Source organism: Pseudidiomarina sp. WS423 (genome assembly GCF_050750165.1).
GTDB classification, from domain to species: domain Bacteria; phylum Pseudomonadota; class Gammaproteobacteria; order Enterobacterales; family Alteromonadaceae; genus Pseudidiomarina; species Pseudidiomarina fusca.
In genome coordinates this window covers 1-52249 of the sequence record NZ_JBOJLN010000015.1, presented here as the reverse complement: position 1 = coordinate 52249, position 52249 = coordinate 1, and the positions used below count along the sequence as shown (strand labels likewise).

Annotated in this window: 64 protein-coding genes and 1 tRNA gene; 51 read left to right on the top strand and 14 right to left on the bottom strand. The window is 46.8% G+C overall.

What is annotated here, in order from left to right; all coding sequences use genetic code 11:
• Positions 1-363 precede the first annotated feature (363 nt).
• The gene (locus tag ACQ661_RS10885) at positions 364-3783 is read right to left on the bottom strand and encodes a translocation/assembly module TamB domain-containing protein (RefSeq protein ID WP_431668323.1); all 3420 of its coding nucleotides are present in this window, start codon (positions 3781-3783) and stop codon (positions 364-366) included.
• Positions 3780-5573 (bottom strand): autotransporter assembly complex protein TamA, encoded by a 1794-nt coding sequence (locus ACQ661_RS10880; protein WP_431668322.1) that lies wholly within the window; start codon positions 5571-5573, stop codon positions 3780-3782. The genes ACQ661_RS10885 and ACQ661_RS10880 overlap by 4 nt, the downstream gene beginning before the upstream one ends.
• Before the next feature lie 143 nt (positions 5574-5716).
• Between ACQ661_RS10880 and ACQ661_RS10875 the strand changes: the two genes are divergently transcribed.
• The 3 genes from ACQ661_RS10875 to rimI all read left to right on the top strand — a co-directional run bounded on the left by ACQ661_RS10875 (position 5717) and on the right by rimI (position 6684).
• Positions 5717-5793, top strand: a tRNA-Trp gene (locus ACQ661_RS10875).
• Between the two features lie 36 nt (positions 5794-5829).
• The gene (locus ACQ661_RS10870; RefSeq protein WP_153826325.1) at positions 5830-6225 is read left to right on the top strand and encodes a hypothetical protein; all 396 of its coding nucleotides are present in this window, start codon (positions 5830-5832) and stop codon (positions 6223-6225) included.
• Between the two features lie 24 nt (positions 6226-6249).
• The gene (gene rimI / locus ACQ661_RS10865) at positions 6250-6684 is read left to right on the top strand and encodes a ribosomal protein S18-alanine N-acetyltransferase (protein WP_228759487.1); all 435 of its coding nucleotides are present in this window, start codon (positions 6250-6252) and stop codon (positions 6682-6684) included.
• On the opposite strand, the gene ACQ661_RS10860 is transcribed toward rimI, so the two are convergent.
• Both ACQ661_RS10860 and ACQ661_RS10855 read right to left on the bottom strand, forming a co-directional pair.
• Entirely contained in the window at positions 6681-6995 is a 315-nt protein-coding gene (locus tag ACQ661_RS10860; RefSeq protein WP_153826327.1) for an ArsR/SmtB family transcription factor, read from the bottom strand. The two genes, rimI and ACQ661_RS10860, sit on opposite strands and share 4 nt — an antisense overlap.
• 11 nt (positions 6996-7006) lie before the next feature.
• A complete protein-coding gene (locus tag ACQ661_RS10855) occupies positions 7007-7222 on the bottom strand; it encodes a YgaP family membrane protein (RefSeq protein WP_431668321.1) in 216 nt (71 codons plus the stop codon).
• A 183-nt stretch (positions 7223-7405) separates the two neighbouring features.
• On the opposite strand from ACQ661_RS10855, the gene ACQ661_RS10850 reads away from it, so the two are divergent.
• The 11 genes from ACQ661_RS10850 to ACQ661_RS10800 all read left to right on the top strand — a co-directional run bounded on the left by ACQ661_RS10850 (position 7406) and on the right by ACQ661_RS10800 (position 17776).
• Complete coding sequence (locus ACQ661_RS10850; protein ID WP_153826328.1) at positions 7406-7819, top strand: cytidine deaminase; 414 nt, start codon at positions 7406-7408, stop codon at positions 7817-7819.
• Between the two features lie 3 nt (positions 7820-7822).
• Complete coding sequence (deoC, locus tag ACQ661_RS10845; protein WP_431668320.1) at positions 7823-8593, top strand: deoxyribose-phosphate aldolase; 771 nt, start codon at positions 7823-7825, stop codon at positions 8591-8593.
• Entirely contained in the window at positions 8594-9913 is a 1320-nt protein-coding gene (gene deoA, locus ACQ661_RS10840; protein WP_153826330.1) for a thymidine phosphorylase, read from the top strand.
• Between the two features lie 65 nt (positions 9914-9978).
• Complete coding sequence (locus ACQ661_RS10835; RefSeq protein WP_431668319.1) at positions 9979-11181, top strand: phosphopentomutase; 1203 nt, start codon at positions 9979-9981, stop codon at positions 11179-11181.
• Between the two features lie 7 nt (positions 11182-11188).
• Entirely contained in the window at positions 11189-11896 is a 708-nt protein-coding gene (gene deoD / locus ACQ661_RS10830; protein WP_431668318.1) for a purine-nucleoside phosphorylase, read from the top strand.
• 176 nt (positions 11897-12072) lie between these two features.
• Entirely contained in the window at positions 12073-12468 is a 396-nt protein-coding gene (locus tag ACQ661_RS10825) for a c-type cytochrome (RefSeq protein WP_153826332.1), read from the top strand.
• Between the two features lie 33 nt (positions 12469-12501).
• Entirely contained in the window at positions 12502-13653 is a 1152-nt protein-coding gene (locus tag ACQ661_RS10820) for a multicopper oxidase domain-containing protein (RefSeq protein ID WP_431668317.1), read from the top strand.
• Between the two features lie 28 nt (positions 13654-13681).
• A complete protein-coding gene (locus ACQ661_RS10815; protein WP_431668316.1) occupies positions 13682-14422 on the top strand; it encodes a formylglycine-generating enzyme family protein in 741 nt (246 codons plus the stop codon).
• Between the two features lie 5 nt (positions 14423-14427).
• A complete protein-coding gene (locus tag ACQ661_RS10810; RefSeq protein WP_313933353.1) occupies positions 14428-15072 on the top strand; it encodes an SCO family protein in 645 nt (214 codons plus the stop codon).
• A gap of 296 nt (positions 15073-15368) precedes the next feature.
• Positions 15369-16958 carry a peptide chain release factor 3 gene (prfC, locus tag ACQ661_RS10805; protein WP_431668315.1) on the top strand — a complete coding sequence of 530 codons (1590 nt, stop codon included), beginning with the start codon at positions 15369-15371 and terminating at the stop codon, positions 16956-16958.
• A gap of 35 nt (positions 16959-16993) precedes the next feature.
• Positions 16994-17776, top strand: a complete 783-nt coding sequence (locus ACQ661_RS10800; protein ID WP_431668314.1) for a TatD family hydrolase — start codon at positions 16994-16996, stop codon at positions 17774-17776.
• 6 nt (positions 17777-17782) lie between these two features.
• Here the strand turns inward: ACQ661_RS10800 and ACQ661_RS10795 are convergent, their stop codons facing one another.
• Positions 17783-18358: an AhpA/YtjB family protein gene (locus ACQ661_RS10795; protein WP_153826342.1), complete on the bottom strand. Its 576-nt coding sequence runs from the start codon at positions 18356-18358 to the stop codon at positions 17783-17785.
• A gap of 92 nt (positions 18359-18450) precedes the next feature.
• Between ACQ661_RS10795 and serB the strand changes: the two genes are divergently transcribed.
• The 5 genes from serB to ACQ661_RS10770 are packed head-to-tail and all read left to right on the top strand — an operon-like array spanning position 18451 to position 22981.
• The gene (gene serB / locus ACQ661_RS10790) at positions 18451-19110 is read left to right on the top strand and encodes a phosphoserine phosphatase SerB (RefSeq protein WP_431668313.1); all 660 of its coding nucleotides are present in this window, start codon (positions 18451-18453) and stop codon (positions 19108-19110) included.
• Positions 19111-19142: 32 nt separating this feature from the next.
• Positions 19143-20504, top strand: coding sequence for a DNA repair protein RadA (radA, locus tag ACQ661_RS10785; protein WP_153826344.1), 1362 nt, complete (start codon positions 19143-19145; stop codon positions 20502-20504).
• Complete coding sequence (locus tag ACQ661_RS10780) at positions 20501-21244, top strand: hypothetical protein (RefSeq protein WP_313933303.1); 744 nt, start codon at positions 20501-20503, stop codon at positions 21242-21244. The genes radA and ACQ661_RS10780 overlap by 4 nt, the downstream gene beginning before the upstream one ends.
• Entirely contained in the window at positions 21241-22203 is a 963-nt protein-coding gene (locus ACQ661_RS10775) for a FecCD family ABC transporter permease (RefSeq protein ID WP_431668312.1), read from the top strand. The genes ACQ661_RS10780 and ACQ661_RS10775 overlap by 4 nt, the downstream gene beginning before the upstream one ends.
• Before the next feature lie 31 nt (positions 22204-22234).
• The gene (locus ACQ661_RS10770; RefSeq protein ID WP_369742570.1) at positions 22235-22981 is read left to right on the top strand and encodes an ABC transporter ATP-binding protein; all 747 of its coding nucleotides are present in this window, start codon (positions 22235-22237) and stop codon (positions 22979-22981) included.
• On the opposite strand, the gene ACQ661_RS10765 is transcribed toward ACQ661_RS10770, so the two are convergent.
• A complete protein-coding gene (locus ACQ661_RS10765) occupies positions 22978-24282 on the bottom strand; it encodes a S41 family peptidase (protein WP_431668311.1) in 1305 nt (434 codons plus the stop codon). The genes ACQ661_RS10770 and ACQ661_RS10765 overlap by 4 nt on opposite strands.
• 138 nt (positions 24283-24420) lie before the next feature.
• On the opposite strand from ACQ661_RS10765, the gene nagZ reads away from it, so the two are divergent.
• Entirely contained in the window at positions 24421-25443 is a 1023-nt protein-coding gene (nagZ, locus tag ACQ661_RS10760; RefSeq protein ID WP_431668310.1) for a beta-N-acetylhexosaminidase, read from the top strand.
• A gap of 91 nt (positions 25444-25534) precedes the next feature.
• Here the strand turns inward: nagZ and queC are convergent, their stop codons facing one another.
• Positions 25535-26191, bottom strand: coding sequence for a 7-cyano-7-deazaguanine synthase QueC (queC, locus tag ACQ661_RS10755; protein ID WP_153826350.1), 657 nt, complete (start codon positions 26189-26191; stop codon positions 25535-25537).
• Positions 26192-26317: 126 nt separating this feature from the next.
• Here queC and queE point away from each other — a divergent pair, with 126 nt between their 5' ends.
• From queE to ACQ661_RS10685, 14 genes are all read left to right on the top strand, one after another.
• On the top strand, positions 26318-27007 hold the full coding sequence (gene queE, locus ACQ661_RS10750; protein ID WP_431668309.1) for a 7-carboxy-7-deazaguanine synthase QueE: 690 nt from the start codon (positions 26318-26320) through the stop codon (positions 27005-27007).
• Between the two features lie 110 nt (positions 27008-27117).
• On the top strand, positions 27118-27423 hold the full coding sequence (locus tag ACQ661_RS10745) for a Flp family type IVb pilin (protein WP_313933309.1): 306 nt from the start codon (positions 27118-27120) through the stop codon (positions 27421-27423).
• Positions 27423-28646: a hypothetical protein gene (locus tag ACQ661_RS10740; protein WP_431668308.1), complete on the top strand. Its 1224-nt coding sequence runs from the start codon at positions 27423-27425 to the stop codon at positions 28644-28646. Before ACQ661_RS10745 ends, ACQ661_RS10740 begins: the two co-directional genes overlap by 1 nt.
• Entirely contained in the window at positions 28615-29265 is a 651-nt protein-coding gene (locus tag ACQ661_RS10735) for a hypothetical protein (protein WP_431668307.1), read from the top strand. Before ACQ661_RS10740 ends, ACQ661_RS10735 begins: the two co-directional genes overlap by 32 nt.
• Positions 29259-29813 (top strand): hypothetical protein, encoded by a 555-nt coding sequence (locus ACQ661_RS10730; RefSeq protein WP_153826354.1) that lies wholly within the window; start codon positions 29259-29261, stop codon positions 29811-29813. The genes ACQ661_RS10735 and ACQ661_RS10730 overlap by 7 nt, the downstream gene beginning before the upstream one ends.
• Positions 29806-30000 carry a hypothetical protein gene (locus tag ACQ661_RS10725; RefSeq protein ID WP_153826355.1) on the top strand — a complete coding sequence of 65 codons (195 nt, stop codon included), beginning with the start codon at positions 29806-29808 and terminating at the stop codon, positions 29998-30000. The genes ACQ661_RS10730 and ACQ661_RS10725 overlap by 8 nt, the downstream gene beginning before the upstream one ends.
• A gap of 2 nt (positions 30001-30002) precedes the next feature.
• A complete protein-coding gene (gene cpaB / locus ACQ661_RS10720; RefSeq protein WP_110076581.1) occupies positions 30003-30773 on the top strand; it encodes a Flp pilus assembly protein CpaB in 771 nt (256 codons plus the stop codon).
• Positions 30757-31956, top strand: a complete 1200-nt coding sequence (locus ACQ661_RS10715; protein ID WP_153826356.1) for a type II and III secretion system protein family protein — start codon at positions 30757-30759, stop codon at positions 31954-31956. The genes cpaB and ACQ661_RS10715 overlap by 17 nt, the downstream gene beginning before the upstream one ends.
• A complete protein-coding gene (locus ACQ661_RS10710; protein ID WP_153826357.1) occupies positions 31940-33136 on the top strand; it encodes a CpaF family protein in 1197 nt (398 codons plus the stop codon). Before ACQ661_RS10715 ends, ACQ661_RS10710 begins: the two co-directional genes overlap by 17 nt.
• On the top strand, positions 33121-33981 hold the full coding sequence (locus ACQ661_RS10705; RefSeq protein ID WP_153826358.1) for a type II secretion system F family protein: 861 nt from the start codon (positions 33121-33123) through the stop codon (positions 33979-33981). Before ACQ661_RS10710 ends, ACQ661_RS10705 begins: the two co-directional genes overlap by 16 nt.
• On the top strand, positions 33965-34756 hold the full coding sequence (locus ACQ661_RS10700) for a type II secretion system F family protein (protein WP_110076585.1): 792 nt from the start codon (positions 33965-33967) through the stop codon (positions 34754-34756). The genes ACQ661_RS10705 and ACQ661_RS10700 overlap by 17 nt, the downstream gene beginning before the upstream one ends.
• 6 nt (positions 34757-34762) lie before the next feature.
• Entirely contained in the window at positions 34763-35125 is a 363-nt protein-coding gene (locus ACQ661_RS10695) for a DUF192 domain-containing protein (RefSeq protein ID WP_153826359.1), read from the top strand.
• Positions 35118-35618, top strand: a complete 501-nt coding sequence (locus ACQ661_RS10690; protein ID WP_110076587.1) for a hypothetical protein — start codon at positions 35118-35120, stop codon at positions 35616-35618. Before ACQ661_RS10695 ends, ACQ661_RS10690 begins: the two co-directional genes overlap by 8 nt.
• A 7-nt stretch (positions 35619-35625) precedes the next feature.
• Positions 35626-36315 (top strand): hypothetical protein, encoded by a 690-nt coding sequence (locus tag ACQ661_RS10685; RefSeq protein ID WP_153826360.1) that lies wholly within the window; start codon positions 35626-35628, stop codon positions 36313-36315.
• On the opposite strand, the gene ACQ661_RS10680 is transcribed toward ACQ661_RS10685, so the two are convergent.
• The 6 genes from ACQ661_RS10680 to ACQ661_RS10655 are packed head-to-tail and all read right to left on the bottom strand — an operon-like array spanning position 36312 to position 42087.
• The gene (locus ACQ661_RS10680; protein ID WP_110076589.1) at positions 36312-36674 is read right to left on the bottom strand and encodes a Na+/H+ antiporter subunit G; all 363 of its coding nucleotides are present in this window, start codon (positions 36672-36674) and stop codon (positions 36312-36314) included. The genes ACQ661_RS10685 and ACQ661_RS10680 overlap by 4 nt on opposite strands.
• Positions 36675-36685: 11 nt before the next feature.
• Positions 36686-36955 (bottom strand): K+/H+ antiporter subunit F, encoded by a 270-nt coding sequence (locus tag ACQ661_RS10675; RefSeq protein ID WP_110076590.1) that lies wholly within the window; start codon positions 36953-36955, stop codon positions 36686-36688.
• Positions 36949-37440 carry a Na+/H+ antiporter subunit E gene (locus tag ACQ661_RS10670; protein WP_153826361.1) on the bottom strand — a complete coding sequence of 164 codons (492 nt, stop codon included), beginning with the start codon at positions 37438-37440 and terminating at the stop codon, positions 36949-36951. Before ACQ661_RS10670 ends, ACQ661_RS10675 begins: the two co-directional genes overlap by 7 nt.
• Positions 37430-38953: a monovalent cation/H+ antiporter subunit D gene (locus ACQ661_RS10665; protein ID WP_110076592.1), complete on the bottom strand. Its 1524-nt coding sequence runs from the start codon at positions 38951-38953 to the stop codon at positions 37430-37432. Before ACQ661_RS10665 ends, ACQ661_RS10670 begins: the two co-directional genes overlap by 11 nt.
• Positions 38953-39297, bottom strand: a complete 345-nt coding sequence (locus tag ACQ661_RS10660; RefSeq protein WP_110076593.1) for a Na+/H+ antiporter subunit C — start codon at positions 39295-39297, stop codon at positions 38953-38955. Before ACQ661_RS10660 ends, ACQ661_RS10665 begins: the two co-directional genes overlap by 1 nt.
• Positions 39298-42087, bottom strand: a complete 2790-nt coding sequence (locus ACQ661_RS10655) for a monovalent cation/H+ antiporter subunit A (RefSeq protein WP_431668306.1) — start codon at positions 42085-42087, stop codon at positions 39298-39300. It abuts the gene before it with no gap.
• A gap of 467 nt (positions 42088-42554) precedes the next feature.
• Here ACQ661_RS10655 and rplN point away from each other — a divergent pair, with 467 nt between their 5' ends.
• The 17 genes from rplN (at position 42555) to rplQ (ending at position 51070) form a co-directional block, all read left to right on the top strand.
• Complete coding sequence (gene rplN / locus ACQ661_RS10650; RefSeq protein WP_092593899.1) at positions 42555-42923, top strand: 50S ribosomal protein L14; 369 nt, start codon at positions 42555-42557, stop codon at positions 42921-42923.
• A gap of 10 nt (positions 42924-42933) precedes the next feature.
• Positions 42934-43248, top strand: coding sequence for a 50S ribosomal protein L24 (rplX, locus tag ACQ661_RS10645; RefSeq protein ID WP_110076595.1), 315 nt, complete (start codon positions 42934-42936; stop codon positions 43246-43248).
• Positions 43249-43269: 21 nt separating this feature from the next.
• Entirely contained in the window at positions 43270-43809 is a 540-nt protein-coding gene (gene rplE / locus ACQ661_RS10640) for a 50S ribosomal protein L5 (protein WP_153826363.1), read from the top strand.
• Positions 43810-43820: 11 nt separating this feature from the next.
• Positions 43821-44126 carry a 30S ribosomal protein S14 gene (rpsN, locus tag ACQ661_RS10635; RefSeq protein ID WP_110076597.1) on the top strand — a complete coding sequence of 102 codons (306 nt, stop codon included), beginning with the start codon at positions 43821-43823 and terminating at the stop codon, positions 44124-44126.
• A 26-nt stretch (positions 44127-44152) separates the two neighbouring features.
• Entirely contained in the window at positions 44153-44545 is a 393-nt protein-coding gene (gene rpsH / locus ACQ661_RS10630; RefSeq protein WP_110076598.1) for a 30S ribosomal protein S8, read from the top strand.
• Positions 44546-44559: 14 nt separating this feature from the next.
• Positions 44560-45093: a 50S ribosomal protein L6 gene (gene rplF / locus ACQ661_RS10625; protein WP_110076599.1), complete on the top strand. Its 534-nt coding sequence runs from the start codon at positions 44560-44562 to the stop codon at positions 45091-45093.
• A gap of 9 nt (positions 45094-45102) precedes the next feature.
• Complete coding sequence (gene rplR / locus ACQ661_RS10620; protein ID WP_110076600.1) at positions 45103-45456, top strand: 50S ribosomal protein L18; 354 nt, start codon at positions 45103-45105, stop codon at positions 45454-45456.
• 9 nt (positions 45457-45465) lie between these two features.
• Complete coding sequence (gene rpsE / locus ACQ661_RS10615; protein ID WP_110076601.1) at positions 45466-45972, top strand: 30S ribosomal protein S5; 507 nt, start codon at positions 45466-45468, stop codon at positions 45970-45972.
• Between the two features lie 6 nt (positions 45973-45978).
• Positions 45979-46161 carry a 50S ribosomal protein L30 gene (rpmD, locus tag ACQ661_RS10610; RefSeq protein WP_110076602.1) on the top strand — a complete coding sequence of 61 codons (183 nt, stop codon included), beginning with the start codon at positions 45979-45981 and terminating at the stop codon, positions 46159-46161.
• 3 nt (positions 46162-46164) lie between these two features.
• On the top strand, positions 46165-46599 hold the full coding sequence (gene rplO, locus ACQ661_RS10605; RefSeq protein WP_110076603.1) for a 50S ribosomal protein L15: 435 nt from the start codon (positions 46165-46167) through the stop codon (positions 46597-46599).
• Between the two features lie 5 nt (positions 46600-46604).
• Positions 46605-47933 (top strand): preprotein translocase subunit SecY, encoded by a 1329-nt coding sequence (gene secY / locus ACQ661_RS10600; RefSeq protein WP_153826364.1) that lies wholly within the window; start codon positions 46605-46607, stop codon positions 47931-47933.
• Between the two features lie 25 nt (positions 47934-47958).
• The gene (gene rpmJ, locus ACQ661_RS10595) at positions 47959-48072 is read left to right on the top strand and encodes a 50S ribosomal protein L36 (RefSeq protein WP_055439830.1); all 114 of its coding nucleotides are present in this window, start codon (positions 47959-47961) and stop codon (positions 48070-48072) included.
• A 133-nt stretch (positions 48073-48205) separates the two neighbouring features.
• A complete protein-coding gene (rpsM, locus tag ACQ661_RS10590) occupies positions 48206-48562 on the top strand; it encodes a 30S ribosomal protein S13 (RefSeq protein WP_110076605.1) in 357 nt (118 codons plus the stop codon).
• 11 nt (positions 48563-48573) lie between these two features.
• The gene (gene rpsK, locus ACQ661_RS10585) at positions 48574-48963 is read left to right on the top strand and encodes a 30S ribosomal protein S11 (RefSeq protein WP_026861007.1); all 390 of its coding nucleotides are present in this window, start codon (positions 48574-48576) and stop codon (positions 48961-48963) included.
• A 30-nt stretch (positions 48964-48993) separates the two neighbouring features.
• Entirely contained in the window at positions 48994-49614 is a 621-nt protein-coding gene (rpsD, locus tag ACQ661_RS10580; protein ID WP_110076606.1) for a 30S ribosomal protein S4, read from the top strand.
• A gap of 25 nt (positions 49615-49639) precedes the next feature.
• A complete protein-coding gene (locus ACQ661_RS10575; RefSeq protein WP_110076607.1) occupies positions 49640-50629 on the top strand; it encodes a DNA-directed RNA polymerase subunit alpha in 990 nt (329 codons plus the stop codon).
• A gap of 39 nt (positions 50630-50668) precedes the next feature.
• Positions 50669-51070 (top strand): 50S ribosomal protein L17, encoded by a 402-nt coding sequence (gene rplQ / locus ACQ661_RS10570; protein ID WP_110076608.1) that lies wholly within the window; start codon positions 50669-50671, stop codon positions 51068-51070.
• 116 nt (positions 51071-51186) lie between these two features.
• Here the strand turns inward: rplQ and ACQ661_RS10565 are convergent, their stop codons facing one another.
• Positions 51187-51939, bottom strand: a complete 753-nt coding sequence (locus ACQ661_RS10565) for a hypothetical protein (protein ID WP_431668305.1) — start codon at positions 51937-51939, stop codon at positions 51187-51189.
• Positions 51940-52249: the final 310 nt, after the last annotated feature.

The following is a 52249-nucleotide window of genomic DNA, read 5'->3' as shown; positions in this document are numbered from 1 at the left end:
TAACCCCTAGCAGCTATGCTAGGGGTTTTTTCGTTGCGTGGTCGAAATCACAACTCATCAATAGTGCAACACCCGCCACCCGCCACCCGCCAACAGCTAACAGCTAACAGCTAACAGCCAACAGCTAACAGCTAACAGCTAACAGCCAACAGCCAACAGCCAACAGCCAACAGCTAATAGCCAATAGCCAATAGCCAATAGCCAAAATAACCAACAGCTAATAGCTAACAGCTAACAGCTAACAGCTAACAGCTAACAGCTAACAGCTAACAGCTAACAGCCAACAGCTAATAGCTAATAGCTAATAGCAGTAGCCAATGCTAATAGCCAATCTAATAACCAATACCGAACAACTAAATGCCGTCACTTCTCAATAGTATAAAAAATATCGCCGCCCTGAGCTTCGCCACTAGCAGTTGACTCAATTAAGATATTATCAGTTAAGAAATAACGAATCAGGAACGTATTGGTGTTTTCAAACAGTCCCACTCCGTACTTAACGTATAGCTTAGGTGATAGATATTTGCCTATGTAAAAGGAGGTGTCTTGAGGATTCATGGTCGAATCAATCCCAAATTCATCTAAGCCAAAGATCTCTTGTAATGGTTGACCAATAACCTCAGTACCTTTGGAGCCTAACATGATCAATGCCTGTAACTGCATATTATCACCGCTGCCACGGGTAGTTCCCGAGCCGCGGCCTAGTATCAAATAGGAAAGGACCTCGCTATCAGGCATTGCTGGTGTTGAGAACATTTGGAAGTCTGGTTCGGTTAGAGTTCCAGTAATTTGCGCTCCGACAGTCACATTTTCCGTAGACATGATGTTTTCTTTAGCCCTCACCACTCGCAAATCTAGGCCAGGATTATCAACAGAACCGCCATTGTAGATGAGAGAGCCTCGATCGATTTCTAAACGTTGCCCATAGAGCTCATAAAAACCCTCAGTGACACGCACACTACCACTGGCTGTTAGTGCTCGATTTGGTTGTTCAATGAGTCGCAAGCGACCTGCTAAATTACCCTCAAAACCGAACGCGCTTACGCTAATCTGTTCACTTAGATTGACCCGAATATCTGCATAAAGCGGATAAATGGAACTCTCATCGGTTACAACAGGCTTGCCATCCTTATATAATTTAATGTCTTCAGATGGGTTATCTATGCTTTCACCTAATTCCGGCTGCTCAATGTTTGCATAAGGAATGGTTACTTCGCCCTTCACGTCGATACGCTTATCGATAAGCGAAATGGTGATATTGGGAGAGACATCGACGGTAATTTCTGGTGTCTGAATGGTGCGAAATTTTTCGCCATCAATATCAATAGCTAAACGTTCGAGTTTGGGTTCAATTAAGCCACGGATGGTGATCCAGCCATCGCCTGAATAAGCTTGGCCATCTAGCAGAATATTATCAGGTTGTTGTTTGGCTGTTTGCGCATTAACCCGAACACCAGTTAACAAGAGTCCGCTTTCAGCAAAACCAATTTCATCGGCAGCAAGCTCGATTGAGCCGATTAATTCGGGTTTGGCTAGTGGTCCTGAAAACTCAATACTACCCAGTGCCGTGGCATTTTCATAACGTAAATCTGGTAAGAACCACTGCAACAAGGTTAAATCTTCTAGGCTTAATAAAACAGAGCCTGATAATTGTGGTGCATCCGCTAAGTTGGTTATTTCGGCATCGCCAATAAGAACACCCGCATCCTTGTTCAACTCTGCGGTGATCTCACTCGTGATTAAATCTAAATTACCTGCCCAACTTAATCCCCAAAATTTAAAACCTGTACTTACTTCTTCGTCTAGCGCAAAGAGAAAGGTTCGATCGCTACGGATATCACCTTCGGTGCGCACAATACTCCAACTGTTAGTATCAACAATCAGGCTCGCATCTGCGTCAACCAAACCCCATACGCGCTCGGCTACGTCAGCTTCACGAAAACGATTGAGCAAGGCTAGTGGTAGGCTACGTGCAGTTATAGTGGTCGTTTGTTGCTGATTGCTGTATGCGGTTTGTAAACAGATCTCGGCTGGTATGCGGGCATTAGATTGGAGACAGAGATCATCAGCTGTTAGAGCTACAGGCTGGGCCAAGGGAACTTCTAATTTGCCGTTCTTATTGGTTGCCCAATCACCAAAATCCGGATGTTTAATACTTAACTCAGCGATATCTAATACGACCGCTTGGTTAGTGTTTAATGCCGCTGAGGCCTTTAAGACTAAGTTTCCTTGTGCGTATGGACTATTTGATAATTCTGAGATATCAGGTACTTGAATATCGATAAGTAGCGGTTGGTCGCTGCGCATGGCACCATCTAGTTGCACTTTGTTTGAGCGCCATTGAAGATTGAATTGTTCAGCACGAACTCGGTTATTGCTAAAAGCTAAACCACCTTCTGCAGTAATTTGCTCCGTTAAACTCGCATCTATAAGTTGGCTATCTAAGGTAAACTGCTGGACATCAAGATGGCCTTCAACATTTTCCTTCCAATTCAGGCTGCCCGCAAGTAGTGCGTTAAAGTTTGGCGCAGTCAGGCTTAGGCTCTCAATGGCGAGATCATGAAGGCTACCAGTGCCATGGAGATGAGTAGAAACTGTTTCGGTTAAAGGGTGGGTAACATCGGCCGCTAGTTCATAGCTAAATTTACTGAGATTATCTTTAACCTTTAACGCCAGCTGCTTGATCAGGAAGTTTTGTTCAGTGTGCTCTATCGCTACGTTATCAATAGCTAAATCAACATTAAACTCAGTTTGATTTGGTTTTACCATGGCATCGAGATAATTAGATACAACACCTGTTGCATTGATGCTGCCACCAGCCATCTGCTTGGAAGCCGATTGGATGTCATTAATTTGGAGTTGATGTAGCTGCAACCGGGTTGGGTCGGCATCAAGGGTAGCGGATAGCTTGGCATCATTGAATGACGTTAACCAAGCAGCCGCTGCGCTATCTTCTAGTAACGGAAAGCCGAGGCTGAGAGGTAACTGGTTCAGAATTAACGAAGCCTGCCAAGAAAAATCAGTTAACAGCTGTTCTGCATGAATCGTCATTTGCTGCTCAGGTATTTGTTCGGCTTCAAAACGGGTCACCGCGTTTAGACTATTTAGGTTGCCGACTAATTCTGTACTTCCAGTAAGTTCGGTTAATGCTACTGCAGAGATAGGTAACTGTGATAATTGCCAAGTTGCGGTCACGGATGATTGATAGGGGGCAGTAGTATCAAGTTGGGCGTTCATGACAGCATCCATGTTGTCGTAGCTGATTTTTACCTCAGTTAGAGTTAAATCGTTTTGATGCCAGTTTAAAGCTAAGCTAACGTCAGGTAATGTTTCTAAACCTTCCGCTAATTGTATTTGAGTATTCTCAGTTCTGAATTGCTTAACTTGCAGCTCAAAGGGCAAGCTAATGTCAGGTAATTGCAGTGGTTGAGTTTCCTCTGTTGGCTCTGTTGTTGTGGCTTGATAACGTACGATCAGATCTGCTGTGATGATTTGGTTAATGACGAGCTGCTGGTCAATGAGTGCACTTGGCTGCCAGTTAAGTGCTACTTTCTTAGCACTGATTTGTAATGTTGGGCTTTGATAATCAACACCCGATAAGGTTAACTCTGAAAGTAAATCACCTTCAATTTTGGCTATGGTTAGGGGTTGCCCACTCCATTTAAGTGCCTGTGACAGCACTAAGTTCGAACCTTTGTTGGTTGCGACTAAACCATAGATAACGCTTGGCACTAGCACAAACAGAATAACTATGACCCAAGCAAGCAGTTTAACCCATCTCATAAATCAGGCCCCAGAGTAAAATGAATCCGCCATGGTGTGTCAGGTTCATCAATAGCATTAGCGATATCTAATCGCACTGGACCAATCGGAGAAACCCACCGAACTCCGATACCTACCGTTTGTTTTAGGCTCTCCTGCCAATCCCTCATACTGTTACCAAGATCAGTAAAGATAGCAACGCGCCAATTAGGTTGAAAAGCATAGTCTAGTTCAAGGCTATTAGCCGTCATGAAACGTCCACCAACGACCACTCCCTCTTCATTGAGAGGTCCTAGCTGTTGAAAGCCATAGCCGCGCACACTGTGGTCGCCACCTGAGAAGAAACGCAAGGTAGGCGGCAATAAGTCAAAATTGTCAGCTTCTAAGGCTCCCACTTCAGCGCGGGCAAGAACTCTCCATTTATCATTTAACCGATGCACCCATTTGCCACTTACTTTGAGACTAATAACATTCGTATCAGCAACGAGACTTTCATGGGCGCCACGCAGAAGAACTGAAATCCGGTAGCCATCGTCAATAATATTGCGACTGCCTTCAAGGGCGGTGCTCTCAATTAAACTCCATTCGATAGAGGGAATAAAGAAATTTGAGCGCTGCCGCGGCTCGTCACCAAAGGCGAAGTCTTCGCGCTGATAAGATAACTCGTAGGTTCGATGCCAGCGATCATAGTGACGAATATCACGTACCGAAGCTTTGGTGAGAGTTGAGCGCTGTTGCTCAAAGGAGCGATCTGAAACTTCTGCATTAAAGCTATAAGAGTCTCGGGCCGGATTACGACCGGGAATAATATAACTGATGTAGCCGGTGTTCTGTACTTCAGAGAGACGCACAACGCTACTTAGCTTATGCCCTCGATCATTTAACCACCGACGATCAAATCCAAGCGTTAAACGAGCCCCTGTGTCGGTACCGTAGCCCGGACCAATTTGATATCGGTCGCGCTTGTTTGGAGTCAGAGTGACCTCAATAGGTACTTGTTTATCACTCGCTTCTGACCATAACGGAGAAATTTCAACGGTATTAAAGTAATCACTAGCAGCTAGCCCTACTTGAAGGTCGAGCAGGTCTCGAGTATTGAAGCCACTGCCTTGTTGGTATTGGACAAATCTATCTAACAGCTCAGCGCCTATGGTGGTGCAGCAAAACAATGTATCGCCGAATAAATAGCGCGGGCCAGCGTTAAATTCTATGGTGAGGTCGGCGCCAAAGTTAGCGCTATCGACAGCTACCCCGCTGCGGCTAAAAAATGCGTCGTAATAACCGCGTTCGGCGGCGAGGTTACGTAATCTACTTTTAAACGCCTCATAGTCACGGTGGATAACAGGGTCACCGATGGTTGGGGCCAAATCACCGATTAATCGAGTAAAAGCAGCGTCTTGGTCCGCTTCACCAAGCAGTGTTACAGTTACGGTTTGATAGGTCGAAATCGGCCCCGCATTCACCTGGTAGCGCACCGTCCATTGCTGGTCTTCTTGGAGTAACTCGTAGCTGACTTGTGTTTGGTAATAGCCATAGGGCATCAGCGCTGTTTTCAGCTCTTGTTCTCCTTGGCGCATCAGGTAGCGCACTCTAAACACCGAGGGAACAGTTTGTTGATGGAGTGCATAAATAGCGAGATGGGCTTTTGCATTGGTCAACAGTTGATCGTCGAGGCCTTCAATAATGACCTGTAATTGAGGCCGTTCCTCGCTGGTTGCATCTTGTGGCGCAGCCAGCGACGCAGGTGCAATCAGCACTGAACTGAGAGCAAGCAAAGATAACCACAGACATACTACCGCACGAAAAATCATGAAAGCCCTTATGATCCCTATGTGGGGTTCAGTATATCACTGCTTTTTAAAAGGATTGATGAAAAAAGCTGCAACTAAACCTAAATCACGAATAAATCACTTGCCAGCGCAAGCGATGCCAGTATAATTCTGAGCCTAGCTGCAGGGGTGTAGTTCCAATTGGTAGAACAGCGGTCTCCAAAACCGACGGTTGGGGGTTCGAATCCCTCCACCCCTGCCACTTCCTTATTTTAATCGTTTAGGCTAATCTAAACGCATGACCAAGCACCAAGTTCCGCAATTTACTCAATCACAACAACAAGCGCTAGCTGCTCTTGGGTTACCTCTTTGGCGACAGCGAATCGAATCAGCTCCAGCAGTTCCCCAAGAGAAAGAGGCTGAGCCGGTTGCTCAGTACTTTTATAAAGTAGGCGCTTGGCTGATTGTTACTACTATGCCGATGCCAGTTACATTGCCCCAATGGCTCCGAGATTTATTTTCACTCTTTAGCAAAAATCCTGAAACAGAACTCACTGAATTATCAGCAGCCAGCGTGGTAAGTTGGCCTCACACCAAAAGGCTCAGTTTTACGGGCAGTGATCTAGTTCAGCCATCCCCAGCTACTAAGCAAACTACTTGGCAAACATTGCTTGCCAGTAAAGCTAGTAGCTAGCTCCTAAGTGGCATAATCGCTGTGATGTTGCAGATAGCCCCCCTTGATTGGCAGCCGGAGATTGTTGTGGTTGAACAACAAGCTCATGCGTTAGCTTGGTCGGAGCGTTTGTTGCAATCCTGTTTTGGCAGTGGTTATAAAAACTGGGGAGCGTGGGTAGATCAGCACTTGGCTGCTTTTCTGATTGTGCAAGAAGTGCTAGATGAATGGACTGTCATGAATATCGCAACTGCTGCTCGCTTTCAGCGCCAGGGCGTTGCAACGCAACTTATTCAGCACTTACAAAAGCAAGCCAGCCAGCAACAAGCAATTATTTGGTTAGAAGTTAGAGCATCTAACTTAGCTGCTATTCAACTCTATTTAAAGTGTGGTTTTGTCGAGCGCGGTAAACGCGCTCAATATTACCGCAATGCCGATGATACTCGAGAAGATGCGATTGTTATGAGTTGGCAGGCTTAACTTAAATCCGGACAGAATTTGGTTTTCAGTAACTGGATAAAGGCAAGCGTGTCAGGATCTTGAATAGAATAGTAAATCGTTTGGGCTTCTTTACGAAACTTCACCAATCCTTGCTCTCGTAATACCGCCAAGTGCTGTGAAAATGCCGAGGCACTTAGCGGGAAATGACGATTTAAATCACCTACACTGCGTTCACCGTTTGCTAAATGACATAAGATTTGCAAACGATGCTCGTTAGCTAACGATCTCAAAAAGCCAGCAGCCATATTCGCTTCATCTTGCTGTAGCTCAGTTATTTGCGTGTCGGTCATAAAAATATCTCTTAGTTACGGGTGGCAAGTTCTCGCTCTGTTTTCAGCTTAAACACTTTACGCATAAACATACCGGCAGGGCAAAAACCGGTAAAGGATTGTTGGAATAAGTTAGCACCAACAAACACAGTTAACCAGACCCAATTTGGATGAACCCAAACGGTTAGGGCTACAGATAATAACACCATAAAGCCAGCAAAGGCAGTCAAAGCTCGTTCAACGCTCATGATTCATTCCTCGTATGAAGTACATCTAAAAGTACTAATTTAGCTAACTACGAATTTAGTCTTGATTTAAGCAAAAGTCCAGTTTATTTCGTGAACGACTAAAATAAATCTGTTGGGCTTGGCTACTTGGATTCAAAGGCCGAAAAGAGTAAGCTTTAAGGCCATAAATAACGAAGAAATACCATGAAAAATACTAGCTCATCATTAGTAGCTATGGCGCAAAGCGCCGCCCAGCAAGCTTATGTGCCTTATAGTAAGTTTAAAGTAGGGGCTGTGTTGAGTTTTGCCAATGGTGCTACAGTAACTGGCTGTAACATTGAGAATGTCTCTTATGGCCTCACCAATTGTGCCGAGCGCACGGCTATTTTTAGTGCTATCGCACAAGGATTTGATCCTCGTCAAATTAGTTCGGTGGTGGTCTTTACACCAAGTGACCAAGTTTATTCGCCTTGTGGCGCCTGTCGTCAAGTGATGACAGAGTTTTTAGCTCCTGACACTAAAGTGATTTCAGCTTGCTATCAGGGCCAACGTGAATGGACTCTAGCTGAATTACTCCCAGACGCATTTCATTTTGATATTAACGAATATCGGGACTAACCCATGATGACAGCACAACAAGCAGCGCAACGTGGCATTGCGCTGATGGATTTAACGACGCTGAACAATAGCGATGATGTGGCAACCATTACTCGGTTGTGTGAGTCGGCTCGCACAGATTTTGGCCATCCTGCGGCTCTGTGTGTGTTTCCAGAATTGGTGGTGTGGACCAAACTAGAACTAGAACGGCTTGGTTTGACGGCAATCAAAGTAGCCACGGTAACCAACTTCCCTGAGGGGCACGCCAACGTTGAGCGTGCTGTTGCTGAAACCGAACGCGCAGTCGCAGTGGGTGCCGATGAGGTTGATGTGGTGTTTCCTTGGCGAGCGTTACAGGCAGGTGATAGTGATATAGGTTTTGCATTAGTGCAATCGGTAAAACGAGCGTGTGGCGAAGTGCCGCTAAAAGTTATTATAGAAAGCGGTGAGTTGAAAACTCCTGAACTAATCAAACAAGCTAGCGAGATTGCCATTGCAGCTGGAGCTGATTTTATTAAGACCTCGACTGGCAAGGTACCAGTGAACGCAACTCTAGAAGCAGCTGAAGTGATGTTAACAGCAATAAAAAACAGCGGTCAGCAGGTTGGTTTTAAGGCGGCCGGGGGCGTTCGTAGTGCCGCCGATGTTGCCGCCTATCTTACGCTAGCCGAACAGATCATGGGTGCCGACTGGGTTACCGCTGAGCATTTTCGTTTTGGTGCGAGCAGCTTGTTAGGCAATTTAGTTGGTACGTTAACGGGTGGTTCCAGCCCGGCGGAAATAAAGGGATATTAAATGTTTTTACCACAAGAGGTGATTCGCACCAAACGCGATGGACATGAACTAAGTAAAGAACAAATCGATTACTTTGTGCAAGGCTTAACTGCAGGTGATATTTCTGAAAGCCAAATCGCAGCATTAGCTATGGCTGTCTACTTTCAGGGCATGAGCGCAGATGAGAGCGTTGCCTTGACCCTAGCCATGCGGGATTCTGGAGATGTACTGCAATGGCACGATTTAGAACTAGGCGGCCCCATTTTAGATAAGCATTCTACGGGTGGGGTTGGTGATGTAGTCAGTTTGATGTTAGGGCCGATTATTGCTGCCTGTGGTGGCTATGTACCGATGATCTCAGGACGCGGTTTGGGCCACACAGGCGGTACCTTGGATAAAATGGATGCCATTCCAGGTTACCAAACCATGCCAGACCTGGCGTTATTTCGTCGGGTAGTTAAGGATACCGGTGTTGCTATCATTGGGCAGACTGGCGATTTAGCGCCGGCAGACAAACGTTTTTACGCTACCCGCGATATTACTGCAACAGTTGAATCTATTCCGTTAATCACAGCCTCTATTTTGTCGAAGAAGCTGGCTGCAGGATTAGATGGTTTGGTTTTGGATGTAAAAGTTGGTAACGGAGCCATGATGCCAACTGAAGCTGCCGCACAGGAGCTTGCTGAGAGTTTAGTTCGGGTAGCTAATGGCGCAGGTCTCAATACCTGCGCAATCTTAACGGATATGAATGAGATATTGGCTCACTCAGCCGGTAACTCGATTGAAGTCATTGAAGCTATTCGCTATTTAACCGGTGAATACCGAGCCCCTCGATTGCATGAAGTTACCGTAGCCTTATGTGCGAAAATGCTGCAGTTGGGTCAGCTTGCAACCTCGGCCGAAGAAGCGGTAGCAAAAGTTGAAGCTGTTTTGGCTTCCGGCGAAGCCGCTGAGCGTTTTGCGAAAATGGTACGGGCGTTAGGTGGACCCAATGACTTGCTAACTCAATATCAACAGCATTTGCCGTTAGCAGCTTTTGCTCGTCCGGTGTTAGCTGAGCGCACGGGTGTGGTGCAGGCAATTGATACGCGCGCAGTTGGTATGGCAGTCGTTGCCTTAGGTGGTGGCCGTCGTCGCAGTAGCGACCAGTTAGATTTTAGTGTTGGCTTGGATCAGATTATCGGACTTGGTGCAGCAGTAGACGCACAGCAACCGCTGGCGATGATTTATGCACGCAACGAGGATGACTGGCTGCAAGCGGCACAGCGAATCCGTGCTGCATACAAGATTGGCGATAAAGCTGCAGCAACCCATCCGGTCATTTATAAAACGATTGGTTAGGCTTGTTGTTGCGGGGATGGCAAGCAACTACGCCATAGCCCATTGATAATGCGAAGGAGAGACCCATGGCACGAGCCATTGTAATAGTTCTAGACTCATTTGGTATTGGTGCCGCCGCAGATGCCGATAAATTTGGTGATGTGGGTGCTGATACCTTTGGCCATATTGCAGAGCACGTGGCATTACAAGGTAAAGGGTTAGCTATTCCGAACCTAATGACATTAGGTTTGGGCGAAGCTTATTATGGAGCCACAGGTGAACAACCAGCTGGTATCTCTCCAGCCGCTGAAATCCTCGGTAAATTTGGGTGGGCGCAAGAGCTTTCATCGGGTAAAGATACCCCATCGGGACATTGGGAAATGGCAGGCGTACCTGTGCTGTTTGATTGGGGATATTTTCTGGACCAGCAAAACTCATTTCCAGCTGAACTACTAGAGCAACTGATTGAGCATGCTGAATTGCCCGGAATACTCGGCAATTGCCATGCTTCAGGTACCACTATCATTCAGAACTTGGGCGCTGAGCACATGCAATCGGGCAAGCCGATTGTCTATACTTCGGCTGATTCTGTGTTGCAAATAGCTGCACACGAGCAAAGCTTTGGCTTACAACGACTCTACCAAGTTTGTGAGCTTGCCCGAGAGTTACTAGAGCCTTATAACATCGGTCGAGTGATTGCTCGCCCCTTTACTGGCTCGGATGCGAGCAATTTCGTGCGTACCGGCAATCGGCGTGATTATGCCGTGCCACCGCCAGCCCCAACCGTACTAGATAAACTCTCGCAAGCAGGTGGCGAAGTGATCAGTATTGGCAAAATTGCCGATATTTTTGCCCATCAAGGGATTACGCAAAAATACAAAGCTACCGGAATTGAAGCCCTCATGGCAAAAACTCTGGAAGTAATGACAACAGCACCTGAACAAAGTCTTATTTTTACTAACTTGGTTGATTTTGATAGTGACTTTGGGCACCGCCGTAATCCGCAGGGTTATGCTCAAGCATTGGAATTGTTTGATCAATTATTGCCTCAGATCACTGCGCAAATGCAGCCAGACGATATACTCATCCTTACTGCGGACCACGGCTGCGATCCTACATGGCCGGGTTCAGACCATACTCGCGAATACGTCCCTGTGTTAGCATATGGCGCACAGCTCGCTCCCGGTTCAATCGGTCGTCGTGAAACCTTTGCCGATATTGGACAGTCGCTAGCTGAGCTGTTTGGATTAGAACCAATGGCTTATGGACGTTCGTTTTTAAAGGAATAGCTTAATCATGACAACCCCTCACATCAATGCAAAAGCAGGTGCTTTTGCGTCTACCTGTTTATTGCCTGGCGATCCTTTGCGAGCGCAATTTATTGCCGAGAACTTTTTCACTGATGCGAAACAAGTCTGTGATGTGCGCAACATGTTTGGTTACACAGGTACCTACAAAGGGCAAGCTGTATCCGTGATGGGTACAGGTATGGGGATCCCGTCTTGTAGTATTTATGCCACCGAGCTAATCCAGCATTATCAAGTTCAGCGCTTGGTACGGGTAGGAAGCTGCGGTGCTGTATTGCCTGAAGTGCAACTACGCGACATTATTTTGGCCCAAGGCGCAAGTACCGATTCAGCTGTTAATCGACAACGCTTTGGTGGCTACGATTACGCTGCGCTTGCTGATTTTGAATTACTGAGTAAGGTAGCCAGCTATGCTCAACAACATGGACAGAAGGTGCGAGTTGGCAATGTATTTTCTGCTGACTTATTTTACGGCGTGAATGATAACCTGACGGATTTACTAGCCCGCTACGGCATTCTTGGCGTGGAGATGGAGGCAGCTGGGCTCTATAGTGTTGCGGCAGCCCACGGTGCTCAAGCATTAACCGTACTGACCGTTTCAGACCATTTACAAACTCATCAGCAAATGTCATCGCAAGAACGGCAAACCGGCTTTGCGGATATGGTTGAGTTAACTCTTAATAGTCTTTTTAGCTAATGCAAAAACCATTTTTGCATTAGAAATATTAATTAATTATCCTTTTTTACCTCCCTCGATTAAGGTAGCTACCCTACAGTAGGTAGCTACCTGTTACTCCCTCATTTCACTCGAAAAACCGCGTCAATACGGTAACCTATAGTCATCTAATTTAGCACTCCCATTGAGGTGACAACATGAAAAACATGAATAAATTTAAATCAGGTGTACTTGCTAGCGGTTTAGCCGTAGTCGCACTTTTTAGTCAAGCCGCCGCCGCAGATGCTGGCGCTAGCGTTTATCAGAAAAATTGTGCTGCTTGCCATCAAGCCAACGGCACTGGTATGGCAGCAGTATTTCCCCCATTAGCAGGCAACTCAAATATCAAGGACAAAGGTCTCTACATTGCCGAGACTATTGTCAAAGGCAAATCAGGCAAATTGACTGTGAATGGCGCTGATTATAACGGCATGATGCCACCGATGGCTTATCTGAGTGATGCCGACATTGCTGCCGTGGTCAACTTCGTGAATAAGAAGTTTGCTGGTGGCTCAGAAGAAATTAGTGCAGATGCGGTTAAAGGCATTCGTTAAGAAATTTACCCTAGAAGGTTTGGAGAAGTCGTTATGAAAAAGCTCGTTTTATCTGCAATTGCTAGTGCCCTTGTTGTTGCTTGTGCTGGTGCACCTCAGTCTGGTTCTGCTGGATTAACTCTAAAACACGACAGCGAATATGTGATTGATGGCAAAATCTACGGTTTGCCTGAAGCAAAAGTTTATCGTGAAGATTACAACGGCCCTGCGGTGGTTGGTGATTACCTGACCATGGCGCCGAATTTGGCCAAGCTTGATTATGAAGGCAATAAAGAGCACGAAGTGCGAATGGATGTATTTTCGCAAAAAGTTGAAGTGGCTCCGGGTGTTAGTTACAACGCATGGACCTTTGGCGGCTCGGTTCCTGGTCCAGTTTTACACGTACGTGAAGGCGACCGTGTGGTTTTCAAAATGAAAAACCGTTCAGACGAAGAGGTGGTCATTACTGAGCCATTTAAAGGCCAATCACCTTACTTAAGCCAAATTCAAGCGTCAGAATTACAAAAGCATGAGGCCGTTATTGCGCCTATGCCACACTCTATGGATTTTCATAGCGGTACTGTCGCAGCAGAAGATAAGTGGCGTACCATTGCTCCGGGCGAAACTATCGAGTTTGAATGGATTGCAAACTATGCCGGTACTTATATGTATCACTGTGGTACTTCAAGCGTACTGATGCACACTGCAATGGGCCAGTACGGTGCGGTTGTGGTATCGCCAAAAGAAGGCTATCCAACTGATGCCGAAGTAGACCAAGAGTACGTGATTGTGCAGTCAGAAATGTATTTGTCGCAGATGGGTGATAGCTACATTTACGACCACGGTGCAGCGTTAGCTCGCGACCCAAGCCACGTTGTGTTTAACGGTCATGTGAGCTCGTTAAGCGAAAATCCATTGCGTGCTGATGAAGGTGACCGCGTCCGTATTCACTTCTTGAATGGCGGCCCATCTGGAACTTCAAGTTTTCACGTGATTGGCGCTATCTTTGACCAAGTTTGGGCCGAAGGTGATCCACGTAATACTTGGTATGGCATGCAAACTGTCTTGTTAGGTGCCAGCTCTAGCGCAACCATCGAGTTTATTGTGCCAGAAGAAGGGATCTACAAATTGGTAGATCACGAGTTTGCTGATGCTGAGCGCGGTGCTGCCGGTGCCTTAATCGCTGGCCCACGTAAAGCTAAGTAAAGCTAGCTAACCCAAATAAGGTTTGATTATGAAGTCTTTAGTAGGTGTTCTAGCCATTGCAGTAAGTGCTCAGGTTCTCGCTGAACCCGTGCTGGTAGAAGGTGGTCAATATGTTCCTGTAGTCGTCCTTGATAAGGAGCTTGAACAACTCACCATGCCTAACTTTATGCTCGATGCAGCACCTGTTACTCATGCTGAATATCAAACCTTTGTGTTGGCCCATCCGAAGTGGCGGCGGGATACCATTCCCGCCATCTTTCACGATGGTAACTACTTAAAAAGTTGGCAAACAGCAGATAGCCATGCTGTTGATGATGCTGACAAAGCAGTGACTCAAGTATCTTGGTTTGCTGCACGAGCTTATTGCAAAGCCCAGGGTGGCCGTTTACCAAGCCTAGAAGAATGGGAATATGCATCGGCACAATATCGGCAGCAACAAGGCTTAACGGATCATGAGTACGCTCGGATGTTGTTCTCATGGCATACCAACCCAACCACGTACGCTCAATTACCGTTAGACCCTGTGGCTGGTAAATTGAATCATATGCATGATCGCGTTAACGAATGGGTAGAAGATTTTCAGCTGTTACTCACTAACGGTGATGACAACGATGTATTGTCTGGCTCTTGTGGTGACAGTGCTAGATTTATGGCTGACTTTGGCGAAGCCAGTTATGCCACCTTTTTTAGATATCAGTCGCGCAGTAATTATCGAGCGCAAAGTACTACTAGCACCTTAGGTTTTCGCTGTGCTTACGATGTGGAGTAACTCTTATGAACGCCATGATTAAATTATTAGCAGGTATTGGAGTTGCAGGTTTGTTGGCTAGTGGAGCTTTGGCTCAAGACCATAACCATCATCATAATCACGCTAACCATACTACCCTAGGGGCAGCGGAAGTACGCCAAGATGACTCCATTTATCACCTTGATGCAAACTGGCAAGCCCATACTGGACAGGAGCTGACGCTGGCTCAATTGCAAGGGCAGCCGGTCGTTATTTCGATGATATATGGCAGCTGTACCACCGCATGTCCGGTGTTAGTAAATGATGCACGAAGGGTCTATGAGGCCTTACCCGCAGCGTATCAGCCTTATGTGAAGCTGGTGATGGTGAGCTTTGATGAAGATCGAGATACTCCGGCAGCGCTTGCTGAATATGCGGCCAAATACAATCTTGGGGACGACACTTGGTTGTTCTTACACGGCGAGGATAGTGATATCCGGGCGATGGCAACCATGTTAGGGGTGCGTTATCGTAAGCGTCCCGATGGTGACTTTGACCATAGTAACTTAGTTACTGTGTTAGATACCCAAGGACGCATCGTACAGCGCACTGAGGGACTCAATCGGCCGGTCGATGATGCCGTGAAAGCTCTCATGAAAGTGATAGATGATAACCACTTAATGCATCACTAATTCTTGTATTCTGTTGTTCTAGCGCATGTTGTAGCTGTTTGCGTCACCTTAGTGGTGGCGCTTTTTTTGTATTCCTTCTATCGCCCTAGCCTTCAAGTTTTACTCCAAAAGGCACATAGCGACAACACAGTACAAAAGCCCACTGAGACTAAATGGCAAGCATTGATTGTTTAAACAAGCAAGATCAGCGAAAATAGCAGCTATTGACGATCAACCCGATGGATTAACCAGTACCAGCACATTGCGTGCTTGCAAACTGGTGTGCAAATCTGCGTACAAACTAAAAGAATTTATACATGGCAAACCAAGCTTTCCTTAATGAAATCAAAAAGCGTCGCACTTTTGCGATCATCTCTCACCCTGATGCAGGTAAAACAACCATTACCGAAAAAGTCTTGTTGCACGGGCAGAAACTGCAAAAGGCCGGTACCGTAAAAGGTAAAAAGTCGGGCCAACATGCAAAATCTGACTGGATGGAGATGGAAAAAGAACGGGGTATCTCGGTAACGACCTCGGTGATGCAATTTCCTTATCGTGAAGCCTTGGTGAATTTGTTAGACACGCCAGGACACGAAGATTTCTCGGAAGATACCTACCGTACTTTAACCGCGGTAGATTCATGCTTAATGGTTATCGATGGCGCCAAAGGGGTAGAAGATCGCACCATAAAATTAATGGAAGTAACACGCTTGCGTGATACGCCGATCATTACTTTTATGAACAAGCTCGACCGTGACATTCGCGATCCGGTGGAGTTGTTAGACGAAGTAGAAAACGTCTTAAACATTATGTGTGCTCCTATCACTTGGCCGATAGGTTCGGGCAAGAATTTTAAGGGGGTGTATAACCTCCTAAAAGACGAAGTGATTCTGTATAAGTCGGGGCAAGGCCACAAGATTCAGGATAAAGATGTCATTCAAGGTCTAGATAACCCTGAACTTGACCAGCGGATCGGTAACTACGCTGATGACTTGCGGCTGGAAATTGAGCTGGTTAAAGGTGCGTCCAACGCATTTGATAAAGAACTCTTTTTAGCTGGTGAATTAACGCCCGTTTATTTTGGTACGGCGTTGGGTAACTTTGGCGTGGATCACATGCTCGACGGTTTGGTGGAGTGGGCACCTAGTCCACTAGCTCGTGATACCGATACTGGCGTTGAGGTGAGTGCAAGTCAGCCTGAGTTTTCGGGTTTTGTCTTTAAAATTCAAGCGAATATGGATCCGAAGCATCGCGATCGTGTGGCTTTTATGCGGATTGTGTCTGGTAAGTACGAAAAAGGCATGAAGATGCACCAAGTACGCCTCGGTAAAGATGTGCGTATCGCCGATGCATTGACCTTTTTGGCGGGCGATCGTGAACAAGTAGAAGAGGCCTATCCAGGCGATATTATTGGCTTGCATAACCATGGCACGATTCAAATTGGGGATACCTTTACCGGCGGCGAAAAATTTAAGTTCAGTGGCATTCCGAACTTTGCGCCAGAGCTATTCCGTCGTATTCGTTTAAAAGATCCGCTTAAGCAAAAGCAGCTTTTAAAAGGCTTGGTACAGCTTTCTGAAGAAGGTGCTGTGCAAGTATTTCGACCGCTGATTAACAATGACTTAATTGTTGGTGCGGTAGGGGTGCTGCAGTTTGATGTGGTGGTACACCGGCTAAAATCAGAATATAACGTTGATGCTGTGTACGAAAACATTAACGTCGCCACGGCGCGGTGGGTGCACTCAACTGATGCACGCAAGTTAGATGAATTTCGCCGCAAGGCTGAAGCAAACTTGGCTCTAGATGGCGGTGACAATCTTACTTATATAGCGCCTACTATGGTGAACTTGAGTTTGGCCACAGAGCGCTATCCTGATATCACCTTCAGCCATACCCGCGAGCATTAAATTGCTAGGGTGAGTAAGCACCGTAAGGAGTCGAGATGGCCAAGCTTAGATTTTGTGACAGCCATTGCCATCTCGATTTCGCTGAGTTTGCGGCCGATAGACAAGAGGTCGTAGCACGTGCCTCAGCCGCCGGAGTAGAGGCAATCATAGTGCCAGGGGTGGCACGCCAAGCAGCGGCTGATGTGTGGTTACAGCAATGCCAAGGTGTCACCATTTATCGGGGCGTTGGGCTACATCCTTATTTTATTGCTCAACATCAATTAGCCGATCTAGCTTGGGTTGAGCAACAACTGCAACAACATCCAGCATGGGTGATCGGTGAAGTTGGCTTAGATAAAACTTGCACTAATTATCCCGAGCAACAACAACTCTTTATTGGACAGCTAGAACTAGCTGCTCAGTATCAGCGCCCCCTGTTAATTCATCATCGTCAAAGCCAAGCGGACTTGCTTCAACTCATCAAACCGTTAGCCTCTCAATTACCGGCGTACCCAGGTATCTTGCATGCTTTTAGTGGTAGCCTTCAGCAAGCCGAACAGTGGCTGGCGCTAGGCTTTAAACTAGGGGTCGGTGGGGTGATAAGTTATCCCCGAGCACAGAAAACAAGAGCGACTGTGGCTGCCTTACCGTTAGATAGTTTGGTGTTAGAAACAGATGCGCCTAGCATGCCGTTACAAGGGTTTCAGGGCCAACGTAACGAGCCAGCGCAGATTGCACGGGTTTTAACCGAGCTACAGGGGTTGCGTACTGAGTCTGTGGCAGAGCTAGCTGCGGCTACGTGGGATAACAGCATGGCTATCGTTGCTAATTTAGGTTAAGCAACGCTATGGGGTTGCCGGTGTGGTAACGGTGCGGCGCCAACGATTGAAGGTGGTTGCTAACAAAACTCCAGCTAGAATGGCAAAGGCCAGTAAAAACTGACCATAAAAGCTTAAATATGAGTGGGTATTTAACGGTTGCTCTAATAATAACGCTTCATCGATAACCAGAGTTAGATAGCCATAAATAGTGTCACCATCTGAGATCTCTTCAACCAAGATGAAAGCTTGTTGCAAGGCATCACTATCAGCTTGAAAATGAGATTGAGTAAGCTCTTCGCCATATCTGTTTTGAACACTAGCAGCCGCGATAAAAGGTTGTTGCTGTAATTGGTTCACTAGTGCGTCAAGATGCTCAGGTTGGTCGTTAGCTAGCCACTGCTGCGCAGAAAAAGCCGCTTGGCGTGCTGTCGTTTGCATTAATTGGTGGCTGTGGCTTTGAAACTCTTGCAGGCTGGTGGTGTGCATGGTGCCCCAGAACTGCTCAATGAGAATGACTAATAGCACAGCTAGCCCCAATCGGCGCAAGCGGCGATAGACAAGTTGGAAACTGCTGATAACATGGCTAGGTAACTTTGACATGGTGCAAATATACGTTGTCTCACTGATTTGGTGCAAGCAAAGTTGATGCTTTTCTTGTACTCCAGCAGCTAACTGAAAAGGACAAGATGTTCATGATTGATTTGCATAAACCCGGATTAGTGTTGTTTGACATGGACTCAACGCTAATTACCATCGAATGCATCGACGAGATCGCTGAGCTAGCTGGCTACCGGCACCTGGTAGAACAGATCACTGCTGCGGCAATGCGTGGTGAGTTAGATTTTGCCGCCAGTTTAAGACAACGAATGCAGTTATTAAAAGGAGTTGCACAAGCTGATTTTCAGCAATTATTTGAGCCGATTCCTTGGAGCCAAGGAGCCGTTGAGTTACTAACTTGGTTTCGGCAACTCGGCTGGAAAACCGCAGTAGTATCTGGCGGTTTTACCTGGTTTGCTGAGCAATTACAGCAGCAGGCGCCGTTAGATATCGTGATTGCTAATCAATTAATTTGGGATGGTGATAGACTGACCGGTGACGTTGCAGAGCCCATTATAGATGCGCAAGCGAAAGCCGCCGCAGTCACCCAGTTGGCACAGCAGTTTGGTATCGCTATGGAACAAACCATCGCGGTTGGAGACGGCTCTAACGACAGTCTCATGTTGCAGCAAGCGGCCCTTGGCATAGCCTATTGTGCTAAGCCGGCATTGCAAGCCGTCGCTGATGTGGTCATTAACGAGCCCAATCTTAGCGCGATAAAAGCTCACTTAACGCAGCAGAGCACAAGCAACTAATAAGCTTATTAAAGATTAACCCAAGGATAGTTATGGCAAAGGCAAAAACGGCATATGTTTGTAATGATTGTGGTGCCGATTATGTACGTTGGCTAGGTCAATGTACTGAATGCAAAGCGTGGAATACCATCACCGAAGTACGTATAGGGACGGCTAAAACGGCCGCGGTTGAGCGTCGCGGTTACGCTGGTGCAACGCTCGCTAAAGTACAGACATTGAACGAAGTCGATCTTGAAGAGCTGCCGCGCTTTAGTAGCACCTTTAAAGAATTCGATCGGGTTCTTGGTGGTGGCATTGTGCCAGGCTCGGCCATTTTGATTGGGGGGTCGCCAGGTGCAGGTAAGAGTACATTGTTACTGCAAACCATGTGTCAATTGGCAGAGGTGATGCCAACCTTGTATGTAACTGGAGAAGAATCGTTACAACAGGTCGCGTTGCGCGCCCAGCGTTTAAATCTACCCACCGATAAACTGCGCATGTTAGCGGAAACATCCGTTGAAACCATTTGTGATTTAGCCGACAAAGAACAACCCCGAGTGATGGTCATTGACTCTATTCAGGTGATGCACTTGGCTGACATTCAGTCTGCTCCTGGGAGTGTATCCCAAGTACGTGAGTGTGCCGCCTATCTTACTCGCTATGCCAAGCTCAAAGGGGTAGCCATATTGATGGTCGGGCATGTGACTAAAGATGGTTCTTTAGCTGGCCCCAAAGTATTAGAACACTGTATTGATTGCTCTATTTTGCTAGAAGGTAGCGCAGATTCTCGCTTTCGTACCTTGCGTGGACATAAAAATCGCTTTGGCCCAGCCAATGAATTAGGGGTATTTGCCATGACCGGGCAAGGCCTGAAAGAAGTGACTAATCCGTCTGCGATATTTTTGCAGCGCGCTGAAGAGCATGGCAGTGGTTCAGCTGTGATGGTGATTTGGGAGGGTACTCGTCCGCTATTGGTGGAACTGCAAGCGCTAGTTGATGCAACTCAGTTGGCAAACCCACGCCGCGTCGCAGTGGGCATGGAAACCACTCGTTTAGCCATGTTGTTGGCCGTATTACACCGTCACGGTGGTTTACACATGTCCGATCAGGATGTGTTCGTCAACGTGGTTGGTGGTGTTCGAGTCACCGAGACAGGTGCTGATTTGGCGCTACTATTAGCGATTGTATCTAGTTTTCGTGAGCAGCCGCTGCCGCGTGATGTGATTATTTTTGGTGAGGTGGGTCTATCGGGCGAAATCAGACCCGTGCAAAATGGCTTGGCGCGTTTGAATGAAGCTGCCAAACATGGTTTTACCAAGGCTATTGTTCCTTATGGTAACCGTCCTAAAGAGGCGATTGCTGGGATGCAGGTCACCGCGGTGAAAACCTTGCAAGAGGCATTGGATACCTTGTGATTGCACGACTCACGTTAGTCAGTATCGTCATCGGTTGGCTTAGCTTAACCACGGTGCAGGCTAAGCCAGTAACTGTGGTTTCGCTTAACCCATGTTTTGATACTTGGTTACCGCAGTGGTTACCAAATGACTGGGAAATAATTCCAACCACGGCACATGGCAATCGATTGGAACAGGTTCTACTGGCACAGCCAGACTATGTGGTTTATGGCACTTTTACTCGTGCTCGCTTAGTTAACCAGTTAGCTAGGCATACGCAGATGGTGTTGGTGGAACAGCCGCAAACGTGGGCGCAGTGGCAGCGAACCGTAGCAGAAGCAGCAACAGTGATGGCTATTGCAGAGCGGGGTCAAGCCTGGTTAGAGCAGCAGCAAGACCAACTTAGCCAACTTCCCAACATGGAACAATCGGTACTCGTGTTGATGCCCAATCAGTACGCTTGGGGGGGCGCTAGTTGGTTGGCGCAACTTTTTGCTAAACAACAGATCCGATGGATAAGCCTGCATCAAGACCTGGTGCTATATCAGCTTAATCTCGAACAATTACTAAAATTAAATCCGGAGCTTATTGTACTCGAAGGCTTTGCTAAGCCTTACGCTCGGGCAAACGATTGGTTGTGGCATAGTGCTCTAACCCCTTGGTTGCAGCAACGGCAGGTTCGTAGCATTCCTACCGCGGTGTCTGGATGCCCTGCAACGCGGGCAGTTGATTATTTGCAAGCCGTCGTAGGTGAGCCATGAGGGTAAAACTATGGTTAGTGCTATGCCTTGCCAGCTTACTCATTGGCTTAGGCTATTTAGGCAGTGGTGTTGATGGTTGGCGGTTACTCCCAGAAAACGCACTAGAGTCAGCTATTTTATTTGAGATAAGACTCCCGCGCCTAGTGCTTGCTGGATTAAACGGCATGGCGTTAGGGATGGCTGGCGCAGTGCTGCAATTACAATTAAAAAACCCATTAGCAGAACCGGGTATAACAGGTATCGCTGGTGGAGCAGGTTTAGCTACTGTGGTGGCACTTTATTGGGGTGGATTAACACCGATAGCTTGGAGTTTGCCCTTAGTGGGAATGTTAGGTGGCGCTCTTAGCTTAATATTGTTGTGGCTGTTAAGTCGTGGCCAAATGTTTGGCTTGCACCTGATTTTGGCAGGCGTAGCTCTAGCTTCGTTAACGGGTGCACTTATGGCTGTGGTGCTTAATTTGGCGCCAAATCCGTTTGCGTTTCAAGAATGGGCTTTGTGGTTGATGGGGTCAGTAGCTAATCGCGGTTGGTCGCATGTGTGGTTGATGGCGCCGAGTTTAGTCCTTGCGTTGTTGTTATTGCTAAGTCAGCGGCGTTTTCTCAGCGCCCAAATTTTTGATGATGCCACCATCGCAACCTTGGGTTTTCAGTTAGGCTGGAACCGTTTTTTGATTTTCGCTGCGGTTACTTTACTGGTATCGGCATCGGTGGTTACCGCTGGTATTATTGGCTTTGTTGGTTTGTTAGCCCCCCATGCAGCTCGGTTGCTAGGGCAACATCAACCACTACCCATGATCTTGCTGAGTGCTTTGTTAGGGGCGTGGTTGTTGATGCTAATGGACTGGCTAGTGCGGCTTATACCTACGCCAGTTGAGTTACAGCTGGGCGTGGTAGTGTCGTTAATTGGAGCTCCATGGCTACTGATATTATTGTACCGACAACATGCAGCAAAGTACTAAAATACATCTTGATAAGGTTGGCTAAAGTAGCATGCTAGAAGTCTCAGGTTTAAGTTTAGAAAGCAGGCTCACGAACGTTAATCTGCGCTTATCGGCAGGGCAAATGGTAGGGGTGATTGGTGCTAATGGCGCCGGTAAATCAACCTTACTGAAATTACTGGCTGGTTTGCTCACACCAAGTTCTGGTGGGAGTGTATGGCAGCAAATAGATTTGCATCACATCAATCCTAGCCAACGGCGTCAGCAACTTGCCTACATTGCTCAGCAAACCCTTGTTAATGAAGCTGTGACAGTTGCCTATGCTCTGCAAGTGAGCCAAGTTAATCTGGCCCAAACCAAGTCTCAGTTACGTCATTACCGACAGCAAACGAGTGCAGAGTTTGGTTTAACCGAGCTGTTACAACGCCCAGTAACTGAGTTATCTGGCGGCGAACTGAAGCGAGTTCAATTGGCCTGTGGTCTGATTGGGCAGCAGCCTTTAATTCTAGCTGATGAACCCATTGCTAGCTTAGATCTAAGGTATCAACTAGAAACCCTCATGCTACTTAAGCAGCGCGCGGACAATGGTGCTTTGGTGTTAGTGGCACTTCATGATCTGGCGTTAGCGGCGCGCTTTTGTCAACAATTGGTGTTGCTGCATCAGGGCCAGCTGTTGGCGGTTGGTGAGCCAGCTGAGGTGTTGTCGAAGTCACTATTGCAACAGGCTTATCAGGTTGAAGTTGAGTGGGTTTGCCATCAACACGGGGTAGCCATGCTACCCCGACTGTTAACTGATTAATGTTCGGCCGCCCACTGGTCGATAATACGCCAAGGTTTGGTAGGGGATAAAGTGGTGCTGGTGGTACTCGAGCTGGTTGGGTTGGTGGCACAGGTACCGGTTTCAATATGTTGATTAACCGCCCGTAGCATTGGGTCGTTGGCATGCCCCCAATCGCCGGTGAGGCTATCCGGTGCGCTACAATCTGCGGCGATACCATTAAAGTAACGACCCTCGCCGAGCGCATTCACAATCTCAAAATTGACCACGAAGGTTCGCTTATCACAAATCCGTTGCGGTATTTGGCCAACGGGTTTGCCGCAGGTTCTGGCTCCTATCACCACCACCTCGACAAACGGCTCCAAGGCATTGATGATCAGCTCTGAAGAAGAACAGCTTTGCGCCGTAGTTAGTACATACACACGTTCTAAATCAAGCTGTTGAACGCCATCATACATTTGAAAGAGTTCGGTAAAATTTTGCTCACTATTGTCTGCGTTAAATAGGTAATCGCCAAACACTTCACCAATGACGTTATTACCGGCAGCCTGCGTGGCGGCCTGATTAGCATATCTGGTTAAGCCTCCGCCGTTATAGCGAACGTCTATGACGAGTTCATCAACCCCTTGTAACTCATTGTATGCTTGATTTAGATCGTCACCAGTGCGGTTGATAAAGGTATTAAGCACATAATAGCCCACCGTTTTGTCGCCGACGCTGTAACTGCTGGTAGCTAAGACGGTGTTCGTTTCTACCTCGGTTTTAGTCAGCACATCGGTATAGATATCACCAGCGACAGTACGCCACGTTAGGGTTGCAGCTACTCCATCGTCATCATCACCGAGCGCTTCTTGATAGCGCCCTTGGGCAAGTAATAACTGCACTGACTCACCATTTATGTGAGTGATTTCGTCGGAACGTTTGATTCCAGCCAGAGCCGCCGGCGAATCTTGATAGACATAATTGACAAATACCCGAGCGGTGGTGGTAACTCGTGTAGCAAAGCCAAAACCAATGTAGGCGGCGTTCACGTAGCGGTCTTGATATTGCTGTTCAGTGGTAATGAATGAGTACCGATCCTCGCTGACGGTAATGGCATCTAAGAGTTCGTAAATATCAGCGTAGTTATCAGGATCGATAGAATCAGCGAGCTCGGCATTCCAAAAATACTGCTCGTACATGTAATCGAGAAATTGTTGCTTCTCATCACTAACCGAACACTGCCCAACAATCGCAGTGGCGTCATCGTTGTTGCTATCACTGCCGCCACAGCCGCTGAGACTAAGAGTGGTGATAGCTGCCAATACCCAAAATCGTGTCATGTTGTGATCCTAACCTTGCTTGTTCTAGCTATTATGGTGGTTGTTTCAACAATTATCATCGCCACAGTTGTTTGCCTAGTGACGCCTGCTATGAAATTTGGCACACTGCTGGCTGTTCATCAAGTAAGAGATGTATATATGACCGCAGTAATGATTGATTTGGCCGGCCCAGAGCTCAGCGCAGAAGAGCGTGATATCTTGGGACATCCCGCTGTTGGCGGGGTTATCTATTTTACGCGAAACTTTGTAGAACAAGATCAACTACAAGAGTTAATCAGACAAACTCGTGCAGCGGCTCGTAATCCACTGATTCTAGCGGTTGATCATGAAGGTGGTCGAGTACAAAGGTTTCGCCAAGGTTTTTCTGCGATTCCACCGATGGCGGATATTTTGCGCAGTAACTCAAGTCAAGTTCAGGCCTTAGCTCATGCTCAAGAACTGGCTTGGCTAATGGCCTCCGAAGTACTAGCGATGGACATAGATATCAGTTTTGCTCCGGTATTAGATGTTAACGGAATAAGTCAGGTGATTGGTGATCGGGCTTTTGCAGCCCATGCGGATGCCATCGTTCCTATCGCCAGAGCCTTCATTAAAGGCATGCATCAAGCAGGCATGAAGGCTACCGGTAAGCACTTTCCTGGCCACGGTTCAGTATTGGCCGACTCGCATATTGATATTCCAGTTGATGAGCGTAGTTGGGAAGAAATAAAAGCAACCGATCTACCGCCATTCATTGAATTAGCCAATTGTTTAGATGCAATAATGCCAGCTCATGTTATTTACCCTGCAGTAGATGATAAACCCGCTGGGTTCTCCCAATATTGGTTACAGGATATACTGCGGGCGCAACTGCAGTTTAGTGGGGTGATCTTCAGCGATGATTTAGCCATGGCTGGCGCCACTGTTGCTGGGACTATGGCCGAACGAGCCCATGCTGCTCTAGATGCTGGTTGCGACATGGTGTTAGCCTGTAATGATCGAGCTGGTGCTATTAGCGTAATCGAGGCGGTAGAGCCGCTGTTGGAGCAACGCTCAAGACAAGCGACTCGTTGTTACGAATTGCTTGCCAAAGCTGCGGCGATGCCAATGAAAACTCTGCAAAATCACCCACGCTGGCATGCTGCTCAAAAAATTCTAGCCCATTATCACAACGACCAATAGTTAAGCAGCAGCCAAGCCGTAAAGGTAGAATGTTGGCAAGTGAACAAGCGTTATCCGAGCGGCGCTGTTAACTTGCCAAGTAGTAAGCAAGTTACTCGTAGGGGAGCGGATCCACCTGATGATTGGCGGCAAAAGCTTCGAGACGTTCAACACAAGCACCGCACTTACCACAAGCTTTATCGCGACCGTTGTAGCAAGTCCAAGTCTGGCTGTAATCTAAGCTCATACTAATACCATCGGCTAAAATAGCGGCTTTGTCTTGATGTAAATAAGGAACCTCGATACGAATTGGTTCATAGTTAGCAATCAAACTAACCTCATTCATTTTTTCTACGAACTCAGGACGACAATCAGGGTAAATAAAATGATCACCCGAATGAGCGCCGTAATAAACAGCTTCGGCTTCTAATGAGACAGCGTAACCAATCGCTAGCGATAGCAAAATCATATTGCGATTAGGCACCACGGTTGATTTCATACTTTGTGCTTCGTAGTGTCCTTCAGGAATAGCGATATCCGAGGTGAGTGAGCTGCCTGCCAAGAGTTGATTGATTGCGGTAATATCAACAACCTTATGATTAACATTTAATTGTTGGCAGACCTGGGCTGCTACTTCAAGTTCTTTGACGTGACGCTGACCGTAATTGAAGGATAAGGCATACACCTCATGACCATGCGCTAGCGCATGATGTAATACCGTGAACGAATCCATCCCGCCAGAATAGATCACCACAACTTTTGCCATCAATAGATCCCTTTTCGGTTGGTTTGCGATACAATTTATCGCTGCGGTTGGTTAACTAGATAGACCCCGTAGCCACTCTTTAGTAAAGAGTAATGGTCGTTTTGCGTAGGGCCTATTGTAGCGTAATTTTTGGAGAATCCCATTAACAACATCTATCCGATCAACGAGATCTTTCAAACCATTCAAGGTGAAGGTGTGTTCACCGGGGTACCGGCTATCTTTATTCGCCTACAAGGCTGTCCGGTTGGTTGTCCTTGGTGTGATACCCAACATACCTGGTACCAGCATCAAGAGCGGCAAGTCGCCCTGTCTGAGGTTGTAGAAAAAGCAGCTCCGAGCGATACCTGGGCGGGTGTTACGGCAGCTGCCATCGTGGCTGAATTGCAGCAGCGCGGCTATCAAGCTAAGCATGTGGTGATTACCGGCGGTGAACCTGCTATGTATGATCTACGTGAATTAGCGGCCGTACTTGAACACAATGGGTATCAACTTCAGATAGAAACAAGTGGTACTTTTGCTATTCAAACCTCTGCTGATACCTGGGTTACCGTGTCACCTAAATTAAATATGCCGGGCGGCTATTTAGTTCGTCCCGACTGTATGCAAAGAGCGAACGAGATCAAATATCCGGTTGCTATGCAAAAGCATATTGATGAGTTTGATAAACTCCTACAAGTTTGTCCACCAGCTGCTACTGCTGTCATCGCATTACAGCCAATCAGCCAGCGCCCGCGCGCCACTCAGTTGGCAATGCAAGTTTGTATTGAACGCAATTGGCGTTTATCAGTGCAAATGCACAAGTATCTTAATATTGAGTAAGCCTTAACCGCTACGAACTCTCGTTCCTGCAAACCTGCTTTTATACTCAGCATTCTTTTCACATGTAAGCGTGCATTACCAAGTCGTAATGTCACGCTCAGGAGAATGCTATGTACCATGTTATCTGTTCTAGAAAACCTGTTCGCCAGTCCAATAAACGTTTAGTCCGTGGTCAGGGCATGACCGAGTACATCATTATCGTGGCACTTATTGCGGTTGCTGCTATTGGTGTGTACTCGCTGTTAGGTGAAACTGTTCGTAGCCAAGTTGCGGGTATTGCCGCCGAGGTTTCTGGACAAAGTTCTAACGATGCCATTAATCATGCTCGTAGCAAGGCTCGCGAATCGAAAACCCTAGCACAAACCAAAGTAACATTAGGGTCTTATGATGAAACGACAGGTACTGGGGCTAACTAATGTTAGCTTCTCGTACTCGTCAACAAGGCCATGTTAGCGTGTTCATCATCCCGGTCCTAGCGGCAATATTATTATTGCTGCTAGGAGCTATTTCACAATCGGTGAAGTTGCAGCAACGATGGCATGTGCAAACGGCTGCTGACAACATGGCCATGAGTGCAGCTGTTCTTATGGCGCGTGAAATGAATTTGCAAGCCTTGATTAATCGGGCTCGTATCTCAAATCAACTATTGGCCGCACAGCTACTAGGGTTTCGTAGTTGGTTCGCAATGACTTCTAAAGTTGTCAATAAGATAGCCACGGTATTGAGATTTGTTCCTGCTCTAACACAACCGATGCATGCACTGATTCGAGTCATTAGGCAAGTTGATCAAGCTGTTGAACAGATGGTCAAACTTGGATTAATAGCACAACAATCGCTCGACAACGTCTATACGCTAACGCAAGTCGCGATTCGTGCCAGTTTTGGTCTGCTTATCCCAAGTACTTTAACTAAGATTGCCCAGCATCATGGGTTAAGTGAACAGGCCTGGCAATTACTAGGCGGAAGTGGACTCACTGATTTTCATCCAGCTTGGGCTATTTATTTACGTCCTACATCATCCAATTCGGATGATGGCAGATTAGAACAAATCATGCGAGCTAGTACCGATCCCTTCACTGAGTTTCGCTCCTACCTTTGGGCTGATATACCACTGATTAAAGTCCCTAAAAAAGGAGGGGCTGAGTTGCGAGTTGATAGCCGCGGTAAGTGGCATTGGCAGGCTTTAGACACAGTAACTTTAGAGGTTAAAGGAGTAGCAAACTACTCGTTGGGATGGGGGGCTGCCACCAAAGGCAATCGTATTACTCACATCGGTAAAGAAGATTTCGGACATAGCGGCGGCAAGGGTGCCAAGCGGCGAGGAGATGTGCATAAGAAGGCCCTTAGGACACAGCGAAAACTAGGTAACTCTGTGGGGCCGCTTCGTTATATTGACCGTAGAGATTTTGCTCCGTCGGAATGGCCAGCAGTAATAGTTAGGTTTGCTGGTGCAGTTGCTAAAGCGGGAGTCAGTTTTTCTCGGCCCAGCTCGTTGTTCCCGAGAGAAGACCGTATTCAAGAGCAAGCCAATCTGTTCAATCCTCTATGGCAAGCTGAATTACAATCCTTGACGCCACAAAACAAACTTATATTGAGCCAGGTGAATCATGTTGATGCGCAGAGCAATAGCCAAAACTAATCCCAAGGCTCTTAGGTTGTTGCAATGTCCTAGGCAGTTGGCTGGGCAAGCCTTATTTGAAAGTATGGGGTTGCTGCTGGTTGCGGCAATCATTCTTGGCAGTAGTTTGCCGCTTATCCATAGCGCCTTAAAGGATAAGCATGAAAGTGCCATGTACAGCCGTAATCAACTTTGGCAACACCAACCACAAGAGGTTGTTAATACCACGCGCAACTACCCCTTTGCAGAACGCTTGGGGAGTACTGTTGGCGTTCTGAAACAGTTAACGGCGCTTGAACTTGAGGTAAATAATCTGCGTTACTTTGATGATAGTGCGACTTCTTCGAACTTGACCTCGGCCAGCATGGATGCTGGTAATAATTCGCCCAGAACATTACCCATGGCCCTTCTAAGTGATGGTTGGAGTGTCAAAGCTACGGATGGTTTAGTTTCTGAACCACGGCGTCTAACTTTGGGGCATTATCTTGATGAGCTAGGCTTTACTACAGTTCTTAATTGGTCCGCCAAATTTCTATTGATCATGAAAGAGTTCAAATCAGACTCGCTTAAATTAGGTCATGTTGAGCCTGATGCGACTCCGTACGAGTTGGCTTGCAAGGAGAGTAGAAGAGGATGTTAACACTTACCTTACTTGCAACTGCATTTCCATTGGCACAATGGTTGCCTGAAGTCCTGACTAAAACTGCGGCCATGACGATTTGGGTGCTGCACGCACCACTGACTATTAATGCACTCGAGCAACAGATGGGCTGTGTTGATAGTGAAACCTTGGTGCAATCGGTATATACCATGCGTACTTGTCGATCTGGGCAGCAATATTTCACGATTTTTACTGACATCGCTAAACCTGATGAATTGTACTTAATGTTGGCTGAGCAGAAGGTTCAGCCATCGCCTTTGCCGCAATCGCTGTCAGGGCTTGCGAAAGTTGCTGATGCAGATATCGAGGACAATGGTCAGCGCGTGGTAAGCATCCAAGTGAATCGTTCGCGCGAACAATTAGTACGATATTTTCAGCTGCGTATGGCTCACCGAGAACCAACCGTAGAGGTGATGAACGATCACTATCTGTTGCTGAGTTTGAAGCATCCGCAAGAGCAAATAGTTCTAGCCAAAGAGGGTACAGACACCCTCGTTGTTAGCATGTCTGAAAATCACCATGATTAGTCTGCAACGCGGTCAGGCTATGGTCGAGAGCCTGTTATTGGCCATGGCACTGTTGTTAATTTTGATAGTTCCAGTAACTGAACAAGGGCAGACTCTACTTGATTTTTTGGGGCATATTGTGGCTAGCACCGCGGCTCTATTTGAATGGATTTGGGATGATTTTTTATTGCAACCGGGAGTGTCGTAAAAATGGCAAAAATCGCGCTTGGCTGGCGTGCCAAGTTAGCCGTTATGGCAATCGTAAGTGTGCTCTTAGCCTTAGCTAGTTACCAATTGGTAGAGCGCTATATTGCGGAGCAAAATCAGGTGGTTCAACAACAAGAACAGGAAGATCTGGTAGAGATTCTAGTGAGTTCTATCGACCTAGAAATTGGCTCAACCTTAGATCCTATGTCCATGGTTATTCGCAGCTATCCATCGGCCTATGTGCAGGAAGATTGGTTGCGCCCCAAAGATGCTGGATTAATTGCAGGGCTTACGACCACCAAATTTATTGAGCGTGGAGAGCCGTTAACTCCTTATGCTATCGCTCCAGATTATTCGGGCTATTTTTCGGATACTTTGGCTGCCGGGTATTATGCGATAACTGTGGGAATTTCGCCGGAACAATTGCACAGCGGGCTGTTAACTATTGGCGATAAAGTCACACTCATGAGTGTCCTTGGTGACACCGATAAGATGACGGAAGTGTTGTTACCAAAAATTGAGGTCATTGCGTTAGATAACATCAGTGAGCCGCACTTAATGATGAGCGAAGCCGGGCAGTACATGCCAAGCACAGTCACTTTTGCGATGACACAAGCACAGGCATTGCAGTTTGAACAGATGCGCGCCGGGAGTTTTGAAGTTTGGTTAGAGCATCCACAATTTGAGTATCAGCAACTAAGTAAAAAGATTGTTCCACAAGTTTTTTCATTTTCATCAAACGGCCAAGGAAGGCAGCATGAGTTTTCGTTTTAGTGTGTTTGGATTGCTCCTCTTACTAGCGTTGCCTAGCTTTGCTAACACCAGCAAAATTGAGCTACAGCCTGGTGCTATGGAAGTGCTCAAGTTGGCACAAGCCACGGATGTCATCATTGGTAATGAAGCTGTTGCCAAAGTCCGCTTAATTGGTACTACACAACTGGTGATTAATGCACAAGCTGAGGGGAGCACGGAGATTATTGTGGTCGCGGCAAACGGCAGTCATCAGCGCTATCAAATTGAAGTGAAAGCAGCACCATCACCTCGCATTGTTACGGATATCGCCTGGTTGTTGCAGCGCTTTCCTCAATTGCAATTTACTGAGCAAGCAGGGGTAGGGTTTCTGACTGGCCAACTTGATAGCGATGCTGAGGCGACCGTGACTGAATTCGCTAAACAGTATCCCAATTTAGTTAATCGGGTGAGTTACCTTCCTGAAGCCTCACTACCTATGGTCGAACTCCATGTGCGTATAGCCGAAGTAAAACGCCAGTATGCTCGTCATTTAGGAGTGCGTTGGCCGCAGCAATTAGCTGGACCCACGCTATCAAGTACGGCGGCAAGAATTATCTCTATGCCGGTTGAAATGGCTTCAAGTATCGACCTGCTGGAACGTGATGGACACGCCAAAATTCTAGCCGAACCCAAGTTAGTCGCCCGTAGCGGTGGTGAAGCAGAAGTACTTGTAGGTGGTGAGTTTCCGATACCGCAGGTCCTTGCCGATGGGCAGCAAGATGTGCAATTTCGTGAATATGGTGTGAGCCTGAAAATGGCACCTCTGGTGATGCCAAACGGCGACATTGAGACTGCCGTTCATGCTGAAATTAGCACCATCGACTCTGCCACTATGGTTAATGGTGTGCCCGGTATTCTAACCCGCAAAGTTACCTCGCAAGTGGTTGGTGAACCGGGGGCGCCGATCGTGCTATCGGGCTTAATTAATCACGAACAATCGCAGCAAGCTGATCAGTTTCCATGGTTGCATGAGGTTCCGATTCTTGGTGGGTTATTTTCGTCACAGCAGTTTCGTAACGCCGAAACCGAACTGGTGGTGATAGTTACTGCTCACATGCGTGGTGATTTACAACAACAAGAGCGGCGGATAGAGCAGTCAGCACAGTGGATTCGAGATTTTCAACAACAAGCAGGATGCATAGGACTTCATGATGGATACTATTAATGAAAAAGGCTTAGCGGATTACTTAAAAACTGCCTTGCAACGCAGTTCTATTGAGATAGAGCGGATGCCCTTTGAGCAGCTCAAAGAGCATGCACTGCATGTTTTGGAAGATCATTTGAGTATTTATTCGCGGCAGCAGCAACAACAATGGCGCTCTGCCTTACCAAGTATAGTCGATAGCTGTGTTGGCTTTGGCCCTATTTCTAAGTTGTTGGCGGATAGTAGTATTTCAGAAGTAATGGTTAATGATTATCAGACTATTTTTGTTGAACGTGGAGGGGTGCTAGAAGAGGTGGAGCACAAATTTAATTCGGAGGAAGAATTATTACGCGTAATTGATCGTATTGTGCTCCCATTGGGGCGCCGCATTGATAGTGCTCAGCCGATGGTTGATGCACGTTTACCTGATGGCTCTCGAGTCAATGCGGTGTTAGGGCCGTTAGCCATCCATGGAAGTTGTTTAACCATCCGTAAGTTTTTGGCCAAGCAATTGAGTTTAGCTGAGCTGGCGCAATCAGGATCTATCTCAGAGGCGGCAAAGGACTACCTCAAGGCAGCGGTAATAGCGCGCAAAAATATGCTTATTTCTGGTGGTACAGGTACTGGTAAAACGACCTTACTTAACTCCTTATCTATGAATATTGATGCAGGCCAACGCATTGTAACCATTGAAGATGCGGCAGAGCTTAAGCTAGCTCATCGAAATTTAATTGCGTTAGAGGCGCGTCCCGCAAATGCGGAGGGTAAAGGCCAGATAAGTATTCGTGATCTGTTAGTGAACGCGCTTCGCATGCGTCCAGATAGAATCATTATTGGTGAGTGTCGTGGAGCCGAAGCGATAGATATGCTGCAAGCGATGAACACGGGACACGAGGGATCGCTTACTACTTTGCACGCTAACAACCCGCGGGAGGCGTTGCAACGCCTTGAAGTGATGGTGCTGATGGCTGGCTTTGATATGCCTATGCAAGCGGTACGTCAACAAGTGGCATCGGCCATTGACGTGATTGTACAGATTGTACGTTCGAGCACCGGGCAACGGTTTGTTAGTGCTATTTGTGAAATTTCAGGGATGGATACTAACACTATTCAGCTAACCAAGGTCTTTGAGCGTAGCCAAGATCAGTTGCAAGCCACTGGGATTCCGTCTGAATGGTATAGCCCATGTCAGACCCTCTAGTACTTGTTAGTGTCTTAGGACTCACGCTCTTTTGCCTGGTTGTCACCTTAGCTATGGTGGTCCCTCATTATGTGAACAAATGGGGGGCACAGATAAATCAGACCACTGAGCAATCGCTGGCGGACTTTCTGATCTTTATGCCTGTTGCTCAGCTTTGGATGCGTATTCTTATGGCAAGTGTAGTGCTGTTTATGGTGGTCGCCTTAGCTGTTTCAGTGCAAGCGGCATTGATAAGTGTGGTGGTGCTTATTCTAGGGTTGCCTGCGTTGAAGAATTATTTGCTGACCAAACGCCGCAAAATTATTGATAAGCAATTACCTGATTTTATTTTACTCATTGCCAATGGCAGTGCGGCGGGTCTGAGCTTTATGGCAGCAATTGAGGCTAGTGTACTGCAGTTGCCGATCCCCCTGCGCTACGAGGTGCAATTATTGGTCCGCCGTAGTCGCACGGGTGACAGTTTGGCTGATTCATTAAATGATTTTTATCGACGTGTACCAACCGATTCTATGATGCAGTGGGTAACCACAGTACAGCTAGGATTAAAACACGGCGCCCAGCAAGTTGCGGTGATGCAGCGTTTGGCGACATCGCTACAACAACAGGCGTATGCACGTGAGCGGTTGCTGAGCCTATCAGCACAAGCGCGGTTGCAAGGTAAGGTGATGTTGTTCTTACCTATTGGATTGTTCTTTATTTTACGCAAAGTTGAGCCAGGTAATACGGCCTTGCTAACTGAAACTGGTACCGGCCAGGCCATGCTCATTGGCTGCGCTATTTTGATGTTCATCGGCAATATGATCGTCAAAAAGATCATGGGGAATCGACGTGTCGTTCGAGCTTGAACTATGGTTAGGATTAATTCTGTTAGGCGCTATTGCTGGGGCCTTAGTGGTAGGTTTAGCCTATCTGGCGCTGAGCAGTCCGCTGCTATTGCGTTGGACTCATTTACTCTTGCTGAGGTTACCGCAGTGGGCAGTTAAGTACATAGGCAAACAGGTACGATTAAGCGTACAAAGTGTCACTGCCGAGCAATGGTTGCTACTTAGATTACTCGCTGTCGTTGGGGTTTGTGTTGGCTGTACCCTACCTATTCCCACCTATGTCAAAGTAGGATTAGTACTGTTGTGTGTGTTCGCGCAGATCTATCAGTTACAACAACGCCGAGAGTATCTCCAGCAAGTCATTGAGCACTGGCCGAGTGCACTAGAAATCACCTCCATGTTGCTTCACTCGGGGCTATCTTTAAGTGCTTCGCTACATGCCTTACATGATATTCCAGGTAGCTCAGCCAGTCTCAAAGAGTTAGCAAGGATTAATCGTCAACAGCAAGCGGGGATGGGGTTAACTGATGCTTTAGATGAACTCTATGAGCGGGTGCCACACCGTTTGGTAGAATTATTTGCCAATGCTATTAAGCAGGCCAAAATTACTGGTTCTTCGTTAGCCGATACCCTGCAGAAACAAGCACAACAATGTCGTGAGCAAGAGTTATTAGCTGCCGAAAAGCGAGCCCAAGAGGTGAGTGTTAAGTTGTTGTTCCCACTTCTGACCTGCTTTTTTCCAGTTACTTTTTTGCTCATCTTAGGCCCCGTTTTTATTGGTTTTTCATTGGAGTGAAAACACATGCAACAAGGACGTTTCTATATACAACAGCGCTGCCTCTGGCGCGATGTGCGAGTTATGAAATATTTTCCCCAGCGGTTAGTGGGGATGCTCTATCTACGCGCCACCAGCCACCAGCGAGCATTTTGGTTTCCGCGCTGCAGATCTATCCATACCTGGGGCATGCGCTTCGCCATTGACATTATTGGACTAGACAGTCAGCTGCGCATCGTAGCGGTTCATCGAAATGTGCAGCCCGCGCGAGTGCTGCGTATCGCTGGGGCCGATTCGATTATTGAGTGTGGAGCCGGCAGTCCTTGGCCATTTGAGCACTGGTTGGGGCAATCACTTACGTTTGAACAGAAGGAACTCTGCTATGAATAGGATTTCAATGCTGGTGCTGGCGCTGTTACTTATGGGGTGCCAAACCACACAAAGCCGAGAATTGGAGTTGCAATTAGAGCCGGCTCTTTATGCCGCACAAACAGCCTATCGTCAGGGCGACCTGCATTTTGCTGAGGGGCTGTGGCGTCAAGTCCTTGATGCCTATCCGGAACAAGGCCAAGTATGGTGTGATATTGGTCATGTTAACTACCGCGTACATCGTTATGATGCTGCTTATGAGGCGTATCAATTTTGTTTAGCAAACAATCCCCAGCAGCCAGATATTTGGAAGAACTTAGCTGCTATCAGATTACGGCAGGCAACCGAGCTGCTGCTAGCAGGACATGCGTATTTGGGCATGCCGACCTCTTTTGGTGCTCGCAATAACCAAGCTCAGCGCTATGAATACGAGATGTTAATGCAACAGCTTTTAGCCTTGCACCGAGTAGAGTCCCCCATAGCTGAGCAGCACGATGAAAAACCATCATATTAGGGGGCTGATGTTACCTGTTATCGCCGTTCTTATGGTGCTAGCAGGTAGCGCTTATGTGTTAAAGCAACCACCGCCGCAATCATCACTAGCGCAAGTGCGTTATTGGCATGGCCAGTGGTGGCATTGGCAAGAAGCGGTTTGGGCCTATTATAACGAGCACGTGTTTTGGCCTGAAGGTCTGGATGATGTTGCGCTACATTATGGTTTGCCGATGCCAGCGCAAACGATTCAGGGCTTTCGTCAAGGTGATAGCTTTGTCGTGCGGCTGGTGGGGCTAAGTGCATCGCAGTTAGATGCATTATCGGCAGGATTAGGCGATACAGCAGAATTTATTCATGAGGATGCGATTCAAGTGACACTTATTCCACCGCAACAAGTCAGTTTCGCCGGGCAGAAGCTTTTACGTCATGGTGAGTATTTGCAGACCATTGATGTGGATATTGATATGCAGGGACATCACCTGCGCAATGTGAGTGAGATCAGGTCGCAGCAACTTGACGTGCTAACCAAGGTGAGTGGTCAGTCACTTACAACCGATACTCTTAGGGGAACTCAACTGGAAGTATTAGGGCAGCTTCATCTTGATTTTTTATACTTGGAGGATGGACGCGATTTTGCCACCGCTTATGCAACCATCAACGCTCAGTACGAGCGGCTCGCAGCTTGTTTGCAAAGTGCGAGCGGCTGTATTGATTAATCTCGGTCTGAATACTGTTCTGGGCGATCACGGTAGTCACGCGTACGACTCACTCGCTTCAGCTCTAAGTGCAAGCCAGCTTTTGCGAGTAGGTGAGCACTGATAGGTGCCGTTAAAAATAAAAATATGGCAATTAAAAGCTCATGTAGTGATAGCCCTTGTTGGCTGGCGCTGAAATAGACGATTGAACCCAAAATAACACCACCGACGCCCAGTGTGGTGTTTTTTGTTGGAGCATGTAATCGTGCCATAAAATCGGGCAAGCGAACTAATCCAACAGAACCAATGAGGCCAAAGATAGCGCCGATAAGAATTAAAGCTGAAGCTAGCCATTCAGCCCATGCTGGAAGCGTTTCCATTGTCTACCTCGTTATTCAATAATGTCGCCACGCAGCAGGAACTTCGCTGCCGCTACCGTACCAATAAAGCCCAACATGGCAATCAGCAGGGCTGCTTCAAAATAAGCCGTGGTGTGATGCCAAATCCCTAACAAAATCAAAAGCGCCAGAGAATTAATGTAGATGGTATCTAAGGCTAGAATGCGGTCGGCTAGATCTGGGCCGTGAAATAATCTCCACACGTTTAGCAATAATGCTAAACAAAAGAGCGCAAAAGCTATTTGAACAGCAATAGTTAGCATTTGAAAATCTCCTTGAGGCGCATTTCGTAGCGAGTTTTTATTTGCTGAATCATAGCTTCGTGATCAGCTACGTTGAGCGCATGAATGAGCAAGGCCCGTCCATCACGACGAATCTCGGCGGTGATGGTGCCAGGGGTCAAGCTAATGGTACTGGCGAGTACGGTAATAGGGACCTCGCCAGTTATCTCAAGTGGGTATTCAAAAAGCGCCGGCTGTATCCGTCGGCGTGGCAGCAAGATGATTGCGGCGATATTAAAATTAGAAAGAATAATGTCCACTAACAGCACTAGAAAATACTCAACGGCTTTCAGCGGCCGATGAATTTTAGTGGCAAAGTCTCGCCCTCGGTGGGTATAAAGCGGAATCAAGAGCGCAAGTACCGCACCTAAAACCACTAATCCTGATGAGATGGAGTTCTGTAATAGTAACCAAAAGACCAATAGAAATAGGGATAGTCTAGGGGCCGGAAAGATTTTATTTAACATCGCTAACTCCCGTTCCTAGTACTGCATTTTTATATGCACTGGGATGAACTAAATCGTTCGCTATAGCTTGGGTATAACTGCTAACCGGGTTGGCAAAAATCGTTAACCCAACAATAGTGGCTAGCAACAGCGTTATTGCAGTTAATTGCCCGGTCGGGTGGCGAACCTCACCAGGTTTGCCATCCAAAGTATGCCAAAACATTCTGCTACCCGCGCGTGAAAGTGCAATCATCATCAAGAAGGTACTGCCAAGTACTAACGGCCACAATAGCGCAACTTGGGCACCTGTGCGTGCGGCTTCAAGAATAAATAGCTTACCAATAAAACCTGAGAATGGCGGCATTCCTATAACGGCTATAGCCGCAATAAAGAACATCATCCCGAGCGTACCGTGCTGCGCCATCTTGCGCCCTTTCACAATACGGGAAGCGGTTTTTCCGCGCTGCTCCGCCACCACATCCGTGAGTAAAAAGAGTGCGCCAGTGATGAGGGTCGAATGCAGCATATAGAACATGACTGCGCTAATGGCTCGTTCACTGTTCATGCTGAATGTGGTGAGCATGGTACCGATAGAGATTACTACCAGATAAGCAATCACGGCACGTAGGTCGCGACTACCTAAAACTCCAATGGCACCTATGCCCAGCGTGGCTAAACCTAGCCACCAGAGCCAATCATAGCCGAGTAGGCTAGCAGCACCCGCATCGACGCCAAAGATTAGGGTAAAGACTCGGATAATTGAGTACACGCCCACTTTGGTCATAATCGCAAACAGAGCTGCAACTGCACCCGTTGTGGTGGCATAGGCTTGGGGTAGCCAAAAATAGAGCGGTAACAGAGCCGCTTTCAAGCCAAACACAACCAGTAATAACATGCCTCCAGCTCGGGCAATAGTGGCGTCATCACCAGTCAGAAGCGCAACTTTATTAGCCATATCAGCCATGTTTAGGGTACCGGTAATACCATACAGAACCCCAAGGCTAATCAGGAAAACTGCTGACCCGGCTAAATTCAACAACACATAATGTAAGGTTGCACGAAGCTTCAACTTGCCGCCACCATGCATTAATAAGGCATAACTAGAGATCAGCAGAACTTCAAAAAATACGAACAAGTTAAATAAGTCGCCCGTCAAGAATGCCCCAATGATTCCTAGTAATTGAAATTGAAACAACGCTTGAAAGTGCGAGCCTAGGTTATCTTCGCCATAGCAGGAGTAGATCAATACCGGTAACGCCAATAAATTCGTCAGTAAGATCATTAATGCTGATAATTTGTCAGCCACTAAGACAATGCCAAACGGTGCCTGCCAATTGCCTAGAGCATAGACCAGCGGCCCTTGGTCAACTGCAATTAGCAGTTGAATTGACAGTAATACGGCTAGCATCGAGGCTAGAATACCGATGGCGCGCCGATAACGCTGAGGTTGGGCTCCCCATGGCAATAATTGCAGTAACGCCGCCAGCATGGGCAGTATGATTGGCAAAATAACTAAATGAGCAGAAACAAGCATTAGCGATTGCCCTCCCCATCGTTGGGGCTAGTGTCATTTACTTCATCAGAACCCCATTCACCACGAACCCTTACCGCCAAAATAATGGAGTAGGCGGTCATTGCAAAACCTATCACTATGGCGGTTAACACCAAAGCTTGTGGAAGCGGGTCTGTGTATTGATCCGCTGCACCGATAATAGGAATTTGGTTTATCACTAAGCGTCCAGTCGAAAATAGAAATAAGTTAACCGCATAGGACAGCATGGTGATACCTATTACGATCGGAAAAGAGCGGCCACGTAAGATTAAATAGACGCTGCAAGCCGTGAGCATGCCTACGGTAATTGCATACAGTGCTTCCATTTAGTTACCCTCCTGACGTGGTCTGTGTCTGGTTGTCATTTGTCCGAAATTAGCAAGAATCATCAAGGTCGCACCGATAACAGTTAGGTAGACGCCGAGATCGAAAAGAATGGCCGTGGCGATTTCAAACTTGCCGACAACCGGCCAATCTAAGTAGGTAAACCACGAGGTGAGGAAGTTAGCACCGAAGAACCAACTGCCAATGCCGGTGAATAGGGCAATCATCACCCCAACTGAGGCTAAGGTTTGGTAATTATAATCAAATCGATGTTTTACCCAGTCCACACCATTCGCCATGTACTGCAAAATCATCGCTGCAGAAGTAATCAAACCCGCGATAAAGCCACCACCAGGTAAGTTATGACCGCGCAGGAAAATATAAGCAGATACCATCAGAGCTAAGGGTAATAAGGCTTGTGCGACTGTCTGCACTAATAAGGGATGTTTGACCCGATGCCATGGACGCCCATCAATGTCACTCGATGGCATAAAGGGCCGCAGGTTATTGAGTAGCTTGTGAATGCCAGCAGCTGCTATGGCTAACACGGTAATTTCACCGAGGGTATCAAAACCCCGGAAGTCGACCAGAATGACATTCACCACGTTAGTACCGCCGCCACCGGGTTTGGCATTAACTAAGAAGAAGTCTGAAATGGACGAGAGAGGTCGTGTCAGTAGCGCGTAATTAAGCGTACCGACAATCCCACCAATAAAGCCAGCTAATAAAACATCCCGCGCTACACGACGCCCGCTAGATGCTTTAGGCGTTTTTTGAGGCATGAAGAAGAGGGCTAAAATCATCAAAATGATACTAACCACTTCTACTACCAGTTGGGTCATAGCTAAATCAGGAGCTGAAAAGTGAATAAATACCAAGGACACCATCAAGCCTACCACCGATAACATCATCAGCGAGGTCAAGCGCATATGATGAAAGGCTGCGGTACCAATCGCTGTAAGGATGATAATGATTGCCCCCACTAAGCTTACGGAGTCAATCGGTAATTGTGCTCGGGTACCAGTTAATGCATCTATCTTAGCTAATTCTGGGATAACGAAAAGAATACAGAGTAATAGCAGTGCGGCCATGTACCTTTGCAGCGACCCAGTTTCAATTCGTTGTATCAGGCGATCCGAAAACGCAGTAACGCTACTGACGATATAGGCAAAGGTTTCTTTGGCATCGCGATGATCAAATTGTCGGTTAAAACTAAAGAGTTCAGCCCGTTGAATGTAGATTGCGGCTCCACCTACCAGTGCTAGCACACTCATGAGTAACGGTATGTTAAAACCGTGCCACAGAGCTATTTTTATGGTGAGTGGGCTCGGTGCGAGTAAATCTACTGCGGGCTGTAAAAAGTTGGGAACAAATAACATGGGTAGCAACCCAACCAACACACACAAGGCTGCTAAAATAATAACCGGTACCCGCATCATTAACGGCGGCTCGTGTGGAGTAACGGTGAGTTTTACTGGCTCACCATCAAAAAAGACGTCATGTACAAACCGAATCGAATAGGCGACTGATAACATCGCACCCAGGGTAACTAACACGGGTACAAACCAGGACAATGCGCCAAACAATTGCTGCTCATAGCTCTCCATAAACATGAGTTCTTTCGATAAAAACCCGTTAAACAGCGGTACCCCAGCCATTGCCGCGGAAGTGATTATCGCCAATACCATGGTCACCGGCATAAACTTTCTTAAGCCGCTTAGTTTACGCATGTCACGAGTGCCAGTTTCATGGTCAATGATGCCAGCAATCATAAACAGGCCGGCTTTAAAGGTGGCATGATTTAAAATATGGAATAAAGCAGCAAAAATCGCTCCGCTGGTGCCTAGTCCCAGTAGCATCGTAATTAAACCGAGATGGCTGATCGTGGAAAAAGCTAATAGCCCTTTCAAGTCCGACTTGAAGAGGGCGAAGTAGGCCCCGAACAACATGGTAGCAAGACCAGTTAAGGTAACTATGGTAAACCATTCGTGAGTACTACCTAGTACCGGGAATAAACGGGCTAGTAAAAAGATACCTGCTTTGACCATTGTTGCTGAGTGTAAGTAGGCACTCACTGGGGTTGGCGCTGCCATTGCATGCGGCAACCAAAACTGGAACGGAAACTGTGCTGATTTAGTAAAGGCCCCTAGCAACACCAAAAGTAGCGCCGGAGGGTACAGGCTATGAGCACGAATTTGATCACCAGCGGCAATCACTTGATCGAGTTCGTAACTACCGGCAATGTTGCCAATCAGTAAAATCCCGGCGAGTAACGCGAGGCCACCGCCGCCAGTAATAGCTAAGGCCATGCGTGCACCACGTCGGGCAGTGCTTTGATGCGACCAAAAGCCAATCAATAAAAACGATGAAATGCTAGTTAGCTCCCAAAATAACCAAAGTAGGATCAGGTTATTGGCTGTCACAATGCCAAGCATCGAGCCCATAAATAGCATCAGGCTGGCAAAGAATTTGGCGCTGTCATCTTTAGCGCTGAGGTAGTAATGGGCATAAATGATGATTAATAGCCCGATACCAAGGATTAGTGTCGCAAACAGTAACGAGAGGCCATCTAAACGTAAGGAAAAGTCTAAACCAATGTTTGGTAACCAGCTTAGAAAGAATGAGGGTACAGCTCCGTTCAAGGTCTGCACGGCTAATGTAGCTAGCAATACTAATGCCACAAGGGTGACTGAAGCGCTGGCTAAGCTTATGCTAGCGCGCCCACGCTCGCGCAACATTAGGGGAATCGATGCCCCAATAAACGGCAGTAAAACAATAGCTGCTAAAGTCATAAGTACCTTATCCAAGTGACTGAATTTTATCTGTCGTATTGCGTTATTGAGATTGAATTTACCACTAGAGTAGTAGCCTTGCCAACAGCTAAACTATCAGCGATGCCGCGCTTTCGGTTGTTAAATGAGTGCTTTGAACTCATAAATAAGCAGAGCTATTTTGATGAAAAAATATTCAGGATGGGTTAAACTACTCACCATTGTGAGAAAACAAAAGCCAAGTTGATGGTTTTGCTCGCACTGGTCACGCTATCTGTTAATAGCGCTTCGATCTCTTAGATGACCCGAGATCTTATCCCCATTAATTATTTCTCATATCGCACTACCATATACGAATTTTATCTGTTACAATTCGCCGCCCTTTTTATGGGGGAAAGTCTTTATTTCTCAAATTGAGAATTAAGGTACATTAGGGTAAAAACAGTGGCTCGAGAGAGTCTGTTTTATTAATCAAGCGGAGCACTGCAATGATCCAAATGCAAACTACACTGGAAGTGGCCGATAACTCGGGCGCCCGCAGCGTACAATGTATTAAGGTTCTGGGTGGCTCGCACCGCCGGTATGCAAACATTGGCGATATCATCAAAGTTTCTGTTAAAGAAGCGATTCCTCGCGGTAAAGTGAAGAAAGGTGATGTTGTGAATGCGGTGGTCGTTCGCACCAAGAAAGGCGTCCGTCGTCAAGACGGGTCAGTCATCCGTTTTGACCGCAACGCGGCTGTTTTGTTGAACAACAACAAACAACCGATTGGCACTCGTATCTTTGGACCAGTGACTCGTGAATTACGCTCTGAGCAATTCATGAAGATTATCTCTCTGGCACCAGAAGTACTGTAAGGAGTCAGTTATGGCGGCAAAAATTAAACGTGATGACGAAGTAGTAGTCCTGGCAGGTAAAGACAAAGGTAAGCGCGGTAAAGTGCTGAAAGTCGATACCGGTTCAAATCGTGTATTCGTTGAAGGCGTTAATATCGTTAAGAAACACCAGAAGCCAAATCCGGCTCTTGGCGTTGCTGGCGGCATTATTGAGCAGGAAGCCCCTGTTCACGTTTCTAACGTAGCGGTATATAACCCAGAGACTGGTAAAGCAGATCGTGTTGGTTTTAAAGTTGAAGACGGCAAAAAAGTTCGTTTCTTCAAGTCTAACAACGCAATCATTTAATTTTAAATTTGGAGTTTTACGATGGCGAAACTGCATGATTTTTACAAAGAATCAGTAGTTCCTGAACTGGTTAAACAGTTCGGCTACAACAGCGTCATGCAAGTCCCTCGGATTGAAAAAATCACACTCAATATGGGTGTGGGTGAAGCTCTGGCAGACAAAAAGATTCTCGACAACGCAGTAAGCGACCTAGAAGCTATTTCTGGTCAACGTCCTGTACGTACTGTTGCTCGTAAATCTGTCGCTGGCTTCAAAATCCGTGAAGGCTACCCGATTGGCTGTAAAGTGACTCTGCGTGGCGAGCGCATGTGGGATTTCTTAGAGCGTTTAATCTCTATTGCAATTCCTCGTGTTCGTGATTTCCGTGGTTTGAACCCGAAATCTTTCGATGGTCGTGGAAATTACAGTATGGGCGTACGTGAACAAATCATTTTCCCTGAAATCGACTTTGATAAAGTTGATAAGGTTCGTGGTTTGGATATCACTATCACCACTACTGCAGGCACTGATGACGAAGCTCGCGCTTTGCTCGCTGCCTTTAACTTCCCGTTCAAGAAGTAAGGTGTAGAGTTATGGCAAAAGAGTCAATGAAAATGCGTGAGCTGAAGCGTCAAAAGCTAGCAGCTAAATACGCAGAAAAACGCATCGCACTTAAACATGTGATCAGCGATCCGGCGACGTCGGACGAAGAGCGTTGGGAAGCCGTGCTTAAATTGCAAAGCCTTCCTCGTGATTCGAGCCCAACCCGTCAGCGTAACCGCTGTCGCGTAACGGGCCGCCCACACGGTTTCCTACGTAAATTCGGCATGAGCCGTATTAAAGTACGTGAGAAAGCGATGCGCGGTGAAATTCCTGGCTTGAAAAAAGCTAGCTGGTAAGCCACGAGTCACGGGAGAAAGCAAATATGAGCATGCAAGATCCAATTGCGGATATGTTCACTCGCATCCGCAACGCTCAGGGTGCTAACAAAGTCGCCGTGCGCATGCCTGCTTCTAAACAGAAAGTGGCTATTGCCCAAGTTCTGAAAGAAGAAGGTTATATCGCGGATTTCAATGTATCTGGTGAAGTTAAGACTGAACTAGAAATTACTTTGAAGTACTTTGAAGGTAAGCCTGTTATCGAATCAATCGAGCGCGTAAGTCGCCCTGGTTTGCGTATCTATAAGAAACGCAACGAACTACCTAAAGTAATGGGTGGTTTAGGTGTCGCAGTAGTCTCTACTTCTAAAGGCCTGATGACCGACCGTGCCGCTCGCAAAGCGGGTCTTGGCGGTGAAGTTATCGGTTACGTAGCTTAACGAGGAGTTAGGAAATGTCACGAGTTGCTAAAGCACCTATTGCCATTCCTGCTGGCGTTGAAGTTACGCTAAATGGCCAGGAAGTGACAATTAAAGGTGCCAAAGGCTCATTGAGCCGTGTGGTAAACGACGCAGTTGAAGTTGTTGTTGAAGACAACACTTTACGTACTATTGCTCGTGAAGGCGTAGCTAACGCTACTGCACAAGCGGGTACAGCACGCGCGTTACTGCAAAACATGGTGGTTGGTGTTGCGCAAGGTTTTGAGCGTAAGTTACAGTTGGTAGGTGTTGGTTACCGTGCAAATACTGCCGGTAGCAAACTTAACTTATCTCTGGGCTTCTCTCATCCTGTAGAGTTCGAGATTCCACAAGGAATCACCATCGAAGTCCCAGCACAAACTGAGATAGTCGTTAAAGGTGTAGACAAGCAGTTAGTTGGTCAAGTAGCAGCTAACATTCGCGCATACCGTAAGCCTGAGCCATACAAAGGTAAAGGTGTTCGTTATGCCGATGAGCAAGTGCGCCGTAAAGAAGCCAAGAAAAAGTAAGGTAAAACGATGGACAAGAAAACAGCTCGCTTACGTCGCGCAACGCGCCCTCGTAAGAAAATGCAAGAGTTGGGTGCAAACCGCCTGGTCGTTCACCGTACACCACGGCACATTTACGCTCAGCTAATCGCATCGAACGGTTCTGAAGTACTGGCAGCAGCCTCTACTGTTGAAAAAGCTTTACGTGACGAGTTGAAAGCAACTGGTAACGTAGATGCAGCTAAAGCAGTGGGTAAGCTGATCGCTGAACGGGCGATTGAAAAAGGCGTTAAGAACGTCGCTTTTGATCGCAGTGGTTTCCGTTATCACGGTCGTGTAGCAGCATTAGCTGACGCCGCTCGTGAAGCTGGACTTCAGTTCTAGGAGACGAACATGGCAAATGCAAATGTAGAAGCTCAACAAAGTGACCTGCAAGAAAAGCTGATCACAGTAAACCGTGTAGCTAAAGTTGTTAAAGGTGGTCGTATCTTTAGCTTTACTGCACTGACTGTGGTTGGTGATGGTCAAGGTAAAGTGGGTTTCGGTTATGGTAAAGCACGTGAAGTTCCAGCTGCTATTCAAAAGGCAATGGAAAAAGCGCGCCGCAACATGGTAACCGTGCAGTTGAAAGGTGATACCTTACAACACCCAGTTAAAGGCCGTCATTCAGGTTCACAAGTATTTATGCAACCAGCTTCTGAAGGTACAGGTATCATTGCCGGTGGTGCAATGCGTGCGGTACTCGAAGTAGCCGGTGTACACAACGTGCTTTCAAAAGCATACGGTTCAACCAACCCAATCAACGTTGTTCGTGCCACTATCAAGGCATTGCACAACATGAAATCGCCGGAGCAAGTTGCGGCGAAGCGTGGATTGCGCGTTGACGACATTTTGGGGTAGTGAACAATGGCGAATAAGACAATTAAAGTAACGCAGACGCGTAGCTCTATCGGTCGTTTACCGAAGCATAAAGCTACTCTACGTGGTCTTGGTCTACGCCGTATTGGTCACACTGTAGAGCTGGAAGATACTCCAGCTGTACGTGGCATGGTGAACCAAGTTTATTACATGGTAAAGGTGGAGGACTAAGACATGTTTCTGAATACTATCTCCCCTGCACCTGGTGCGAAAACTAGCAAGAAGCGTCTCGGCCGTGGTATCGGCTCAGGCCTTGGTAAAACTGGTGGACGTGGTCATAAAGGTCAAACTTCTCGTTCTGGTGGCTCTATCAAGCCAGGTTTCGAGGGTGGCCAAATGCCAATCCAACGTCGTTTGCCAAAGTTTGGTTTTACTTCACGTAAGTCATTCGTGACTGCAGAAGTTAACCTGGCAGAGATCGCTAAAGTTGCTGGTGATACCGTAACTGTTGCAGCTTTAAAAGAAGCTGGTTTAATTCGTAAAGACATTCTTAACGTTAAAGTTATTAAGTCTGGCGAAATAAACCGTGCAGTTACTGTACAAGGCATCAAGGTCACCAAAGGCGCCCGCGAAGCTATTGAAGCTGCTGGCGGCAAAATCGAAGGATAGGGCACATGGCTAAACCAGGATTGGAATCTAACAGAGCTCAAGGTGGCACGTCGGAACTTAAACGTCGACTGCTGTTTGTTATCGGCGCGTTAATCGTGTTCCGTGCGGGCTCCTTCGTGCCGATTCCTGGTATAGATGCCGCTGTGTTGGCGCAATTATTCGATCAGCAACGAGACACCATCGTAGCCATGTTTAACATGTTCTCTGGTGGTGCTCTCGAGCGTGCTTCGATTTTTGCACTTGGTATTATGCCGTACATCTCGGCTTCGATTATCATGCAGTTAGCGTCGGTTATTCATCCGCGGTTAGCTGAATTGAAAAAAGAAGGTGAGGCTGGACGGCGTAAGATCAGCCAATATACCCGTTGGGGAACTTTAATTCTCGCAACGGTCCAATCCATTGGTATAGCTACAGGCTTACCAAGCCTGATGCCTGGATTAGTTATTGATCCAAGTTTCGGGTTTTACTTCACTGCTGTAGTAAGTTTAGTCACCGGTACCATGTTCTTAATGTGGTTAGGTGAGCAAATTACTGAGCGTGGGATTGGTAACGGTATCTCTATTCTGATCTTCACCGGTATTGTCGCGGGCCTACCGTCAGCCATTGGGCAGACGGCAGAACAAGCGCGTCAAGGTGATTTACCTTTATTACTGTTATTGCTGATTGGCGTTATTGTAGTTGCAGTTACCTATTTTGTTGTTTTCGTAGAGCGCGGACAGCGAAGAATTGTGGTAAACTACGCAAAACGTCAGCAAGGCCGTAAGGTTTTTGCTGCGCAGAGTACACATTTGCCATTGAAAGTTAACATGGCTGGTGTTATTCCGCCGATTTTTGCATCAAGCATTATTTTGTTCCCAGGTACCATCGCAACTTGGTTTGGCCAAGGTGAAGGTGCGGTAGCAAACTTCTTAACAGAGTTGTCTCTGACGTTATCGCCAGGTCAGCCTCTTTACGTAATGCTTTATGCTGCGGCAATTATATTCTTCTGTTTCTTCTATACTGCGTTGGTGTTCAACCCTCGCGAGACAGCAGATAACTTGAAGAAGTCTGGTGCGTTCATTCCTGGTATTCGTCCAGGTGAGCAAACCTCACGATACATTGATAAAGTAATGACCCGTTTGACCCTTGCAGGTGCGTTGTACATTACCTTTGTCTGTTTGGTTCCTGAGTTCATGATGATTGCGTGGAACGTTCAATTCTATTTTGGTGGAACGTCTCTATTGATTATCGTCGTGGTTATCATGGATTTTATGGCGCAGGTACAAACTCATTTGATGTCTCATCAATATGATTCTGTCCTGAAGAAAGCTAATCTTAAAGGCTTCGGTCGTTAAGATTGGATAATTACGGAGTGTAGCAATGAAAGTTCGTGCTTCCGTGAAGAAAATCTGCCGTAACTGTAAAGTTATCAAGCGCAACGGTGTTGTGCGAGTAATTTGCAGTGACCCTAAGCATAAGCAGCGGCAAGGTTAATTCGAAGAAGAAGACCGCAGTCAAAAATTATTTTTGGCTGCGGCTTTTAGATGTTTGCAAATTGGCGTCTGGTTGAGTATCCTAACGGGCTTTTCAACTGGTAAGACCCATATAAACTAAAGGAGACGTGTTAGTGGCCCGTATCGCTGGCATTAACGTTCCTGACAATAAGCATGCAGTAATTGCCCTTACTGCGATTTACGGTATCGGCCGTACTCGCTCGAAAGCTATCTTGGCTTCGATCGGTATGGAAGAAAATGCCAAAATCGGCTCTTTGTCAGAAGAAAAATTAGATGAGCTTCGTGACGCAGTAGCAAAATACACTGTTGAAGGCGATCTTCGCCGTGAAGTTTCAATGAATATCAAACGCTTGATGGATCTCGGTTGTTTCCGTGGTCTACGTCATCGTCGTGGCTTGCCTCTACGTGGACAGCGCACTAAAACTAATGCGCGCACCCGTAAAGGTCCGCGTAAACCAATTAAGAAGTAGGGAGTTGAGAAATGGCTAAACAACCAACTCGTACTCGTAAGCGCGTTAAAAAACAAGTCGCTGATGGCATGGCCCACATCCATGCATCTTTCAATAACACCATTGTGACTATCACCGATCGTCAGGGTAATGCCCTGTCATGGGCGACAGCAGGTGGCTCAGGTTTCCGTGGTTCACGTAAATCTACCCCTTTTGCAGCGCAAGTTGCAGCTGAGCGTGCAGGTGAAATGGCAAAGGAATATGGTTTGAAAAACCTTGAAGTGTTCGTTAAGGGCCCAGGTCCTGGCCGCGAATCATCGATTCGTGCGTTGAACGCTGTAGGTTATCGCATCACTAATATTACTGATGTGACTCCTATTCCTCACAACGGTTGTCGTCCGCCTAAGAAACGTCGCGTTTAATAGGCGCCATACGATAGTTGGAGAAAGAACATGGCTAGATATTTGGGTCCAAAACTCAAACTGAGTCGTCGTGAAGGAACAGATTTGTTCCTGAAAAGCGGCGTTCGCGCAATCGATACGAAATGTAAGCTCGAAAGCGCACCGGGTCAGCACGGCGCTCGTCGCGGTCGTTTGTCTGATTACGGTTTACAGTTACGTGAAAAGCAAAAAGTACGTCGTATGTACGGTGTATTAGAAAAGCAATTCCGTAACTATTACAAAGAAGCTGCCCGTATTAAGGGCAACACTGGTGAGAACCTGCTGCAATTGCTTGAGCAACGCCTTGATAACGTGGTGTACCGTATGGGCTTCGCGTCAACTCGTGCTGAAGCGCGCCAGTTGGTAAGCCATAAAGCAGTAGTAGTGAACGGACAGGTAGTCAACATTCCGTCGTTTAAAGTACGTCCGGAAGATGTTGTGTCAGTTCGCGAAAAAGCGAAGAAGCAGGCGCGCATCGCAGCTGCATTGGAACTTGCTGAACAACGTGAGAAGCCAGTGTGGTTGGAAGTAGACAACAGCAAATTGGAAGGTCAGTTCAAACGTCTTCCAGAGCGTTCTGATTTGTCTGCTGAAATTAACGAACAGTTGATCGTAGAGCTTTACTCTAAGTAAAGCTTAAGTATAAAGAGAGGACACAATGCAGGGTTCTGTTACCGAATTCCTAAAACCAAGGCTAGTCGATATTGAACAAATCAGCCCGACTCACGCGAAGGTGACGTTGGAGCCTCTTGAGCGTGGTTTCGGCCACACGCTGGGTAATGCTCTACGCCGCATTTTACTTTCGTCAATGCCAGGTTGTGCAGTGACTGAAGTAGAAATTGCTGGTGTACAACATGAGTACAGTGCTAAAGAGGGCGTTCAGGAAGACATCATCGAGATCTTGTTGAACCTTAAAGGTTTAGCAATCGTCATGGAAAGTAAAGATGAAGCGATTCTGACCTTGAAAAAATCTGGAGCGGGCCCTGTCAAGGCTGGTGATATCACCCATGATGGTGATGTCCAGATCGTTAACCCTGATCACCTGATCTGCACCTTAACTGGTGACACTGAGATCGAAATGTCGATCAAAGTTGAGCGTGGTCGTGGTTACGTTCCAGCTTCGGCACGTCAGTCTGCTGACGATGAAGAGCGTCCAATCGGTCGTCTATTAGTAGATGCATCTTTCAGTCCAGTTGAACGTATTGCTTACAGTGTTGATTCAGCACGTGTTGAGCAGCGTACCGACTTGGATAAACTGGTTATCGACATGGAAACCAATGGTACATTGGATCCAGAAGAAGCGATTCGTCGTGCAGCAACAATTCTAGCGCAACAGCTAGAAGCATTTGTTGAATTACGCGATGTTAGCGAGCCTGTTGAGAAAGAAGAGAAACCGGAATTCGATCCGATTCTCCTACGTCCAGTAGACGATTTGGAATTAACTGTGCGTTCTGCGAACTGTTTAAAAGCAGAAGCTATTCAGTACATTGGTGACTTAGTGCAGCGCACCGAAGTTGAGTTGTTGAAAACTCCTAACTTGGGTAAAAAATCGCTCACCGAGATCAAAGACGTGCTTGCATCACGTGGTTTGTCTTTAGGCATGCGCCTAGAGAACTGGCCGCCGGCAAGCTTGGTTGATCGCGACTAAGTTCATCTTTTACAGAGAATTACTGAGAAGGGTATAGGTATGCGCCATCGTAAGAGTGGTCGTCAACTCAACCGCAACAGCAGCCATCGCAAAGCGATGTTCAGCAATATGGCAAGCTCTTTGGTTCGTCACGAAGTGATTAAAACCACTTTGCCTAAAGCAAAAGAATTGCGTCGTGTAATTGAGCCGCTAATCACATTAGCGAAGCAAGATAGCGTTGCAAATCGCCGTTTGGCTTTTGCTCGCACTCGCGATCAAGAAGTTGTTGGCAAGCTGTTTAACGAATTAGGCCCGCGTTATCAAGAACGCGCTGGTGGTTACACTCGTATTTTGAAGTGTGGCTTCCGCGCTGGCGACAACGCACCAATGGCTTACGTTGAATTAGTTGACCGTCCAGAAGTAGATGCTACTGAAGCTGAAGAAGTTGCAGTAGAAGAATAAGTTCTGTTTATACAGCACTTAAACAAAAAGCCGAGATGTTATGCATCTCGGCTTTTTCGTATTTTATGGTTTGCTTTTTGCTAAGGTTATTTCCGAAAAAACACTAAAGTTAACGGTTAATCGAGATACTCGGTTTCTGCGATGTTGTATCTGGTAGCAATCAATTCGAGATCTCCTTGCGGAATACCTGCACGGTGTGCAGATCTTAATAAAGCTACTGCCCGTGCTCGTTCCTGGCTCTCGCTGTAATCAGTTACTTCTTCTTGAGCTGAATCACCAGCAATAAGGTCAGCTACGGTTTGGCTTAGATACTGAGTTAAGGTAGGTACTGCATCTAATAATGAACGCAGTACTAATTCAAAGCGGGTCAGGTCTTCTACATTGGTACCACGGAGAATAGTATCAGCGGTAGCAGGCTCGACCAAAACAGCAACTTTAACGAGTTCGTGAATCGCGCTAGGGGAGTTATCGCTCGCTAAGTTAACAATAGTGTCCGCATAACTTGGCTCGGCCTCGACTGCAATTTTTACGATATCAGCGGGATCAGCTATTTGTTGTTGCAGCGCAATACTAACGATTTCACTAGTGAAGGCTGGTTCGGCATGAATTGCAGCGCGCATGATGTGCCGGTAATGCATAGGATAACGGTCGAACGCAGCTGCCAAGATAGGAGTTACATGTTGCGGGTAATTGCTTAATAATATTCGAACCGAACGTTGGGAGTTAAAATTGCGGCGTTCATAGTAGCGATACATTCTTGAGTAAGTTTCTACCAACCGTTGTTGATCTAGATCTTTACCAGCAACTAATTGCTGTTCGGTTGGTTTGATCTCCTGTGCCACAGTCGGATGAACTGTAGCAGCAAGCATCAAACTCGTTAATGCTATAGATAGGCAACTAACTTTCACGCACACACCCCGTTGTTATTGGTACTTAATGTAAGTACTGAATATTATTGTTTTTATGCTTATGCAAAGACATTAGCACTGTTTATAGACAATAAATAGATAAAATTCGTTCATTGTGATTAAAAAAAAAGCGATCAAACAAAAAAGTGAAAAAAGATCTTGCGCCTTTGAATATGATCCTTATAATTCGCCGCCGTTGTCACCGAGAAGTTAGCGGCAGGGTTAAACCGCCAAATAACGAGTAGGAAATCAACCAAGGTTCAACTCAGTA

Bases quoted from the DNA above. Each gene is read 5' to 3' on its own strand.
- ACQ661_RS10885 (WP_431668323.1), bottom strand. From the start codon at position 3,783: ATGAGATGGGTTAAACTGCTTGCTTGGGTCATAGTTATTCTGTTTGTG.
- ACQ661_RS10880 (WP_431668322.1), bottom strand. From the start codon at position 5,573: ATGATTTTTCGTGCGGTAGTATGTCTGTGGTTATCTTTGCTTGCTCTC.
- ACQ661_RS10870 (WP_153826325.1), top strand. From the start codon at position 5,830: ATGACCAAGCACCAAGTTCCGCAATTTACTCAATCACAACAACAAGCG.
- rimI (WP_228759487.1), top strand. From the start codon at position 6,250: ATGTTGCAGATAGCCCCCCTTGATTGGCAGCCGGAGATTGTTGTGGTT.
- ACQ661_RS10860 (WP_153826327.1), bottom strand. From the start codon at position 6,995: ATGACCGACACGCAAATAACTGAGCTACAGCAAGATGAAGCGAATATG.
- ACQ661_RS10855 (WP_431668321.1), bottom strand. From the start codon at position 7,222: ATGAGCGTTGAACGAGCTTTGACTGCCTTTGCTGGCTTTATGGTGTTA.
- ACQ661_RS10850 (WP_153826328.1), top strand. From the start codon at position 7,406: ATGAAAAATACTAGCTCATCATTAGTAGCTATGGCGCAAAGCGCCGCC.
- deoC (WP_431668320.1), top strand. From the start codon at position 7,823: ATGATGACAGCACAACAAGCAGCGCAACGTGGCATTGCGCTGATGGAT.
- deoA (WP_153826330.1), top strand. From the start codon at position 8,594: ATGTTTTTACCACAAGAGGTGATTCGCACCAAACGCGATGGACATGAA.
- ACQ661_RS10835 (WP_431668319.1), top strand. From the start codon at position 9,979: ATGGCACGAGCCATTGTAATAGTTCTAGACTCATTTGGTATTGGTGCC.
- deoD (WP_431668318.1), top strand. From the start codon at position 11,189: ATGACAACCCCTCACATCAATGCAAAAGCAGGTGCTTTTGCGTCTACC.
- ACQ661_RS10825 (WP_153826332.1), top strand. From the start codon at position 12,073: ATGAAAAACATGAATAAATTTAAATCAGGTGTACTTGCTAGCGGTTTA.
- ACQ661_RS10820 (WP_431668317.1), top strand. From the start codon at position 12,502: ATGAAAAAGCTCGTTTTATCTGCAATTGCTAGTGCCCTTGTTGTTGCT.
- ACQ661_RS10815 (WP_431668316.1), top strand. From the start codon at position 13,682: ATGAAGTCTTTAGTAGGTGTTCTAGCCATTGCAGTAAGTGCTCAGGTT.
- ACQ661_RS10810 (WP_313933353.1), top strand. From the start codon at position 14,428: ATGAACGCCATGATTAAATTATTAGCAGGTATTGGAGTTGCAGGTTTG.
- prfC (WP_431668315.1), top strand. From the start codon at position 15,369: ATGGCAAACCAAGCTTTCCTTAATGAAATCAAAAAGCGTCGCACTTTT.
- ACQ661_RS10800 (WP_431668314.1), top strand. From the start codon at position 16,994: ATGGCCAAGCTTAGATTTTGTGACAGCCATTGCCATCTCGATTTCGCT.
- ACQ661_RS10795 (WP_153826342.1), bottom strand. From the start codon at position 18,358: ATGTCAAAGTTACCTAGCCATGTTATCAGCAGTTTCCAACTTGTCTAT.
- serB (WP_431668313.1), top strand. From the start codon at position 18,451: ATGATTGATTTGCATAAACCCGGATTAGTGTTGTTTGACATGGACTCA.
- radA (WP_153826344.1), top strand. From the start codon at position 19,143: ATGGCAAAGGCAAAAACGGCATATGTTTGTAATGATTGTGGTGCCGAT.
- ACQ661_RS10775 (WP_431668312.1), top strand. From the start codon at position 21,241: ATGAGGGTAAAACTATGGTTAGTGCTATGCCTTGCCAGCTTACTCATT.
- ACQ661_RS10770 (WP_369742570.1), top strand. From the start codon at position 22,235: ATGCTAGAAGTCTCAGGTTTAAGTTTAGAAAGCAGGCTCACGAACGTT.
- ACQ661_RS10765 (WP_431668311.1), bottom strand. From the start codon at position 24,282: ATGACACGATTTTGGGTATTGGCAGCTATCACCACTCTTAGTCTCAGC.
- nagZ (WP_431668310.1), top strand. From the start codon at position 24,421: ATGACCGCAGTAATGATTGATTTGGCCGGCCCAGAGCTCAGCGCAGAA.
- ACQ661_RS10745 (WP_313933309.1), top strand. From the start codon at position 27,118: ATGTACCATGTTATCTGTTCTAGAAAACCTGTTCGCCAGTCCAATAAA.
- ACQ661_RS10740 (WP_431668308.1), top strand. From the start codon at position 27,423: ATGTTAGCTTCTCGTACTCGTCAACAAGGCCATGTTAGCGTGTTCATC.
- ACQ661_RS10735 (WP_431668307.1), top strand. From the start codon at position 28,615: ATGTTGATGCGCAGAGCAATAGCCAAAACTAATCCCAAGGCTCTTAGG.
- ACQ661_RS10730 (WP_153826354.1), top strand. From the start codon at position 29,259: ATGTTAACACTTACCTTACTTGCAACTGCATTTCCATTGGCACAATGG.
- ACQ661_RS10725 (WP_153826355.1), top strand. From the start codon at position 29,806: ATGATTAGTCTGCAACGCGGTCAGGCTATGGTCGAGAGCCTGTTATTG.
- cpaB (WP_110076581.1), top strand. From the start codon at position 30,003: ATGGCAAAAATCGCGCTTGGCTGGCGTGCCAAGTTAGCCGTTATGGCA.
- ACQ661_RS10715 (WP_153826356.1), top strand. From the start codon at position 30,757: ATGAGTTTTCGTTTTAGTGTGTTTGGATTGCTCCTCTTACTAGCGTTG.
- ACQ661_RS10710 (WP_153826357.1), top strand. From the start codon at position 31,940: ATGATGGATACTATTAATGAAAAAGGCTTAGCGGATTACTTAAAAACT.
- ACQ661_RS10705 (WP_153826358.1), top strand. From the start codon at position 33,121: ATGTCAGACCCTCTAGTACTTGTTAGTGTCTTAGGACTCACGCTCTTT.
- ACQ661_RS10695 (WP_153826359.1), top strand. From the start codon at position 34,763: ATGCAACAAGGACGTTTCTATATACAACAGCGCTGCCTCTGGCGCGAT.
- ACQ661_RS10690 (WP_110076587.1), top strand. From the start codon at position 35,118: ATGAATAGGATTTCAATGCTGGTGCTGGCGCTGTTACTTATGGGGTGC.
- ACQ661_RS10685 (WP_153826360.1), top strand. From the start codon at position 35,626: ATGTTACCTGTTATCGCCGTTCTTATGGTGCTAGCAGGTAGCGCTTAT.
- ACQ661_RS10680 (WP_110076589.1), bottom strand. From the start codon at position 36,674: ATGGAAACGCTTCCAGCATGGGCTGAATGGCTAGCTTCAGCTTTAATT.
- ACQ661_RS10675 (WP_110076590.1), bottom strand. From the start codon at position 36,955: ATGCTAACTATTGCTGTTCAAATAGCTTTTGCGCTCTTTTGTTTAGCA.
- ACQ661_RS10670 (WP_153826361.1), bottom strand. From the start codon at position 37,440: ATGTTAAATAAAATCTTTCCGGCCCCTAGACTATCCCTATTTCTATTG.
- ACQ661_RS10665 (WP_110076592.1), bottom strand. From the start codon at position 38,953: ATGCTTGTTTCTGCTCATTTAGTTATTTTGCCAATCATACTGCCCATG.
- ACQ661_RS10660 (WP_110076593.1), bottom strand. From the start codon at position 39,297: ATGGAAGCACTGTATGCAATTACCGTAGGCATGCTCACGGCTTGCAGC.
- ACQ661_RS10655 (WP_431668306.1), bottom strand. From the start codon at position 42,087: ATGACTTTAGCAGCTATTGTTTTACTGCCGTTTATTGGGGCATCGATT.
- rplN (WP_092593899.1), top strand. From the start codon at position 42,555: ATGATCCAAATGCAAACTACACTGGAAGTGGCCGATAACTCGGGCGCC.
- rplX (WP_110076595.1), top strand. From the start codon at position 42,934: ATGGCGGCAAAAATTAAACGTGATGACGAAGTAGTAGTCCTGGCAGGT.
- rplE (WP_153826363.1), top strand. From the start codon at position 43,270: ATGGCGAAACTGCATGATTTTTACAAAGAATCAGTAGTTCCTGAACTG.
- rpsN (WP_110076597.1), top strand. From the start codon at position 43,821: ATGGCAAAAGAGTCAATGAAAATGCGTGAGCTGAAGCGTCAAAAGCTA.
- rpsH (WP_110076598.1), top strand. From the start codon at position 44,153: ATGAGCATGCAAGATCCAATTGCGGATATGTTCACTCGCATCCGCAAC.
- rplF (WP_110076599.1), top strand. From the start codon at position 44,560: ATGTCACGAGTTGCTAAAGCACCTATTGCCATTCCTGCTGGCGTTGAA.
- rplR (WP_110076600.1), top strand. From the start codon at position 45,103: ATGGACAAGAAAACAGCTCGCTTACGTCGCGCAACGCGCCCTCGTAAG.
- rpsE (WP_110076601.1), top strand. From the start codon at position 45,466: ATGGCAAATGCAAATGTAGAAGCTCAACAAAGTGACCTGCAAGAAAAG.
- rpmD (WP_110076602.1), top strand. From the start codon at position 45,979: ATGGCGAATAAGACAATTAAAGTAACGCAGACGCGTAGCTCTATCGGT.
- rplO (WP_110076603.1), top strand. From the start codon at position 46,165: ATGTTTCTGAATACTATCTCCCCTGCACCTGGTGCGAAAACTAGCAAG.
- secY (WP_153826364.1), top strand. From the start codon at position 46,605: ATGGCTAAACCAGGATTGGAATCTAACAGAGCTCAAGGTGGCACGTCG.
- rpmJ (WP_055439830.1), top strand. From the start codon at position 47,959: ATGAAAGTTCGTGCTTCCGTGAAGAAAATCTGCCGTAACTGTAAAGTT.
- rpsK (WP_026861007.1), top strand. From the start codon at position 48,574: ATGGCTAAACAACCAACTCGTACTCGTAAGCGCGTTAAAAAACAAGTC.
- rpsD (WP_110076606.1), top strand. From the start codon at position 48,994: ATGGCTAGATATTTGGGTCCAAAACTCAAACTGAGTCGTCGTGAAGGA.
- ACQ661_RS10575 (WP_110076607.1), top strand. From the start codon at position 49,640: ATGCAGGGTTCTGTTACCGAATTCCTAAAACCAAGGCTAGTCGATATT.
- rplQ (WP_110076608.1), top strand. From the start codon at position 50,669: ATGCGCCATCGTAAGAGTGGTCGTCAACTCAACCGCAACAGCAGCCAT.
- ACQ661_RS10565 (WP_431668305.1), bottom strand. From the start codon at position 51,939: ATGCTTGCTGCTACAGTTCATCCGACTGTGGCACAGGAGATCAAACCA.